A 56356-nucleotide genomic window follows, 5' to 3' on the forward strand; every position below is an offset into this window, starting at 1 on the left:
ACTGACTTCCCCGATCGGCAATGGATGCTGGACCTTGCCGAGCGAAACATCAACAAGGCACTCACCGATGCGACGGGGTAGATCCGCACTACGACGTGCCGGTTTCGGCATCGAGCTGAGGCTGAGGCTGAGGCGAATGCTGATGCCGACGTCTGGCTCGGGCGGCGAGCCAGTTGAACCCCAGGGCGTACGCCGCAGCACCCAGCAGGAGGGTGGCGCTGGCGCTGTACCCCCAGTAGCCGACCAGCACGGGCGGGTTGGCCCAGACATCCGTCGACAGTCCCGCCAGCGTGATTGCCGTGCTCGCCGCGATCGGTGGGACCACCCACAGCAGCGCGTACAGTCCGTTGAACTGGTGGTCCTGCAGAAAGCCGGTGATGTTGGTGACCGACCAGCCCAGCAGGAGAAGGACTACGAGCGCCCAGCGCGTCGCACGCCGATCCAGGCGCCTGCCGAGTAGCGCGCCGAGACCGACGCCAGCAGCGGTGTAGAGCGGGTAGGTGGCCAGCTCACACAGGAGGACCTGAACGAGGACGGGGTCGTCGAGTGGCGCGCTGGGCGGGTACGTAACGGGCCAGTAAGTGCTCCCACGCGCCTGGGCGAGGGGGTACGCGACCGCAAAGGTCACGCCTGCCATGAGTACGGCGAGCGGGATCGCCACCGCCAGTGCCCTCGTCTGTGTGTGCCGGCGGGCGAGGGCTGCGCCGGCCAGTAGCGCCAAGAGTTGTCCGCACAGGACGCCAGCGGTGTGCTGGAAGATCCGCGTGGTGTAGAACTGCTCGAGCTGTTGGTCGTCGCCCTGCGCGTCGTAGTTGATCCAGAGGTTGTAGAACTCGTCGTTGAACGGCATGGTCATGAACACCAGCAGCGCCATTACTGGCAACGACCAGACAGCCGGGTGCGTCGCCGTACGCCACAACGCCAGCAGCCCAGCGCCAGTCTTCCCCGGAAGCATCTGTCAAGCCTTGCCCACCCCGGTCACCGTGCGGCAACGCGAACAGGCCGATCGGATACCTTCGATAACCCGATGTGGTCACCATCGGCGTAGCCCTCGATCGTGTCACCACACAGTTTGAGCGCTGTCTCTAGTGTCCTGCGCCAGAAATTCGCCTTATAAGTGGGTGTAGGCTACGAGGATGCCAAGAACCGGGCGTCCGACCCCACCGTTGACGCTGACGGACGAAGAGCGGGCGACGTTGACGCGCTGGTCACGGCGGGCGAAGTCGTCGCAGGTTCTGGCGATGCGGTCACGGATCATCCTGGCGTGTGCCGAGGGCGCCTCGAACGTCGACGTGGCGACGGAGCTGGGTGTCCATCTGTCCACTGTGGGTAAGTGGCGGCGGCGGTTCCTGAAGCTGCGGCTCGACGGCCTTATCGACGAGCAACGGCCGGGCCGCCCGCCGTCGATCAGCCTGGACCAGGTGGAACAGGTGGTGGTCGCGACTCTGGAGCAGGTACCACGCAACGCCACGCACTGGTCCCGCACGTCAATGGCCGAGCGATCCGGGCTGTCGAAGTCCACCATCGGGCGAATCTGGCGGGACTTCGGCCTCAAGCCACACCGGGCGGACACGTTCAAACTGTCCACCGATCCGCAGTTCATGGAGAAGGTCGTTGACGTGGTCGGCCTGTACCACAACCCGCCGGAACGGGCCGTGGTGCTGTGCGTCGACGAGAAATCCCAGATCCAGGCCTTGGACCGCTCCCAGCCGGTACTGCCGATGATGCCCGGCATGCCGGAACGCCGCACCCACGACTACGTCCGTAACGGCATCACCAGCCTGTTCGCCGCGTTCAACGTCGCCGACGGCACCGTGATCGGCCAACTCCACCGCCAGCACCGCGCCACCGAGTTCCAGAAGTTCCTGACCGCGATCGACAAGACCGTGCCCGCCGACCTCGACATCCACCTGATCTGCGACAACTACGGCACCCACAAGACCCCGGCCATCCGGGCCTGGCTCGCCAGACACCCCCGCTTCCACATGCACTTCACCCCGACCGGCTCGTCCTGGCTCAACCAGGTCGAACGCTGGTTCGGCTACCTCACCGAACAAAAGATCCGTCGTGGCGCGCACAAGAGCGTCCGGTCCCTTGAGGCGGACATCCGGGCGTGGATCACCGACTGGAACAGCAATCCACGTCCCTTCATCTGGACCAAGACCGCCGAAGAGATCCTCGAATCACTCGCACGATTTTGTAGGCGAATTTCTGGCGCAGGACACTAGTGCCGTGACCACGAACGTTCAGAGTGTCGGGGTCAGGCTGCGCGGGTGGCGGGTTGGCCCCATTGTCGTTGTCGTTCGCTGCGAATGCGGGCGCGTTCGCGGCGTTGGGCTGCCAGGACGTCGGGATGGCGGGCGTTGGCGTTGCGCCAGCGCAGGTAGGTCTGCAGCCGGCGTGTGAGGACGGTGTGGTTGGGGTGGTTCGAGCCGGCGATGACGAAGGTGCGTAGCGGCCCGAACTGGGCCTCGATCGGGTTGGCCCAGGAGGCGTAGGTCGGGGTGAAGCACAACTCGACCTTGTTCCGGGCTGCCCACCTGCGAATTTTGAGGCCTTTGTGTGCGGACAGGTTGTCCAGGATCACGTAGATCGGTGCCCCGTCCGGACGGGCGGCGCGGATCGACTTGAGTGCGGCGAGGGTGTTCACGGCACTCTTGCGGCATCGGACGACGCCCCAGAGTTGGTCGTCACCGATGCTGTAGCAGCCGTGGAACTGCCGGACGCCGTGCAGTTTGTGATAGTTCGCGGGCAGCCGGTGTGGGTGTCGGGCCGGTGCCCACCCGGCGCCGGCCTGCGGGCGGATCGTGAGGGGACCGAACTCGTCGAACGCGAACACCCGCTGCGGGAAGTGGCTGCTCACGTACTCGATCCGGGCGAGTTTGGTGTCCCGGTCAGGGTCGGTGGACTCCTTCCACGTTTTTGTCCGCTGGAAGGTGATCTTCTGCTGGTGCAGGATCTGCCGCAGCCGCTCCCGCCCGATACGGATCGGGCGGGCAGTATGCGAGCCCAGGTAGTCGGCGAGCTTACGCACACTCCAGCGGGTGAACGGTTTCCCCAGTTTCTCGGGGCGGGTGTTGGCCGTCTCGACGATGAACGCTTGATCGTCAGGACTGATCTGGCGGGGACGGCCACCCGCCCACTGAGGGTCCAGGCTGGCCATCCCCATCTCGTTGAACCGGTGGATGACCTGCCGGATCGTGTCCTCGTCGGCTTGGACGAGGCGGGCGATCGCCGGCACCGTGTTCCCGCCGGCCGAGGCGAGCACGACCATCGCCCGCCGTAGTCGGATCGCTGAACCGGTTCCCCGGCGAGTAATTCTGAGCAGCTGCTGACCCTCCTGGTCACTCAGCCGCCGCACACGTACAGGATCTGCCACCGCCACAGCCTGACCGCCACGACGCCGCCCAGCCGACAGGCCGGACGGCGTGTCACCCAACACCGCGAACGTTCGTGGTCACGGCACTAGTGTCCTGCGCCAGAAATTCGCCTACAAAATCGTGCGAGTGATTCGAGGATCTCTTCGGCGGTCTTGGTCCAGATGAAGGGACGTGGATTGCTGTTCCAGTCGGTGATCCACGCCCGGATGTCCGCCTCAAGGGACCGGACGCTCTTGTGCGCGCCACGACGGATCTTTTGTTCGGTGAGGTAGCCGAACCAGCGTTCGACCTGGTTGAGCCAGGACGAGCCGGTCGGGGTGAAGTGCATGTGGAAGCGGGGGTGTCTGGCGAGCCAGGCCCGGATGGCCGGGGTCTTGTGGGTGCCGTAGTTGTCGCAGATCAGGTGGATGTCGAGGTCGGCGGGCACGGTCTTGTCGATCGCGGTCAGGAACTTCTGGAACTCGGTGGCGCGGTGCTGGCGGTGGAGTTGGCCGATCACGGTGCCGTCGGCGACGTTGAACGCGGCGAACAGGCTGGTGATGCCGTTACGGACGTAGTCGTGGGTGCGGCGTTCCGGCATGCCGGGCATCATCGGCAGTACCGGCTGGGAGCGGTCCAAGGCCTGGATCTGGGATTTCTCGTCGACGCACAGCACCACGGCCCGTTCCGGCGGGTTGTGGTACAGGCCGACCACGTCAACGACCTTCTCCATGAACTGCGGATCGGTGGACAGTTTGAACGTGTCCGCCCGGTGTGGCTTGAGGCCGAAGTCCCGCCAGATTCGCCCGATGGTGGACTTCGACAGCCCGGATCGCTCGGCCATTGACGTGCGGGACCAGTGCGTGGCGTTGCGTGGTACCTGCTCCAGAGTCGCGACCACCACCTGTTCCACCTGGTCCAGGCTGATCGACGGCGGACGGCCCGGCCGTTGCTCGTCGATAAGGCCGTCGAGCCGCAGCTTCAGGAACCGCCGCCGCCACTTACCCACAGTGGACAGATGGACACCCAGCTCCGTCGCCACGTCGACGTTCGAGGCGCCCTCGGCACACGCCAGGATGATCCGTGACCGCATCGCCAGAACCTGCGACGACTTCGCCCGCCGTGACCAGCGCGTCAACGTCGCCCGCTCTTCGTCCGTCAGCGTCAACGGTGGGGTCGGACGCCCGGTTCTTGGCATCCTCGTAGCCTACACCCACTTATAAGGCGAATTTCTGGCGCAGGACACTAGCGGCGGTGGCGGTTTGGCTTTGCCGTTCTGTCGGGGGTGAGGCGTCGGGGTTGGGTCGGTACGGTCAGGGCCGAGGTTGATCGAGCCACGTCGGCCAGGGTGAGAACCAGGCGTCCGAACCGGGCCGACAGCCATCTGCGCTGGTACGTGGTCAGCTCGTTGACGAACACGACTGCGTCAACGTCAAAGGACTTACCTGCTGCGGCGACCTGCTCCAGCTTTCCGCGACCGATGAGAAATCGTCGGGACAGCGGTGAGGCCAGCAGCCGTACCCCGCCGGCAGAGACGCCTCGGCGCTGGACGAAGCGGGCCAGGACTCGGCCGCCAAGTGCGGTGACCTCGGCGTCCAGAGTGTCGAGTTGGTTTTGGTAGTCGCGAACCTTGGCCGAGAACAACCCGACAAGGATGACGGTGCGGATGGTGGTCACTTCGCCAGCATCGCTGACGGGTCAGCACAGGCGGGCGTTCAACCGCCCCCAGCCGTTCTGTTCCATCAGCCGTCTATCGAACCAGTGATGCGAGGTGCTGTGCGGATCGGGCAGCGTGCGGGAGGCGTACCAGCGGTCGGTGCGCCGGAGGGCCGCCAGCAATATCAGCTGGTCGCGATGCGGTAACTCGGCCAGTCGTAAGGCAAGGTCGAAGCGTGCGCTGACCGGATCGCAGCCGTAGCAGCTGCAAACGGGGATCGGCGGGCACAGGGGATAGTCGGGCTCTCGCGTGATCTGGCTCCATGCGTGCAGCAGCCTGGCGAGCGTATCGGGCTGCCAGCCCTGGGAGTGCTCAATCAGTGCCAGTCGGCGTACGGTCGATCGGGAGAGGTGGGGGATCTTCGGGAGTGGATGGTCCATCACGGGGAGCCGGGCGGACAGCCGTCGTAGCTGAGCGGGGCGCTTACGCGGCATGAGCCTTTCGGTTATCGATCATGCTTGCATGATGCAAGCCGGCTGGTGGCGATGCAAGCCATCGGTGCACCGTTCTCCACTTCGATGGCTGTGATCGTTCGTTTGCCGTCGTGGCCTAATATGCAAACGCCTACGGTTGCATATCCGAAAGGTGGTGGGCCACCGATGGCGAAGACCCTGAGCAGGGTCCTGGGGAAGGTCCTGTTGCTCGTCCTGAGCCTGGTGGTGGCGGCGGCCTGGCTCATCATCCTCAGACTGAAGGACGTGGCGGTGCCCGTACTCGTGGTCTACGGCCTGCTGTTGCTCGGCCTGGTGATCGGGCTGATCTGGCCCGGCGTGTACGGACGGCGGTTCGGGCGTACTCAGGTGGGGAAGTTCATCGGCGTGCCGGCGGGTCTGGGCACGCTCGGGCTGTACTTCGCCGTCGTCTTCTACATCGCGGATGTCCCCGTACTCCTCGGTCTAGCCGCCGCAGCCGCCCTAGCCGCAGCGCTGGTTACCGGCTTACGCGGACGCCGGGGTACGGCGAAACCGGCCGCCAGTCGCTCCCGGCGAGCGCTCGTGCTGGGTGGCGTCGGTGTCGCGCTGGGTACCCTGAGCGGGCTGTCGGTCGGCAGGGTCGAGCGGCATCGCCAGGACCAGCTGACGCAGGCGGAGAAGATACGGCAGGAGGCGATCCACGCTCCCGGTCGGCGGCAACGCATCACCGACGGCGCAGTACGCGTCTTCCCGCTGCACACCGGCGACACCGTGGTCACCTTCGGACAGTTCTACGGCGGATTCGACGGCTGGGACGGGGTGAACGGTTACCTGCGGACTTTGCTCGACAAGACGCTGATCACGGTGCCGGTCTACGCCTATCTCGTCGATCACCCCCGACACGGGCTGATGATGATCGACGCCGGGATCAACTGGGAACAGGCACACGACCACGACGGGTACTACAACCACAACGCCATGGTGTCGCGTCTGCTGAGCGACCGTGACGAGTACCGCATGACCTCCGAACAGGACCTGCGGGTCCGTGTGGCTCGGCTGGGGTACGACGTCACGGACGTCACGACCGTGTTCCTCACCCACGTTCACGACGACCATGCCGGCGGCCTGCGCCACCTTTCCCAGGCCACGGTCGTGATGGACCGGCGCGACTGGGAGCACGGCGTGGTGTATCCGTACTCCTTCGACCTGGTCAAGGACAACCTTGCCTTCCCGAGATTCGACTCGGGCGCGTTCCATGCCTTTCCCGATAGCCAGGACTACTTCGGCGACGGCAGTCTGATTCTGCTGCCGACCCCCGGACACTCACCAGGACACATGTGCGTGCTGCTGCACATGGACGACGGCAACGCGCTGTTCATGGGCGACACCCTCTACACACTTCCCCACTTTGCAGTTGACCAAGTCCGGCAGATGACAATCGGCGGTACGGATACCGTCCACCAGATCGACGCGGCCCGACGTATCCAGGAACTACTCACCGAAGCACCCAACACCGTGCCGATGTTCGCCCACGACAACACGCCCTACCAGCTCGAACTGGTCGACTCCGCGTTCTCACACGGGCGACCGGACGCAGCGGGTTTCAGGAGGCTCCGCCAGCACATGAACACCGTCCTCACCTCCGACTGGCGACTACGCCCCGGACACACTCCACACCTCGCCCAAGCGGGACGGGTGGAGTTCCGATGACCAGCCGTTCCCGGGGCAGGCCCCGCGACCCCCACGCCGACGAGCTGATCATGAAGACCGCGCTGGAGTTGTTCGTGGAACGCGGGGTCGAGGGCGCAAACTTCGAGCAGATCGCCAAACGTGCCGGAGTGGCCAAGGTGACGATCTACCGACGCTGGTCCTCGAAAGAGGAACTGCTGACCCAGGCCATCGAGCAAGCCCGTACCCTCGTCCCGGAAGCAGAGATCTGGGCATCGACGGACACATCAGCGCAGCAGCCCGATCAGCGGCTGATGTACTCCTGGACGGGCACCCTCGGCGACCCGCGATTCCGGGCCGCACTCGCCCAACTCATCGGCTCCAGCGTCAGCCACCCCGCTCTGCTTGCCACCTACCGCGAGCAGTACATCCAGCCCCGGCGCCAGCTCATCCTTACCGCGCTTGAGCACGCCAAGAAGGAAGGAAAGCTAGCCGAGGACACCGATATCGCCGCTGTCGTCGACATGGTCGTGGGCGCGGCCATGTACCGCATGCTCATCGACCCCACGGCGGCGACCGACCCCGCCGCCACGCGCCGATACCTGGACAACGTCATCCGCCACGCCAACCGGCTGCTCCAGCCCGAGAGCGAGGTGCAGACTTGACCGGATACACATCGACGTCCACACACATGACCCCACCGGCTACGAACGAGTTCGGAGCCGGTGGGGTCAAGAGCCAACAAGCAGGTTCGGTCTGTTCGCTACGCTCACCCTGCCCGATGTGGACAAGGCCGTTGCCGAAATCGGCCACCGCAACGCTCGGATGCTGTTCCCACGTCGCGCCTGACCAAGCCAGCCAATCCTTACGCGACGGTGAGCACGATCTTGCCCTGGATGTGGCCCCGGGCGGCTCGTTCGTGCGCCGCTCGCGCCTCGGCGAGCGGGAACGTGCTGTCGATGGCGACGCGAACCGTGCTCGCGTCGAGCAGTTGTCCGAGTTCGGCAAGCTGCGGACCGTTCGGGCGAACCTGGGTGCCCGAGACTGTGACACCCCGCCTTGCGATCTCTTCGGAGTCGTACTTACCTAAGAACACCGGGAACAACGCGCCGCCACGCTTGAGTGTGCGAAGCAAACGACTGCTTTCGCGAGTGCCGGCCGTATCGACAACGAGGTCGACGTCGCGCACGGTCTCCTCGGGACGGCTCCTGGTGTAGTCGAGGAATTCGTCAACGCCGAGCTTGTGCAGGAACGACTCATGTGTGCCCGATGCCACCGCGATGACGCGTGCACCCTTCCACTTCGCCAACTGCACCGCGAAGTGCCCCACGCCGCCGGCGGCGCCATTGACGAGCACCGTCTTGCCGGCATCGAGGGCGACCGGGTGATGCCGGGCCGCTTGGAACGGCGACGGATGATCGTGTCCGAGCTCGATCAGGAACTGCCACGCGGTGAGCCCCGCCATGGGCGCTCCTGCGGCATGTACGTGATCGATGTTGGGCGGCTTGCGTGCCAGGTCAAACGCGGGCGCGGCCACGTACTCGGCATAGGCACTGGCGTCGAAGCTGGGGAAGCGAAGGAGCCCGAATACCTCGTCGCCGACCGAGAAGCCGTCCACATTTGCGGCGATGGCTTCGACGACGCCCGACACGTCCGTCCCGGGAATCACGGGCAGGTCGAACTTCGGCCTCGTCTCCGGAGGCAGGTTGGCCATTCCGTCGCGCAGGTACCAGTCGGGAGGGTTGATGCCGACCGCGTGTACGCGGACGAGCACCTCACCCGGCTTCAGCTCGGGAACCGGGACCTCCTCGTAACGCAGCACCTCGGGGCCCCCGTGCTCATGCAGCCGGATTGCCTTCATCATGTTCGGTGGCATCGCTTCCTCGATTCAGCATGGATAGAATGCCCTAAGCGGGGCGGTGCTCCGAATGTATGGAGCAGTGCTCCGGTTGTCAAGGTGGGGTGTATGCGAGCTGACGCCAGGAAGAACTACGACCAGCTACTCGCGGTGGCGCGCGCTGTCGTGACCGAGGAAGGTGCCGACGCGTCGCTGCGCGACATCGCCCGCAGGGCTGGCGTCGGGCTGGGTACGCTGTACCGCCACTTCCCCACCCGGGAAGCCCTGCTTGAGGCCCTGCTTCGGACGAGCTTCGACGAGCTGGCAGCAAAGGCAGCCGAACTCGAGACGTCGGGCTCGGCCGGGGATTCCCTCGTGTCGTGGCTACGCGATTTCGTCGCGTCCGCAGAAAACTATCGGGGCGTCATAGCCTCGATGGTGGCCGCCATCTCGGACCCGGAATCCGCGCTGCACGCCTCGTGTGTGGCGATGAGAGCTGCGGGCGCCCGGCTCCTCACCCGCGCTCAGACCGAAGGCGCGGCGCGGGCCGACATCGACGGCACCGACCTGTACGCGCTGGCCGGAGCGCTCGCGTGGGTTGGTGACCAACCCGCGCTCGCACCCCGTGCCGATCACCTCTTCGACGTCATCGCCAGCGCGATCCTGACGAATCCAGCGACAACCCGCTGAAATTCTTACGTTCTCGATGTCGAAGGCGTAGCTCAACAAGTGGTAGATGACTGATCAGCCCAGCTGCCGTGCTGGCCGCCACCCAGACCCCCGACACGGCATCACCGGTCTGCGGCCTTAACGACAGGGCAAATATTTGAAGATATGGACGAACTCCCATGCGGTGTCAGCGGTTGTCGTCACCCTCCCGGAGCCACTGTAAGAGGTTGGGGCGCTTACCGGTTGCGGCAAATTCGTGTACGGCGCGTCGGGCGACGGATGGGCTTACCCGAAGCTCGTGGGGATCGGGGTGTATGGGCTGCCCGCCGTAGTCGAATCGGACATCCGCCGGGCCGGCGGTGAGGGCAGGTTCGTACCCGTAGCCGCCACCTGCACCGATCCACCTGACGAAGGCTCGGTCCGGGTGGCCGAGGCCGACTTCGAGGCAGTCAGGGAAATCCTCATCGAACGGGGAGTGGTCTGACCCGCTGGGCGGGATGACCGTGACAGCGAGTGGCAGCACGCTGACCGCTGCTTGGGCAAGGATCTCGTCAAGAGCCGCCTCGACCTCGTTGGGAGTCGACACCGTTCGGCGGTTGCCGGTCCAGATCATCTGTAAGGTCACGATGCGATTCCCTTCCCGGTGCCCTCATAGATGCGGTGTAGCCGAAGTCCACTGGCGTCCACCACGTACACGGTAAGACGTGCACCTGACGGGATGACGTGCGGTAGGAGCTGGTCACAGCCGAACGGCCGGTCGTCACACGGCGCTTGTTGATCACCAGAGTGACATCTCGGGGACCGTTTTCTGCCCGTAGGCGCGCGGCGACATGACCCTCAACATGGTCGGTGACCGTGACGGGATGACCACCGCCGCGTACCGGGCGCAGACCGTGGGCGGCGGCCTTCAGTCGGCCACTGGAAAAGAGCTCGTTGTTCAGGTGCCGGCGGTCGCTGTCGAAGGCGTAACCCCTGACGTTTTCCCCCTCGCGCCAAGGTGTCAGCCAACCGGCAAGACGGACTACCGCTGCCGGAACGGGCGGTTCGGAGGTGACCGCAACGGGCGTCGGGCTGTCGCCATAGCTGCTCGGCACCGTCGGCCGGTGTTGTCCTACCAGTCGTACGGTTGCTCCGATCGCTGTCGCGAACTCGGCGAGCGCTGCCGGTACGGCGCTGAGCAGCGTCTCTGCCTCTCGTAGCCGGTCTATTGCCTGTGTCTGTTGGCGTAGCGTCTCGCCGACGAGATGATGCCCTGAGGTGGCGGTGATGGCGTGAAACCGGTCGCGGGCTTGCTGGAGGCTATCGGCAACGTGGACCAGACCCTTTCGCTGTTCTGTGACAGCGTCTACTACCGCCTGCAGCGCGGCACCGATTTCGGCGATGCTCACCTGTGTCCTCCTGGTGGCACGGTAATCGGGTTCAGCTTAGGAGGGGGGCGTCCGCAGTGCGGTTATCGGCCGTTATCTGGTCCGGCTATCCCAGGTGAGGTGTCTCGCGATCCTGGGCGTGGTGGTGCAGGCGTAGTCGTACGGTGTCGTGGATGGGGATGTGGTCGAACTCTGTGGGGTCGATGAAGCGGACCTCGCTCGACTCGTCGCTGACCGTGATGTTGCCGCTCACGATGCGGCCCAGGTAGGTGAGGTTGAATTCCTGGCGGACTTCGCCGTCGCTGTAGGCGATGACGTGGTTCGGGTCGGTGTAGATACCGAGTAGCCCGGTGATCTCGATGTCGAGGCCGGTCTCTTCCTTGACTTCGCGTACGACGCACTGCTGGAGGGTTTCGCCGATCTCCATGATCCCGCCGGGCAGGGACCAGTTGCCCGAGTCCGTACGGCGTTACATGAGTACCCGACCTGCCTCGTCGGTGACGAGCGCGGAGCCACCCGGTACGAGGCTGTTCGCCGCTGGCGCGTCCGGATCCTGGTAGTAGTCTCGCCGCCCGCTCACCGCCGTACCCCCTCGGTCTTGACGTCGGAGAATCTAGTTCTCTGCGGGGCGATGTGGCTGTTGGTACGTTCTTCGGCTTGTCAGCGACCGGCTGAATCTGCCAGCGGAGACTGGGGTTCGCTGGGGAGTGGCGTTGTCGTGGCCGGGGCGGCCGGCGGGCTTGGTTGGGACCCGCGCTGAACCAACATGACGATGCCGGTCACGACTGTAACGGCCAGTGCGATGGCGACAACCAGTAGTGCGGGGATCAATAGCGCATATCGCCAGGCCAGTATCTGCGTCAGGATGCCGGTGACGACGGGGCCGAGCAGGAGCGCAGCGCCGAGCGTGATTCCGAGCACCAGTCGGGCCTGAGAACGCATGCGGCCCAGTTGACCGGACAGGCCGAGAACGACGCCGAGAACGGCCCCGGCGCCCAGCCCGCCGACGACCCGAGCGACCGCCATCACCGCAGCCCCCGGCGCGAAGGCGTTCACCACGCTCCCGAGGAGCAGGAACAGCAGCGCCGGCACTACAACTGCGGTGGGCCATCGCCGGCCGAGCAGGTAGCCAGGCACGATCAGGGCGGCGCTTGCCACCGCGTACGGTGCGATCATGGTCGCCGCCGTGGCTGCGGCGGTCAGTCCGAGGTCGTGCTGGATCGCGCTGCCCAGCGGTCCGATCGGCGCGGTGAGCAGTGCGGCGCCGAGCAGCGCGCCGAGGGCTGGCCCAGGAAGCGACCAGAGCGGGCGAACCATCGGCGGCCGGGTTGATGCGGGGTATCCGGGGGCGAACATCCAGCGAGTGTATGCATCATCGGTGATACGACGCGATGTGACACGAAGAGATCTCGACCGCTCGCGGTCCGCGCCGGCCGGCGACCCATGCCTCACGGAATCGCGCGTCCTGCATCGACCTGCAACGTGACCTCCCGCTCGTGTGTCTGCCTTCATCAACTGCCGCTGGCGCTCGTTGGCTGCCTCCGGCTGAGTGTGACGCCGACGAGGACCAGGATGGTGCCGAGCACGATCCAGATGGTGATTGCTTCGCGCAGGGCGAGCCAGCCGAGGAACACCGCGACGATCGGCAGGAGATACGTGACGGCAGAGGCGGCAGTTGGTCCCTCGTCCTGGATGATCCGGTAGTTCAGGACGTACGCGATCCCGGTGCCGAGTGCACCGAGTATGAGCAGGCTCAACACGGCGTCGGCTCGCCAGGCGGGTGGTTCCAGCCCAGCGATTGGGATCGCCGCAGCAAGCAGGACGGTGGCTGCGCCGAGTTGGCTGGTCGACAGCATGAGAGGGCTGATTCCCCGGCCGGTGAGATAGCGGCTCATGTAGATGTAGCTGACCGCGTAGCTGGCAGCGGCGGCGAGGCAGAGGACACCGCCCCAGCTTGCGATCTCGTCTGCGGTTCTCCAGGGCGAGAAGATGGCGACCACGCCAAGGAACCCGAGGGCGAACCCGGCGGCCTTCCACCTGGTGACCGTACGGTCGACCCCGATGGTGAAGGCGAGTAGCAGGGTCCACAGCGGGGTCGTTGCGTTGAGCACGCCGGCCACGTTCGAGCCGATGGTTTCCTCGGCTACGCCGAACAGGACGTAGGGGATCGCGTTGGCGATCAGGGCGGCGACGAACAGGTGTCCCCAGATGCGCCAGCCTCGTGGGAAACGTAGGCCACGGGACAGGGCGATGGGCATCAGTACGACGAACCCGAGCAGGAGCCGGCCGAAGACGATTTGTACCGGGTTGAAGCCGCGCAGTGCGAGCTTGATCCAGAGGAAGCCCGATCCCCACAGCAGTGCCAGGGTCGCTACCCGGACCAGCCCTGCCCGGCTGATGGTCGGACTGTCAGTCATCAACGGACATCTCGTAGTCCAGGCCGTTCAGGTCGGCACGCATGACGAAGCGGGTCACCTCGAACGGTCGGCCCTGATTGTCGATGCTGGTGTGGAGTACTTCGATTACGGGCACGCCACGCGGCATTGCGAGGTTCTCGACCTCTTCCGGCGTGGGCATGCGGGCGCTGACCTCTTCGCGGATGCGGACGATCGGGTACCCCAAGTCTTCGAAGCGCTGATAGATGCTGCCCTTGCCAAGCTTCTTCTCGGTGGCCAGCACTGACTCTGCCGCCACGGCGACGGGGATGTACGTGATCCCGATCTGGACAGGCTCATCGTCGGCGAAGTACCAGTTTTCTCGGCGAACTATCTCCTGGCCATCGGCCAGGTTCAGCCGCTCGGCGACATCGGCAGGTGGCAAGTTTGTTGTCACCGACCGGCATTCGGTGTGCGGAGTCCGGCCTTGACGCTCGACCTCGATGCGGAACGGCGACAGTCCGGTTTCGGCCCGGGCTTGCCGGGAGTATCGGTTCCGACCGAGCCGCATCAGGTGACGACGCCGACGTACGAAGACACCTCGCCCCTGTTGAGCCACGGCAAGGCCCTCAGCTTGCAGGATGTTCAACGCCTCACGCGCAGTGTTCCGAGCGGTGGCATACCTCGCTGCCAGTTCTCGCTCGGACGGGAGCTGATCGCCCTCCGCAAGGGTGCCGTCCATGATCGCGGCCCGTAGCTCGTCGGCGATCCGGCGGCTGGGAGGCCGTCGGTCTGCCCGATCACTCATGATGCCGATCCTCCCCATGTCATGCGGACCAGACTATCTCAGGTGGCTTAAGCCAGCCCATTGACAAGAGTGCTTCGGGTAGGCAATCTGGCTTAAGCCAGTAGCGGATCGTGGTTGATCGCTTCACAGAAAGAAGCGGAGGTGTCGGTTGCTTCATCTGGTTGTGGCGGTTGGCGGGATCTTGCTGGGGTTCGCGGCTGGGTTGGTGTCGTACCGGGCTTCTCGGCGTTGGTGTGGGGTCTGCGGTGTGACGTTGACCTGCCCGAACTGTTCGACCCAGCCGGCGCGTCCGGCGGGCTTGCCGCCGGGTGGCCCGCTGCGGTGATCGCTCTGTTCATGCGTATGGCTCGGAGAGGGGTTTGATGACGGCTGTTGCGTTGCGTCAGGTGTTCGACAGTGATGAGCAGGGCGGGCGGCGGGTGTTGGACTACCTGTCGACGGTCCTGGACGGGTTCACCTGCGACCGGTTAGGCAGGGCGGGGGTTGCCTGGGGCGGTCGGTGTTGGGTGGTGGGTGCGGGGAACGGGTCGGTGGCCGGCTGGTTGGGGGATCGGATCGGTCCGACAGGTGAAGTAATCGCCACCGGGCTCTGTCCGGATCTGGTCCGGTCGCATCCTCGGGTGACGGTGGTCGGCCGGAACGACGAGCGTGATCCGTTGTTGGGTGGGGTGTTCGATTTGGTGCATGCCCGGTTGGTGTTCGCCGGCTGGCCACAGAGGTGGGAACTCGTGCACCGGTACGCACGGGCGCTCGGCCCAGGAAAGCCGCTGGTAATCGAGGACTGGGGCCGCTGGTCGGGGCTGGTGTTGTCGTCCCCGGTTCCGGACGCGGCCGGTATCTACTGCCGGTTTCGTTCCGCCCTCGCGGAGGTGTTCACCGAGTCGGGCGGTGACCTGTATTGGGTGACTCACACGGCCGAGGCGATGGTGGATGCGGGGTTGGTGGATGTCGACACCGCTGTTTATGCCCGGTCGTGGCGGGGCGGCACGGCGGGGTGTTTGTTGCCGTTGACGGTGGCCCGCACGCTGCGCGGCCCGCTGCTGGAGGCCGGTGTCGACGCCGAGGACCTGGACGCGTTGGCGGAGGTGTTGACGCATCCGGAGACCGTGCTGCTGGGCGACACGGTCTTCTCTACCATCGGCCGCCGTCAACACACCTGACCAGCCGACTTAGCGACGGCTGGCCGCTCTACGCGCCGGAGAACCCAGACGGGGGCGGGGCGGACCCGGCTGCGACGACGATCCCTGCGGCAACAGGGTTCTGTCGTGGTCCGGAAGCCCGGGGTCCGCCCCGCCCCGCTGACCCTAATCCGAAAGAGGCTCTGATGAGTGCACTCGTGAAGGTCGTACGCGCAAGGTGGGGTGACATCGGCGCACTCGCGGCCCTGGCCGCGACGGCGATGCGTGACCTGCCTGCCGCCGGCTGGCTTGTTTCCGATCCGGGGTGGCGGACGGCGGTGTTGACCGCCTATCTGCGTATCCACGTCGAGCACGCGTTGATGTTCGGTGAGATCGACGTCATCCGCGACGACGAGACTGGTGGCCTGGTGGGGGCGGCGGTGTGGCTGCACCGCTACCGGCCCATTCCACCACCGGCTGGCTATCCGCACCGGCTCGCCGACACCTGCGGCGGACACGCCGACCGGTTCACCCGGTTGGAAGAACTACTCGCCAAACAGCACCCGGCCGAAGCCCACCACCATCTGGCCTGGCTCGCCGTCACACCGGCAGCACAGCAGCAGGGCCACGACCATGCGTTACTAGCCCATCATCATGCCCGGCTGGACCGTACCGGGATCCACGCCTACACCGTCACCGCTGACGAGCAGGTCGGTGACTGGTACGCCCGGCACGGCTACACACCCCACAACAAGACACCCGCTGGAGGCGGCCTCGTCCTGCACGGCATGTGGCGACCATCCCCACCACCAGAAGACGACAAGGACGAGGGCGACTGATCATGGCAGAGCCGCTCGTCATCGCCACCTACCACCTGCGCGACTACCAGCACTCGGACCGGCCCGACCGCAGGCGCGACGAACTGATGGAACAGGTCATCCTCGACTCCGAGGCCGACATCATCGCCGTACAGGGCCTCCCCGGAGAATCGGCACTGTTCCGGATGGCCCTTGAGACCCGCCTGGACTGCCGCACCCACGATGGCATCCCCACGATCGCGGCAGCCGGTGGTGTCGGCCTGGGCATCCTGTGGCGGCCCGGCATCCGACCCGTACCCGGCACCTGGCGGCCCGCCACCGACCAACCATTCCGGTACGGCCTGACCTGGCTCACCCTCGACGTCCACGGCCACCGGGTAACCGTCGCCAACTACCACGCACCACCGGCCGGCGAAGCCCACCAGGCCCAGCGGGAAGCAGAACTCCTCACCACCGCTCTCGGTCATCACGAGCATAACGTGTTCCTCGGCGGCACCTGGCCCACCACCAGCGACCCGGAAGCCGAGCGGATCCTGCCACGCCGCCGGGTTCCACGACACCGCCACCACCTGCGGCGGGCCCTGGCAACCCACCACCGGCCACCTACACGGCGACCAACGCCCCGACCGTATCCACCACCGCACCGACCCAGCGCACCCCGGCCGGGTACACCGACACACCGTCGAAGACACCACCCTCGGCTGGGCTGCCTCCGACCACCTACTCGTCGCCGTCGAATACCAATCCGTCGGTCAGTGGAAAGAACCGTAGAAGTCGTCGAGCACATTGTGAAGGCTATCCCGATCGAGAGGGTCGCGAGCTGAACATGACGGAGAACTTCGAGCTCTACGAGGGCAACGATCCCGACGATCCCGAATAGGAGCTACCTTCGCTAATAGCGGTGAAGTAGCACCAGGGACCCATCTCTCACCCATGCCGTACTCGCATCGGACCCAGGCTCATTGACCGCCCTCCGAGGACGACTCTCGGTGCGGTCCGCCCAACAGATCGACGCCCCGGCTGATCAGGCGCTGCCGCAGCCGCTCATGTCCATGGCCGCGCGTTCCCCTTCGCTCTGCCCGGTCGGTGACCTACCCATTGATTCGTCCGACCGCTTCACCGGATGAGCAGGGCGTCGCCTAGCGCGCCGTACGGTCGCGATGCGAGTTCGCAGCTGCCTTTGGTGCGCACGGCGGATAGCGTCAGAAGGCGCACGCCGGTGACGTCGATGTCAATGGCTGCCGTGGTGTCTCGGGTGACGGTGACACTCTTGCGTGTCTTGCCGTCGCCAGCGACCACGATCTTCGCTGCCAGACCCGCTGGGGTGTGGGCATCAAGCCCGGCAGTAGCAGCGAGGCGTTTGTATCGGCCGTCGATCTCGTAGCTGATGGTGAGCGGTTTGCCGTCGCAGCCGACCCACAACGCGGTGGATTTCGGATACCGATCGCCGGCAAGCGTGCTGTCGATGCGATATCCGGACCGGCTGGCGTCACCCGCCACCACCGTAAGCCGGTACAGGTGGGTATCGCCCTGGCTGCCATCGACGTTCCCGGAGCTGCCAAAGAACGGCACGAAGTTATTCAAACATGGCCCGCACACGCACAGTACGGCGAAAAACGTCACGACAGCAACGAGCACACGTGCCACGGGCCGATTGGTACGCTCGCGCGGTAGCGGGGCGAGATATTCGGCAGGGGGTTGGGGGATAGTGCGTCCCACCTGATGAAGCTGGCAGACGCGTTGCCACGGGCCGGCATCGACTACGCCGGCCCGCCGGTCCAGGTCCGCCCAGCCAATCCGAATCGGGGCTGACAGATCCAAGAAACTGTTCTTGGTGCTGTTGGGACTCCAACTCCGGGTCGGGATCTCGATGTGGTCGGTTCGGTGGCTTTTGTCCTGACTAGTGATCTTCAGAATGTCGATGTAGTTGGCGGTGACATTCAACACCAGACACGGGCGGTGCTTTTCCTCGTCAATCTCCCGGAATGGTACGTACGCCCACCAGATTTCGCCCGGCTGGGGAATCCGTGGTTGTCGGATCCGGCCTCCACCTCGGCGCCCCACCCTCCGGCTCGCCAACCAGCTGACCAGCACCGCGACCGCGAGCACCACGACCGCCAACAGGGTCGACCTCATCTACCCATCCGTTCCGATCAATCATTTTTGCAAGCGGATTCTCACGGGCCCGTCATGGCCACGTCGAGGTGCGGGATTAGGGCTGCCGACAGCATCTTGACGGCGACCGAAGCGTGGCGTGCCGATCCGGTAGCCGCCGGCGTGGCGCTAGGAGCCGGACGCGGCCGCGGTGAGCTTCATCACCTGCTGGACGACCAGCGGGGTCGGTACCTGTCCAGCCTGGCCGCTCGTCGTGGAGGAGGCGAAACGAACGAGGGTCGAGCCCTGGCGGACGATCGTGTACCACGTTGGCTGGGTACCCCGGCCGACCAACTGGAACGACACGGCCTCGTCGCCAACGGGAACCGAATCCACTGTGCTCACCTGGGTGAAGGTAAGCGCGCCTCCGGCGTAGCCTTCCCCACAGGCCGTCACCGCCGCACGCACGCTCGCCATGACCTGCTTGGCGTCGGCAGGAGTGAACGCGGCCAACGTGATGGTGGACCCGACACCCCGGTAGTCGCCCCTGGTTGCCACCGCATAGCGACGGACCGTCGCCTGGGGCTCGGGTGTGTACGCGTCGAGGCGGGTGTCCTCTACCGGCTGGCAGGCAGCGGGGCTTGCCGTGCTCACCGGGACGTCCCGCTTCCCATCGGGCACCTCGGTGATCTGAAACTCGGCGAGGTCGCCGGCGGTCAGGATGATGCCCTTCAGCTTGGCTTCCATCGCTGTGGCCCCCGCCGGATCGTCCGGCGAGCGCCCGGGCTGGCCATCCGGGTTGGTTCCCACACTGGACGCAGCAGCGGTCGGTCGCGTGGCTGCGTCGTCTCCCGAGTCCCCACCACCACATGCGGCCAGTACCAACATCATCGACACCGACGTCGGCATCACGGCGTATCGCCGCATGTGAGCCCTCATCAACCCGCCCCACCTCGGCCTACTATGGACTCCACACTTCTAGGCAGCACATGATGCCACACGCCGTACCACTTGCGGATGGGGAGGCTGTCAGGTTGATCGATCCGCCTGGCAACGCGGCGGAGGATTCTGCGACATTCCCGTTTGGTCACCGCCTGGCTGGGATCGCCAGGCTGTCAATCAGCGTCGGAGTCGAATTCATATGGTTTTCGCGAGTCGCCAGGTCCCCGACCTACGGATCCGATAACTTGAGGTTCCCCCGATAACGCGGAGGGTTTGATGTTCCCCGGGTTTCACGGAGTCGTCGTGGTTGGTTTCATGCCACGGACAGGGATATCGGTCGGACTCTCTCGTACTCGGTGGGGCTGAGCATGCCCAGTGAGCTGTGGCGGCGTTGTCGGTTGTGGAAGATTTCCAGGTACTCGAAGATGGCGTTGGCCAGCTCGATGCGGGTGCGCCAGCGCTGCCGGTTGAGATCCCGGACCAGGTCAGCCACCGACCGACCAGCCTTGAGAAGATCCAGAACTTTGCGACGGAACTCGGGTGGGTAACTCCTCGGCACGTCACTCCTCAACGAGCGAACCGCACGAAAGTCAACCAAACCGACTCCACCAAACCCGGGGAACATCAAAGTCTCCGAACTACCGGGGGAACCTCACTGCCGCCAACTCGTCCCAACCTAACAAAGCACTACTAGCTTAAGGGGCGCCATTGGCGTCGAGGATGATGGACCAGACTCCGTCGACGACGGTGGTGTGGATCGGCCCGGTGTCGGAGACCGTACTGCTTTGGGCGTCGACCCAGATGATCGTGCCGTCGTGGTTGACCGCGTTCCAGGTGTGGGCACCGCCCCCGGCCTCGGCGGTCCAGCTGGTGATGATGAGCGCGGAGGAGCCTGGGCCGGCCTGGCGGAGCCGGTCGGCGATCGCGTCCAACGCGGCCGAGCCGGTGCCGTGGGAGTTGAAGTTGGTGCCGAGCCACTGCTGCTGGCGGGCGGTACTGCCCGCCTCCGCCGTCGTCGGGTCGGCGGTGCTGGCCGCGACCTGCGGATCGCCGTACCAGGTGGAGAGGAATGACAGGCCCACGTCGGCACAGTTGTTGTCTCGCCCTGGTTTCGTGGGGCCACCGTCGTTGACCAGGTACGCCCATTGGCCGACCCGGGGATCGGGGTGGACCTCCGGCTGGTTGTCCGCGTCTTTGGGCACCGCGTTCTCCAGCGCCTGCTGGTCCGCCTGGGATGGCGTGAGCAGGCCCTGCGGGTCGTCGTACGGGCGGGATTCGACCAGCGTCTGATCGTTGCCCAGGACGCCCGTCTCCGGGGGTGGACTCGGATCGGCGACCCGCTCCGGGGCGACAACCCGTTCCGGGTCCGTGATCGGTTCGATGCCCAGCGCGGGTACGTACACCTCGCAGGAGCGGCACGGCGGCCGGTAGTCACCGTGGTGGTACTCGGTGCCGTCACTGAACGCCTGACCGAGCTGATGGGTGACGATCTTGGCGCCGTCGAACTTGCTGCGTGCGTACGCGTCGAGCGTGCCCGGTTTGCCCTCGTTGATCCACTGCTGTTCGAGCTGGTACAGCTGGTCGGAGATGAGGGCCACCTCCGAGCACTTGCCGTGACCGGCGCCGACTCTGGGCAGCTGCTGCGCAGTCTGGTCGAGCAACGCTCGCAGCAGCGGATGCACCGACGGCTGGGTCGCCGGCGTCGTGCTCTTGTCCGCCGTCATGCTGGTGTGGACGGTGATCTCACCGTTGGGCATCATCAACGCCCCGGCCATGCCCGGTCGCTTGCTCTTGGAGATACTGCCGGTGTCGACCGCCTGCTGGATGGCATCCGCCATCGACCGCGACACCTCGATCAGTGCCTGCTCGGCCGCCCTTGGGCTCGCAGCAGCACCCTCCGCTGTGGCCGGTTCGAGCTGCCAACTGTGCGTGCCCTTACCGGTCGGACCGGTAGAACGACGCAGCCTCGCCGGGTCCACCGCCCCGGTCGAGGCCGGAGGCGGGGAGGTGGCGGTGGTCGCAGTCGGGGTGCCTGATGGGAGTCCGGTGTTGATCGCGGTAGCGATCGCCGGAGCGACCGATGCGGTACCCGTGGGTGCCGCGCTCGTAGTCGGCGCGACGGTCGGAGTGGGCATGCCCAGCAGAGCGTTGAGCACCTGCGGAAAGAATACGGAGAAGAGTGTGTAGCCGACGAGAGTGGCACCACCCATGGCAACGGCCGCAGCGATGCCGACGACCGGAAGCGCGCCGTAGCAGCCGGCCAGGCCGTCGGCCATTCCGCCGCAGTCGATGGGTACGCCATCGGCCAAGCTGCCGACAGAGTCCGCTCCGAGCATGGCCTCCCATTCCGGGTGACGGGATTTGACATGACGGGATTCGACCGAGTGTCACCAGTACACGCACAGATTTACAACCATCGCGTCCGCGTGGGTTAGGGTAACCCACCGGAGTGGAGCTGGAGGAGGTCATGTCAGACGGGACCGAGTCCGTGGAGACCCGCCTACCGGTACGCGTGGTGGCGATCCTCGGCCTGCTCGCGGTGGTCACCCTCCTCGCCTCCGTCGTCGCACTGGCGGTCTCCTGGCCGACCACTCCGAAGCGCTCGTCCGCGCTGCCGATCCTGCTCTATGCATACGATCCGATGAGCGCAAGAATGACCGAGCGTCCACAGCAGACGTTCAAGCTGGGACAGGTGCCGGTCGCCACGGTCGAGGAACGTGCAGTCGGGGCAGTGAGCCGGAAACGCGTACGGGCGAGCTGGTACGACGCGGTCGGCCACCAGACCAACAGCGTCGACCTGTCGAAGCTCGCCGACCTGCGCACCGACCCGGTGCTGCTGAGCACCACCGGCGCGGTGCCGGCCGGGACGTACCAGTTCGTGCTGGCCACCGTCCAGGGTGACCGGCTGGAGGAGGTGCTCGCCTGGGTGCACGTGAAGATCGAGCGATGACCGAGCCGACAGCGCAGCCGAGCAGCGTACCGGAGCCGAGTAGCTCCGGGGCGTCGCCGGCGGAGGAACCGAAGAGATACCGGCTCGACCGGCTCGGGGCCGCCTTCACGATCGGTGAGGGGTTGCTGCTGCTGATCGCCGCGGCGTCGGCCGTCGGCATCATCCGCAACGACGACCCCGGGGTACGCGTCCTGGGCGTGATCAACATGGTCGTCACCGGCATCGCGATGTTCGCCGCCGTCGTGGCTGCCGCCATCGTCATCATGGTGTCGATATCCGGCAGATCCCCGCGTGCTCGTTTTCTCACCTGGGCCATCGGTGGGGCACTGGTGTTCGCCATCCCGGCCACCCTGTTCGTCCTGGTCACGCTTCTACAGGCCGGGCTCGCCTGGCAGGGCACGCTCCTGAGCATCCCCACCACCGTCTTCGCGCTCTTGACCTTCCGCCGGATGCAGCGCAACCGCAAGCCGCCGTGGCTACTGGTCCTGGTCGCCTTCGCCTGGGGTGTGCTCGTCGCCGGTTACTTCTCCCAGATAGTCGAGGGGGTACTGCACGTCGTCATCACCGTGGAGGTGCTGCCGGGCACTGCGGCGATCATCGCGCACGCCGCCGCCGCCGCAGTGCCCGAGGAACTGGTGAAGGGGGCGGGCGTCGTCGTGATCGTGCTGCTCGCCTGGCGGCGGATCGACGGCATGCTCGGCGGCATCGTCATCGGCGCTTGCGTCGGCCTCGGCTTCCAGTTCGTCGAGTCGATGACCTACATGACGAGCGGCTTCGACACCGTGCTCTACCAGCACTGGTATCGGCAGGTCACCGGCCTGCTGGTCGGCCATGCCACGTACACGGGGATCATCGGTGCCGGTGTCGGGCTCGCCATGCAGCTCACCGACTGGCGCAAGCGGGTGGTCTGTGCCGGCGGTGGCTTCGCCTTCGCCGTCGCGGCCCACCTGGTCTGGGACATCTTCGCGATGGGGCGGCTCTACTGGGAGTCGGACAACTCACTGCTCCAGCTCTTCGTCGTGCAGCCGCTGAACCTGATCGTCCTCAAGGGCCCGGCCTTCGCCGTACTGCTTCTTCTCGTCGTCATCGCGCTGCGCCTGGAGACCCGGGCGCTGTATCGGCATCTCCGGGCGGAAGCCGACAGCCGGCACGGTGCGGTCACCCCGGCCGAGGTTCCGGTCCTGGTGAACGCGTCGCTGCGGTTCCGGGCGCGAGTGCAGGCACTGTGGCGTGGCAACCATCGCGACTACCTGCGGCTGCACCGCCTGCACGCCGCGCAGGTGGACCTGGTGTTCGCCCGCTGGCGTCGCGAGCAGGGTGACCCGCCTTCGCCGGAGACCGAAGAGTCCCTACGGCACCGGATCCAGCAACTCAAGGCCGAGACGGTACCGCCCGGTGCCGTCGTGGTCGACCCACACTGACGAGCGGATCAGGAGCGCTTGCGGGCCTGCAGGGTGTAGGTCTGCGCCAGTCGCCAGGGCCGGTCGGCCAACCGCCACTCGCCGTGCTCGTCGAGGACCGAATGGCCGGGTATGGCGTCCCAGGGGGCGCTGTCGTGCTCCACCAGCATGGTCAGGTCCAGGCCAGCCTCGAATAGCGCCGTGACGACCTCGCCGAGCCCGTGGTTCCACTCGTGGGTCACGTTGTGGGTGAAGGTCGTGTCGGTGCTGACGTAGGTGCCGGGCTCCTCCCACACCACCGGCTCCGGGCGCTCGAAGTAGGAGTAGTTCACGGCGAGCACGCCGTCGCTCCGGGGCTCGTCGAGCGCCCACAGCATCGGGTGGCCCTCTCGGAGGAAGAGTCGGCCGCCCGGCCGCAGCAGCGTGCTGACCACCTGCGCCCAGCGTCGGATGTCCGGCAGCCAGCACAGCGCGCCCACCCCGGTGTAGGCCAGGTCGAAGCTGCCCGGCTCCAGCACCTGGGGTGCGTCGTACACATCGGACTCGACGAAGTCGACTTCCGCGCCGGTACGGGCGGCGAGGCTACGGGCCTGCGCCAGGGAGGCACCGGAGAAGTCGAGTCCGGTGACCCGGGCACCGAGCCGGTGCAGTGACAGGGTGTCGGTGCCGATGTGGCACTGCAGGTGTACGGCCCGCAGGCCGGCGACCTCGCCGAGACGCGGCAGGTCGAACTGGACTACCTGACTGAGGTAGCCCGGATCTTCGAGGAAGCGGTCCACGGCGTAGTCCGGCGAGGCCGCGTGCGCGGGGGCTCGCTCGTCCCAGTTGGCCCGGTTGACCGTACGGTAGTCCGTCACGATCGGACGATTCCACATCCGTGCGGCCCGCTCAACAGCATTTACGCCGTTGGCCCGTCGGTATCGTTGCGGGAAGTGGCCCCTTTCGTTCTACCGTCTCGCGGCGGCCGGTGAGCGCACCGGCGCTGTCGGACGGAGGACCGCTGTGACGAACCCCCAAGTGATCGTTATCGGTGCCGGGCCTACCGGGCTCATGCTGGCCGCCGAACTCGGCCTGGCTGGCGTCCGCGCCGTCGTCGTGGAACGGCTGCTTCAGCGCAGCGGGCAGTCCAAGGCCCTCGGCATCCAGCCCCGATCGGCGGAGGTGCTGGAGCTACGCGGTCTGCTGGAACCGCTGATGGATCAGGCGGTGCAGTTGGTGCCGGGTGGCCACTTCGCCGGACTACGACTGGACTTCACCACCTGGGACACCCGGCACCCGTACATGATCGGGATACCGCAGGGGAGAGTCGAGGCCCTGTTGGAGGAGCGGCTTGCCGCGCTGGGCGTCCCGGTCCTACGCGGGTACGAGGTGACCGCCCTGGCACAGGACGACGACGGGGTCGAGGCGACCGTACACGGGCCGGACGGCGAGACCCGGCTGCGGGGCCGTTACCTGGTTGGCTGTGACGGTGGGCGCAGTACGGTCCGCGAGCTGCTGGGTATCGACTTTTCCGGGCTGGACGGTCGTCTGCTCTCGGTGGTTGCCGATATCACCCTGGATGATCCGGACGGTGCCGTGTCGGCGACCTGGAGTCTGCCGGTCATGACCCCGGACCGGACCGGCAAGGGCTACCTGGCCCCGATCGGTGACGGCGTACACCGCTTCCTGTTCTACGGGGCGGAGCAGCAGACACTCTCCCGGGACACCCCGATCAGCGAGGCCGAGGTGGGCCGGGCGCTGCACCACACCGTCGGACCCGGCGTCGAGTTGACCGGAATCCACTGGGCCTCCCGCTTCACCGATGCGTCCCGGCAGGTCGAACGGTACCGCCATGGCCGGGTCCTGCTCGCCGGGGACGCCGCGCATATCCACTCGCCGATGGGTGGCCAGGGACTCAACCTCGGTCTCCAGGACGCGTTCAACCTGGGCTGGAAGCTCGCGGCGGAGGTGCACGGTTGGGCGCACCCGGGCCTGCTCGACACCTACCACGCCGAGCGGCATCCGGTGGCGGCCCGGGTACTGGCGAACACCCGGGCGCAGGCGGTCCTACTCGTCCACGACGAGGAGAACCTCGCGTTGCGCGACATTGTGTCCGACCTGCTGGGCGTGCCGGAGGCCAATCGGATCGTCGCCGGCATGATCTCGGGTCTCGACATCCGTTACGACCTGCCCGGCCCGTCGCATCCGCTGCTCGGTCGGCACCTGCCGGACCTCGACCTGGAAACGCCAGACGGGTCCGACCGGGTGGCCCGGTTACTGCGCGACGGGCGGGCACTTCTGCTGACGTCGGTGGCTCCGGCTGCGTTCGCCGAGGTAGTCGCGCCCTGGGGAACCCGCGTCCACCACGTTTCCGTCACGGCTGGGCTGGGAGCGGATGCGGTGCTGGTACGCCCCGACGGCTACGTCGGTTGGGCAGCTGCCGTCGGTGTCACTGGCGACATGGCCGCACTGGGTGCCGCGTCGAGGCTCTGGGCGGGTATGACCACCAGCCGACCTCGTAACGACCACCAGCCGACCTCGTAACGATCGAGCGAGCCGGCTGGGTAGCGTTGCGACCCGCCTCGTAGACAGGGATGGTCGCCACGATGAGACCTCGCCGAGTGACCCGGGCCTCCGTCGTGGCGACGGGGCTCATCGCGGTGGCGGTCGCCGTGATCCTGTGGGCGACCGCGTTCGGCTCATACCGGCAGGCGGTCGCCCTTCGTGACCACGGCATCGTGGGGCCGGCGGTCGTCCTTGAGGTGACGCGGCTGGGTGATGACAGCTTTGTCCGGGTCGCCTTCACGACAGCGGACGGCCGGCGGGTGGAGACCGACGTCCATGATTTCCGGGTGGACCCGGAACCGGTCGAGGGCGGGACCATGCGGGTGCGGTACGCAGCCACCGACCCCTCCGGCACGATCCAGGACGCCCGGCAGCGGCCCGACTTCCTCGTCGTCTGGATCGAGGCGCTGGGCGGGCTGGTGATCCTGGCTTTCGGTGTCTTCCTGGTCCGCGGCTTCTGGCCGCTGATCGGCGAGCGGTGGGCCCCCTGACAGCGGGCAGGCGGTGGTGGCTTGACCAGCGATAGCGAGAGTCTTTGCAATTTGTCAGTTCGCCCCGAATGTCCCAATGAAGCTACTTAGAGTGGTCGCTCAGATGCGATTAGTGACATCTCCGGACTGTTGAGAGGCCAACATGAAACGGCTCCGGATCGCCGTGCTGTGCAAGATCAACACTGGCGCGCCGTGGATCCTCCTGGAAGCTCAGGAGATGCGACGGCGTGGCCACGAGGTCGTGGTGATCTTGCCACCCGGCAACGGTCGGCTGTCGTTGGCCCTCGCCGCAGACGGCTTCGAGGTGGTCGAGGCACCCTTCGACTTCACGTTCCGACCGAACGTCGCCACGGTGCGCGGACTGTGGCGGTTACGTCGCCTGGTCCAGCGGTTGCGCGTCGACGTCCTTCATTATCACTTCCACGCGACGGCCCTCGCGGCCCGCCTCGCCACCATCGGGTTGCCGCTGGCCAGGGTCTACACCTCGGCAGGCCCGCTGTATCTGGAGTCCCGGACGATCTGCCAGGTGGAGCGGGTGCTGTGGCGCTTGGACGACGTCACCCTGTGCAGCACCGCCGACATCTCACGCCGCTACGGCCAACTCGGCTGCCCTGAGCACCGCCGCCCGATCGCGCACTTCGGTATCGACCTGGATCGCTTCACCCCGACCTGGCTCGCGGCTGGCCACACCGCCGGATCACCCGGGTGGGCCGTACAGCGCGCGAAGGCCCGCGCCGAGATCGGCATCGACGAGGATGCGTTCGTCGCCGTTATGGTGTCGTACGTCTACGCGCCGAAGCGCCTGGTCGACCGGAGCCAGGGGCACAAGGGCCACGAGCTACTGCTGGCAGCGTGGCGATCCTTCCACGCCCGGCATCCCCAATCGCACCTGCTGCTGGTCGGCGCGGGCTGGACCGAGGTCGGCGAGAAGCACCGCCAGAAGCTCCTCGACCGGTTCGACGTCGCGGCGGACCCGAGCATCACCTGGGCGGAGTCGGTGCTCGACGTCCGGCAGTACTACGGCGCGGCCGACGTGAGCCTCAGCCCATCACTGTCGGAGGCCCACGGTGCCGCCCGGGAGGCCGGTGCCATGGGCATCCCCAGCATCGTCAGCGACGCCGGCGGACTACCCGAGACCGTCGACGAGCGCAGCGGTTGGGTCGTACCACGCGGGGACGTGGCCGCGCTGGAGGCGGCGCTGGAGACCGCGTACCAGGAATTCACGACGGGTCGCCTGACGGAGCGCGGCGGCCACGCCCGTCGGCGCGCCGCCCACCTCTTCGACGGCCAGGTGACCGTCGCGCAGGTGGTGGACATCCTGGAGTACGCCGCCGAAGGTGTCGACCGATGAGGGTGGCGGTTACGACCGAGGTACGTTTCCTGCGTACCCCGGACGGGGCGGTGTGGACCCGTATCCCGCCGGCATACCGGGCGTGGACCGGCTACCTGTCGGCCTTCGACACGGTCCGGGTCGTCGCGCGGGTCGCCGACGTCGCGGTGCCCGATGACGACGCCGTACGCGTCGACGGGCCCGGGGTGCAGGTCTGGCCGGTGCCGTACTACCTCGGGCCACGGCAGTACCTGCTCCGGCGAGCGCGGATCCGCCGATCGGTGACCGCTGCGGTGACCGACGCGGACGCGGTGATCCTACGGGTCCCGTCGCCGATCGGGACCCTGCTCGCCTCGGCGCTGGACCGGCAGGGCCGGCCGTACGCGGTGGAGGTGATCGGCGATCCGTACGACCTGCTGGCCCCGGGCACCATCCGACATCCGCTGCGGCCGATGCTGCGCAACCTGACCACGGCCAACCTCCGGCGGCAGTGCCACAACGCCGTCGCGGCGGCGTACGTGACCGAACGGGCCCTCCAGTCCCGGTATCCCGCCGGGCGGATGGCACCGAGCTTCGGGGTATCCGACGTGGACCTCGACGACGTTTCGTACGTCCCGTATCCCCGGACGGCCGACCGGTTTCGCGCGCCCGACACGCTGGTCTCGGTCGGCTCACTTGAGCAGATGTACAAGGGGATCGACACCCTCCTCGAGGCGCTGGCGATCCTCGTACGATCCGGTCTGTCGCTGCGGCTGGTGCACGTCGGTGCCGGCCGGTTCCGCCCCCTGCTGGAGCAGCTCGCCGTACGGCTGGGGGTGGCCGACCGGGTCACCTTCACCGGATGGCTGTCCCCCGGGGACGCCATCCGTCGGCAGTTCGATGCCGCCGATCTGTTCGTGATGCCCTCCCGAACGGAGGGGCTGCCCCGGGCGCTCGTCGAGGCGATGGCGCGCGGGCTGCCGGCGATTGGCTCCGCCGTCGGCGGTATCCCCGAGCTGTTGCGGGCCGAACACCTGGTCGCCCCGGACGATCCCGTCCGGCTGGCGGACGCGATCCGCCGCCTGGTGACCGACCCGGATCGGATGGCGGCGGCATCCACCCGCAACCTCGCCCGGGCGCGGGACTTCTCCGCCGAGGAACTCACCCGACGACGTGCCGCGTACTACCGGCTGGTGGCCGGCGCCAGTAGGCAACGATTACCAGCGAGCGCGACCTCGTGACCTCGGGTCGGCGGTGGACCGTAGCGCTGCTGACCAGCTCCGGCGCGATCCAGGCGGGCACCAATGCGCTGGCCGCGCTGCTGGCGAGCAGCCTGCTCGGACCGCACGGTCGCGGCCTCATGGTGCTGGGTACGACGATGGCCAGCATCGCCGCGCTGCTCGCCGGCATGGGCACCGGTCCGGCGTTGCGCGCGTGCCTGCCCACCGCGACCCGGGTACGTCGGCGACGCCTGCTCGCCACGTTCACCCAGTGGTCGATGCTGGCCGTGGTGGTCGCCGCCGGACTCGCCGCGATCGGCTCGGTCCTGTCGGCGCGCGTCATCGATCCGGAACTGGCCGAGCCCCGTTTTCTGGTCGCCATCGCGGTCGTCACGGTCGGGCACGTCGCCCTGGTCCAGTTTCCCGACCTTTGGTATGCGGCGGGGCGGTTCCGCGCCGGGGGCAGCTGGGCCGCTGCGGTGGCGGCCGGTGGTCTGGCCGGGGTACTGGGTGGAGCGGTCACCGCTCGCAGTGCCTGGGTGCTGTTGCTGGCACAGGGGGTGGGCATGCTCGTCGTCGCGGCGGTGCAGACGGCCCACCTGTCCGTCGTCAAGCTGCTGGCGGCTCGGGCCGGGGACCGTACGGAGCTGTCCAGCCTGTTGTGCAGCGGTGGTTGGGCGCTCGGGCTGACCACTGGACTGGCCGTGACGCTGGCGGCCGACCGGTACGCCCTCGGTGCGTTCGCCGGTCCGGCGACGGTTGGCGTCTACTCGGTGGCCTCCTCGCTGAGTGGGATGCCACGGCTCATCCCGACGGCGTTGGGGCAGATCCTCAACCGCGAGGTCGCCTCGGGTGGCGGGCGTGGAGTGGCGTTGCGGGCCCGGCGGCTCGCTGTGTGGTCGGCCATCGTGCTCGGTCTCGGGGTTGCCGCCGGAGGTTGGTTGTTGATCGTCCCGGTCTTCGGCGCGGGCTTCGCCGATGCCCGCCCGCTGCTGCTGGTGCTGCTGGTGGCCGAGGTGGCCTTCGCGCCCTTCGCGGTGGCCAGTCGCGCTCTGCTGGGCGGCGGTTGGATGGGCACCGCTGGTGTGCTGGGGGTCGGGTCGGGCGTTGCTGCGGCGGGGGTGTTCGCCGTCGGGGTCCGGCTCTGGGGTGCCTACGGTGCCGCGCTCGCGTCGGTTGCGCTCTACGGCGGAATGTCTCTTGTGTCCTGGAGGTTGCTGCGTCGGCGGCTGGCGGTGGCGGAGCGGGTCGCAGATCGTATGGCGACAGAAGCGGCAAAGCCGACATTAGCTGTAAAGAGCTAAAAAACTCCTATTTAGCAAATAGCTCGATAAAGTCCTCGATAGGTTCGATGAGAGTCCGCCTGTGCTGATGGAACCAGGTGACGAGTGGGAGGATTCCGGTGTCCGATTGCCGTACTGGCGGTGCGCCGACGCGCGGAAACGTCGGCGGGTTGGCGGTATCCGCCCCCGAATGTGTGGTCATGCGAGTCCTCGGGACGCTCGACGTCGGTGGCGCCGAACTGCGTACGCTCGATCTCCTGCCCCGGCTGGTAGCGGCCGGTGTCGTCGTCCACTTCGTCACCTTGAACGGACGGCCCGGCAGCCTGGCCCCGGTCGCGCAGGCGCACGGCGCGACCGTCCACCCACTCTCGCTCGGGCTCGACTTTCCACGGAACTTCCTGGCCCTGCTGAGACGCGTCCGCCCACACGCGGTGCATGCCGACCTCGCCACCTTCTCCGGCGCACCGCTGTTGCTGGCCGCCGCCGCCCGGGTCCCGGTACGCGTAGCGCAGTTCCGCAGCGACGGCGACACCCATGGCAACAGCCTCCGACGCCGCGCCCAGCGCTGGACCATGCGGCGACTGATCCACACCTTCGCCACCGACATCACCGGGGTGTCACCGGGCACCCTCACCCACGGCTACCTGCCGACCTGGCAGTCGGACCCCCGCTGTCGGGTCGTGCCCAACGGGCTGGACCTGGATCGGCTCCATCGCGACTCCGGTGCCGACCTGCGGCGCCAGATCGGAGCCGCCCCGCAGGAGGTCGTCTGCCTGCACGTGGGGCGGCCCGCGCCGGAGAAACGCCGCTGGATGCTGCCGCCCATGATCGCTGAGTTGCGGGCCAGTGGTGTCGCGGCCCGTGCTGTGCTGGTCGGCCCGTACGACGGCGACGACGACGCCCAGCTACGCGAGGCGGCGCGGATCAACCGGGTCGAGGACCGGATCCACCTGCTCGGTTCCCGCGACGATGTGGGCACCCTGATGAGTCAGGCAGACGTAGTCGTCCTACCGTCGGACCGGGAAGGTCTGCCCGGCGTCGTACTGGAGGCAGCGGCGCTGGGCACCCCGGTCGTGGCCTCAGATCTTCCCGGGGTCTGCTTCATCGCCGACGAACTGCCCGGCGTCACTGTCGTCGACCGCGATGCGCCGATCTCCGCCTGGGCGGCGGCCATTCGCGAGGTCATCAGCGGGGACAGGCCGACCTCACGTGATCGGGACCTCGCACGGGCCCGGTTCCGGTCGAGCCCGTTCTCGCTGGAGCTCGCGGTTGCCCACGATGTCGCGATGTATCAGCAGGGACTGCGGCCGGAGGGGAACTCATGACGCCGTCCCGATCAACCGAGCCGCGTTGGGTGCTGGCTGCCGCTGCGAGCCTGCTCGTGAGCGTGCTGGTCCTCCGTTCGGCGATCAGCCAGCACCCCCAGGTCGCCGCCGCCGGGGTCACGGTCCTGGTGGTGATCGTGATAGTCGTCGCCGCCCGGATGGTCGTCGGTCGCCGCATCACGCTGGCGTCGGTCTACCTGCTGCTCTTCGGGCTGTTTCATGCGGGGTTGCTGCCCTATCTCGCGACCAGGCAGACCCCCACGGCGCTGCTGAACGGCGTAGAGCCCTGGTGGCAGCTCAGCACGACGGGTACGGCGATCGTCAGCGTCGCGGTGGGCGTGCTCGCGTTCCTGATCGGCTACTCGGCTCTGTTGACCGGCTACCCGGCCGCTCTCCTCACGCGATTGCACCAACACGGCAAGAAGGCAGCCGCCTCGCTGGCTGGTGGTGCGGCTGTGCGGTCGGCTGGTGGCGCGGCTGTGCGGTCGGCTGGTGGCGCGGCGGCCCCGCTGGCTTGCCAGGAAGCGGCTGTCCCGCTGGCGCGCCCGGTCGAGGGAGACAGCGGTGCGGACGACCGCCCAGCCGGTCAGGATGAGCGGACCAGACAGGTGGGAATACTGGGCTTCGTCCTGCTGGTGGCCGGCGTCGTCCTGTGGTTCGCCAACACGCCCGGATCGGGGCTGGGCTTCGTCACCCTGCCCTACCTGGACTTTCGGGCCGGGGCAGACGACAACGCCATGGCCTTCGCCAACCTGTTCACCGGTATCGGCATGGGTGCCCTGGGGCTCGCCCCGAGTGTCGTACTGCGCCGATGGGGGTTGGTGGTGTTCACCGTCTTCGCGATCCCGGCGTTCCTCGTCGGACTTCGCGGCGAGGTGATATTCCCGCTGGCGGCATGGCTGGTCACGACAGCCCGACGGCGCGAGATCCGGATACGGTGGTGGATGGGGCCGCTACTGCTCGCCGGTCTGTCGGCGGGCTCGATCATCCGGCAGCTACGGGACGCCGGCCTGTCCGCCGCCCGTCTCGGCGACATAAAGGTCAACCCCTTGGACGGCCTGGCGGAGTTGGGTGCCTCCATCCGCCCGCTCGTGCTCGTCCACCGGTGGCATGACGAGTGGGGCGAGTCGTTCGTCGGCTGGGGCACCTACTGGGCTCCGCTGCAACGGATCCTCTTCTCCCGGCTGCTCGGGCTGGATGCGCCGTCGGTGCACACCGACGCGCGGGTCTTCTCCACCACGATCGCCGACCGGGTCGGCGCGATCGGTGGATCGCCGGCTGCCGAGGCGTACCGAGCAGCGGGCCTGATCGGCATCATCGTGGTGCTGGCCCTGATCGGCATGTTCGTGGCGTGGCTGGACACCCGCCCGGCCGGCTCGATCGGTGATCACGCCATCGGCATGGTCGGCTACATCCTGCTGGTGTGGGTACGTAACGACGTCAGCCCGGTCGTCGTCTCCCTGGGCACCTGCATTCTCGCCCTCACGACGGTGTACCTGGTCCATGCACAGCTGAACCGACGGAGAACCGGCCGGGGCAGCCCAGCCCTCGGCCAGCTCCCAGGCGAGCGAGTGATCCAGGTCCCGGCACCCGGGAAGTCCGCTCTCGAAACGCGGATACCCAGCGGTTAGGAAGGACCCCTTTCTCTGCAGACGTTAGGAAGGCCCCTTCCCAGCGTTGATCGTCCACACGAGCTTGGGTGCCCGGATCAGATCTCGACCGCGTACTGGTCGTGCCGGGCGTACAACTCGGTCCACCCCTCAGCGGTGAGCTGCCGGCCGGAGGCGACGATCTCGGCGAGTTCCTCGAAGTACGTCTCGCGGGGCGCGCCCGGGGTGAAGAGCACCAGCATCGAGGCCGGTGCGCCGGAGTTGTTACTGAAGGCGTGCACGCCGCCGGGCGGGACGTAGAGGAAGTCGCCCGGCGTGGCATCGATCCACTTCCCGCCGTCGTACAGCGACACCGTGCCGGCCAGGATGAAGAACGACTCGGAGATCGTCCGGTGGTAGTGCGCGCCGGGCGTGTTGGGGATACCCGCCATGTCCCAGCGGTACAGGCCGAACTCGCCGTCGGTGGTGTCGCCGGTGGCCAGGTAGCCGACCTTCGACTTCACTCCGATGGTGAGGTCCGGTTCGACGGTGGCGGGCCGGTGGACGGCACTGACCGTGCCACTGTCGGCAAGATACCGGGGTGGTGGATAGGACATCGTCGGGTCACCTCAGCGGATTGTTGCTCATGTTGCGGAGTCGACCCTACGGAGCGGACCGGCCCATTCGGAAGATCCAATTCCGTCCCGGTCGACTGGGCCAATGCGCCACGGGCAGGAGCACTTGTTCACCACCACGATCCGCCGCACAGCGCTCAGCAGGCAGCGGTCAGCGGTCAGCGGTTAGCGCACCGGTCGGCCGCGCCAGGACAGCCGTCCCCGCCGCCGCAGCCGATAGGAGCGGGCGACCAGCCAGCCGAGCAGCACCACCGACAGCGGATGGGCCAGGGCGTCCGGCCACGATCGACCACCGGTCGAGCGGGCACCGACCACCCGGCCGGCGACCCCGAGCAGGTAGGCGACCAGGGCCAGCGCCGCGATCGACAACTCACCGACGAGCGCGGCGGCCACCGCGAGCACCGGCGGGGCGGCATACAGCAGGAGCAGGGCGAGCACGACGGCCGCCGCCGCGACCGGCGAGCCGAAGGTCGCCCACAGCGACTTGCCGTAGCCGTCGCGCAGCTCGCGCCACGAGCCGTACATCCGGCAGTCGGCCAGTGCCGAGGCGTCGGCCAGGGCGATCCGGCCGCCGGAACGTTTCACCGCCCGGGCCAGCTCGATGTCTTCCAGGACCTTGTCCCGCACCGCCGCATGCCCGCCGGCCCGCTGGTAGCCAGCCCGGTCCAGCACCAGGAACTGACCGCCGGCCGCCGCCAGCGACGGCCGCGCCGAGCGCTCCATCGCCCGCAGCGGCAGGAAGGTCAGCCACAACCACTGCAACAGCGGCTGGACCAGCCGCTCACCCGCCGAGCCGGCCACGATCCGGGGGTACGCCGACAGCAGCGCCGCCGGGACCGCGCGCAGCGCGGCCACCGAGGTGGCCACCGCGTACGGGGTGAGCACCACGTCCGCGTCGACGAAGACCAGTACGCCCACATCCGGCCCGGCCGCCTCGGCGAGCTGCTGGCAGGCGTACGGCTTGCCGAGCCAGCCGGGCGGCAGGGGCGCTCCGGTGACCAGTCGTACCCGGGGGTCATCGGCGGTGACCGAGCGGACCACCTCGGCGGTGCCGTCGGACGAGCCGTCGTCCAACACCACGATCTCCAGTTCCGGTACGCCCCGCTGGGCCAGCAGTGACCGGAGGCAGCCGGTCACCCGGTCGGCCTCGTCGCGTACCGGAAGCAGGACCGCGACCGGCTCGGCCACGGTGACCGGGGCGCTGGACGGCTCGGCCACGGTGACCGGGGCGCTGGACGGCTCGGCCGCGGTGGCTGGCTCATCGCCGGGTGGCGTCGACGGCAGGTGGCGCAACCACCGAGTGGCGTTGACATAACTGTGCCCGGTCAGCGCCGCGATCAGCACAGTCAGCCCGACCACCCCGACGGCCAGCCAGGTCACGTCGCCGGCCGGACCCGACCGGCCCGGTGCCGGCGGGCCACGGCGACCGCGAGTGGTACGGCGACCGGCGACATGGCCAGCGCCCCCCAGAAAGCCGAGGCGGGCAGCCCGAGGAAGACCGCGTGGGCGAGCACGCTGCTGGCGAAGGTCCACAGGTAGAGGCCGTACATCGGGGCGTCCGCGTCGCCGACCACCGCCACACCCGGCCCGGCGGCCAGCCGCAGCAGCCCGGCGAACGCCACCGCCACCAGCAGCCAGCCCAGGTAGTTGCCCAGTGGGATACCCGGCACGCCGGGCAGGGCGGGAGTCGGATCCCGCCAGGTCCAGTAGCCCTCCGACACCATCTGCGGATCGAGGAACACGTCCCAGGCGGCCAGGGCCCACCCGGCCAGTACGATCCGGGCGAAGCCGGGGCGGGTCAGGCGTACCGCCACCAGCCAGGCCGGCCAGGCCATCCAGGTCCAGGCCAGCGGGATCACCAGTGGCACGCCGGCCACCGCCGGGCCGAGCTGGCCGGAGTATTCGTAGACGCCGAACGGGACGCCGGTGGCGATCCCGACGACCTCCACCGCCAGCCCGCCGCCGGTGGTGATCAGGACCAGCGCCCCGGCGGTACGCGGACCCCGGGTGACCAGGGCGTGGCCGACTGACAGCAGGTAGCCCAGCAGCACCGTGACCACGGTCAGCCGGGCCCGGTCGATGCCCTCGGTGAGCGGATAGCCGATCTGCACCACCACCAGTACGACCAGCAGCAGCCAGGACAGCCGCGCCCGGTTCGAGCCGATGACCGGCGTAGTGGCGGGCAGCCCGGTCACGACGCCGGTGGGGTCAACGGCAGTTCCCGGCCGAGTACGGCGAACGCCCGCTCGTCGCCGGGGAAGCGGAAACCGCGCAGCACATCCCGGAAACCGAACCGTCGGTAGAGCCGCCAGGCCCGGGAGGTCGCCTCGTCCGCCTCCGGGGTGGACAGCAGGGTGGTGCTGCCGTTCGCCATCCGCAGCAGGGCGGCCAGTTGCCGGGCCCCCAGGCTGTGCCCCTGGGCCGGTGGCCGTACGTGCAGCTCCACGACCTCGAAGCAGTCGGCGAACCAGGCCGTCCGAGCCGCCGGGTCCAGCGCGTTGTAGACCTGGTCGTGCCACCACTGCCCCGGGTGGGAGAGGTAGCCGTAGCCGAAGCCGGCCAGGTGGCCGTCGTTGGTGAGGGTGGCGACCGCCCGGAACCCGGGGCGACGGGCGTGGCTGGCGATGTAACCCCGGCGGGCCTCCAGCAACTCGGACCGGTAACCCATCGCCTCGCCGTAGACCGCCATGACGTCGTCCAACCGCCGGGCGAGATCGTCCGGCTGCCACGGCACCAACCTCATGCCTGTCCGCTCCTCACTGTCCTTGCTCACCTGGGGAAACCTGTCCATCGTCACCTGGGGCGGCCCAGCCGAGTACCGCCCGGTCGCCACTGACCCGGCATACCTCGAACCGGGCGAAGAGCTCTTCCGCGTACCAGCGCCGGACCGGCGTGGCGGTGATCGCCGCGCGGTGTTGCGGGTGACGGTACGCGAAGTTGACCAGGTCCGCGCTGTTGCGCCACACGCTGACCGTGCCCTGCCAGCCGAGCGGCGCCTCACCGATGCCGAACCGGGCGAGCAGGCCCGGGGCGTCGCGTAGCGCGGCGGCGACCGGTGAGATGGCCCGCCAGAAGGTCACCGCCCGACGCGGGCGCAGCCGGGCCCGGGTCAGCGCGAGCACCGGAGCGCTCCCCGGTGAGCTGGGTCGGGATGCTCCGGTGCCGGACGCAGCCGTGGGCAGCGGCGCGGCCCCGAACGGCTCGACCCCGGACCACTGCCCACGGCTGGCCAACGGCCGCAGGTCGAGGCGAGCACTCGCCTCGGCGAGCCGGGCCCAGGACCGGCCGACCGGGGTCTCGTCGAAGGCGGCCGCGCGGGTCGGATCAGCCCACACCACCAGCGCCGCCCACCGGGTCAGGTCCGCGTCGGTCGGTCCGAAGCCGGTCCCGGTGCCGGTCCCGAGGAGCTTGCCGAACCGTACGCCGGGCGTGTTGCGCAGTCGGCGTGGCCCCCACGCCATCCGGGTCAGCGCGCGGGGAAGTGCGCCTCGGGACACCCGCCAGACGTGCAGGGTGACCAGGTCCGACGTCGGGCTCGCCGACTCCCCACGGTTTCGCTCCATCAGAAGGTCACCGTACTGACGACCTCAGCGTGGCTTGATCCCCCCTGGCCGAACCCGTCGGCGGCCGAGGCAGCCGATCGGTCCGGGCATCGAGCCGACTACCGTGCTGAGCATGCTGTACGTCGATCAGCCCGCCTGGCCCGCCCACGGGCGACTCTGGTCGCACCTGGTCAGTGACGTGTCGTACGCGGAACTGCACGCCTTCGCCGAGATGCTCGGCGCTCCCCGGCGGGCGTTCGACCGCGACCACTACGACCTGCCGGCGGAGCGGTTCGTCCGGGCGGTGTGGCTCGGTGCCCAGGTGGTGTCGAGCCGGGAGATCGTCGAACTGCTCTACCGTTCCGGACTACGGCTGCCAAAGCACCTGGCCAGGCCGTCGAAGCTAGTGGCCAAGCCATCGCAGATGTTGGCTCAGTCGGTCGTCGAAACCAGCGTGGCGAGTTCGCGGGTGAGGTTGGCGCGGGCCGACTCCTCCCAGCGGTCGGCGAGCGCCGGCAGCCGGTAGAGCATCGGCAGGTCGAGTAGTTGGCGCAGCACGGCGGCCCGGCCGACGCGGAACAGGTCGTCGGGCACGTGGGCGTACTCGCGGCGGACGGCGGTGGCGTAGCGGTCGTACTCGGCGGGTGGTCGGGCGAGCACGGCCAGATCGGCGTCGCAGAGCAGGGCACCGTTGCGGTCGGCCGGGGCGGCGTGGTGCCCGGCGGTGAGCCGGACCAGCCGGGCGACCTCGGCGATGGCGTCGGATGGCACACCGAGGTCGGTGAGGATGGTGGTGGCGAGCGCGGCGCTGGCGCGTTCGTTGGCGTCGCCGGGGGAGCGAGGATCGTAGACGGCGTCGTGGAACCAGACGGCGAGCCGTACCAGGTCGGGCTGGCCCGCGTGGCCGGCGTGCTCGTCCACCACGGCGAGTACGGCGGTGAGGTGCGCCACGGTGTGGTAGTGCCGCTGCGGTTCACCCCACCGGTCGAGCAGGTCACGCCCGGCTGCCGTGATGCTGGTCGGGTTGGCCGCGCCGGCCGCCGTGACCTCGGCCGGGTTGATCGCACTGGCCGCCGTGACCTCGGCCGGGTTGATCGCACTGGCCGCCGTGACCGCAGCCGACCAGTGGTCGACCAACGCCGACCAACGATGGTCGTTGGCCGGGGCGGTCACGCTACTTCGGTCGCCTGACCGGTGGTGATTCGCAGCAGCTCGGCGTAGGTCGTGGGGAAGACCGCCCGGGGTACGCCACCGGCCGCCCACACCTCGGGGTAGTTGGCGAGCGCGGTGTCGACCAGGGTACGGATCGGTTTCGGGTGCCCGAGCGGAGCGACCCCACCGATCGGCTGACCGGTGTGCTCCCGGACGAACTCCGGGGTGGCCCGCTTGAGTCGGGTGACACCGAGGTCGGCGGCGACCCGGGCGGTGTCGACCCGGTGCGCGCCGGAGGTGAGCACCAGCAGCGGGTCACCGTCCGCGTCGAAGATCAGCGAGTTGGCGATCTGTCCTACCTCGACCCCGAGCGCGGCGGCCGCCGCGGCAGCGGTGTGTACCGCGTCGGGGAGTACCCGGACCAGGCTGGGCGCGCCAGAGCCGTCCAGGGCGGTGGTGCCATCGAGGGCGTCTTGGACCGCCTGCACGTTCGGATGTGGCTGCATCCCGTCATCTTGCCCTGCCGCTGGTGCTCAAGAGCGGGTCGGGGGCGGGGGGCGGGGCGGATGTCGGGGCGACCCGGGCCGTCTCGGCGATCGCCACGCCGACCAGCACCAGCGCGCCGCCGGTGAGCTGCGCCAGGCTGAGCGCCTCGCCCGCGCCCAGGGTGACCCAGGCGACGGCGGCTGCGAGCACCGGCTCGACCATTCCGATGATTCCCACACTGGTCGCCGGCAGGTGCCGTAGTGCCCCGGCCACCAGCAGGAACGGTGCGATCGAGCCGAGTACGACGACGTACCCGCAGAGCAGCATGACCGGCACGCCGCCGCTGCTCTGGCCCAGCGGCTCCCAGCCGCCGGTGCCGGCGGTGACCGCCCGGGTGAGCAGGCCCGCCACGGCAGCGGTGCCGAATGCCCAGGTGGTCAGGGAGAGGCTGTCGCGGCTGCGCACCCCGTGCGAGCCGAGTACGTAGTACACCGCCAGCAGCACAGCCGCGCCGAAGCCGGCGAGTACGCCGAGCCCGTCCAGTCGCAGGCCGCCCCACACCTCGGCGACGCCGGCCAGCCCGACGAGGCTGAGTGCCAGCCCCGCCCACAGCCGGGGGCGGACCTGCTGGTGCTGGCCGAACCGGGCCCAGAGCGCGACGAGCAGCGGGGCGGTGTATTCGAACAGCAGCGCGATGCCGACCGGCATTCGGGAGATCGCCACGAAGTAGAGCATCGGGACCAGGAAGAAACCGGTCAGGCCGTAGCCGATCAACAGCGGGAGTTGGCCGACGGTGATCCGGAGCCGGCGGGGGCCGGGACGCAGCAGCAGGCTCAGCGCGAGCAGGCCGACGAACGCGCCGGCGGCCCGCAGCAGGGTCAGCTGGGGTGCCTCGATGCCGGCGCGTAGCACCAGCTTCGACATGGTGCCGTTCACGGCGAAGAGCACACCGGAGCCGAGCACCATGGCGATGCCCAGGGCCGGGCGGGGAGTCGTCACCAGCTGAGGCTACCCACGCTGATGACAGGGGTGAAACGCGTACCGGCCATTACGACGCCGAGCGGACCATCCTTGCCGGGTGAGCGGACCGCCTCTGTTGAGTGAGTGGACCATCCTTGCCGGGTGAGCGGACCGCCCGGCCGGTGCCGGCCGGGCGATCCGGGTAACTCAGCGAGTCGGTCGCGATGCTCGGCAGGTCAGCCGCAGTGCTCGAACGGGCTGTTGTAGCTGACCCCGCCGGCCGTTCCGCCCCACTTGACGCACTTACCGGCGGCGGCCTGGGTCACCGGTCCGGCGTAGTAGGAGAACGAGCCGCTGTCGGTGCGCCGGGTGGACCCCTGCACCTCCAGGTAGGCCGCCACCGCGGTCGCGGTGCCCAGCGAGGTGGCCTTCATGGTGACCACGCAGTTGTTCGCGTTGCTGTTGTTGTAGAGCAGGTAGACCCGGCCCTGGAGGCTGCCGGTGCTGGTCGACAGTGGCCGGGAGTTGATCACCTGGTAGCCGCTGCCGCACGCCTCGGCCGGCGTGTACTGGTTGCGTAGCGCACCCTCGACCCGCAGCAGCAGGTTCGGCGAACCGGTGCCGGCGCTGGTCACCACACCGGAGGTGGCCCCGGCGACCAGACGGTTACGCACCTGGGCCGGCGTGAACGTCGGGTTCTCCGCCAGGATCAGCGCCGCCGCCCCGGTCACGTGCGGTGCCGCCATCGAGGTGCCGTTCCAGGCGGCACTGGCAGTGTCGCTGGCGTTGGTGGCCGAGACGATGGCGCTGCCTGGTGCGAACAGGTCCAGACAGGTGCCGTAGTTGGAGAACGAGGAGCGGGCGTCGGTGCTGGTGGTGGCCCCGACCGTGATCGCCTCCGGCACCCGGGCCGGCGACGGGGTGCACCCGTTGGCGTTGGAGTTACCGGCGGAGACCGCGTACGTCACGCCCGAGGCGATCGACCGGGACACCGCGGCGTCCACGGTGGTGCTGCCGCTGGAGAAGCCGATGCTCATGTTCGCCACCGCCGGCTTGATCGCGTTGGCGGTCACCCACTCCACCCCGGCGATGGTCTCGGCCGAGGTGGTCGTGTTGTCACACTTGAGCACCCGTACCGAGACGAGCTGGACGCTCTTGGCGACCCCGTACGTCGTGCCGCCGACCGTGCCGGCGACGTGCGTGCCGTGCCCGTGGCAGTCGACCCCGGTGCCGTCGACCGCGTCGAAGCCGCTGCTGGCCCGGCCGCCGAAGTCAGTGTGCGTGGTCCGGATGCCGCTGTCGATGATGTACGCGTGCACCGAGCCAGCCTTGTTGGGATAGGTGTAGACCCCATCCGTCGGGCGGGTCGGCTCGTCGACCCGGTCCAGCCCCCACGACGGGGGACTGGGCTGCGTCCCACCGGTGCCGGAGGCCACCTGGTTCTGCTCGACGTACGCCACCGACGGGTCGGCCGCGAGCCGTCGGGCCGCCGCCTCGGAGAGTTTCACCTCGAACCCGGTCAGACCGGCCGAGTAGACGTGCCCCACGGTGCCGGAGTGACCCCGGGCGAGTGTCCGTGCCCGATCGCCCACCGCGCGGGCTCGATCGCTGAAGGTGGTGCTGGCGGTCATGGTGTCCTTGAGGACCACGATGTAGCTGCCCGGCACCGCGTTCGGCGTGCCGGCGAGCCGGATCTCTCCGCTCACCGGTGCCGCCACCGCCGGCCCGCCGATGGCGGTGACCGCCGCCGTCGCGGTGAGCAGGCCCAGCGCCTGCCAGCGGCGGCGACTGTTGATGTGTGGAAGTCCCATTTCCCCGCTTCCTGTTGATGGCCGCATCCCCCGTCGGGCATCCTCCCGACAGCGGATGACAGGAACCGAACAGCCGGTTGGGATCGGCTGTCCGGTTAGGTGTATCGATCTTGCCGGGTGTCGAGCGATCCGTCTATGGGCATCTGATCGTGACCGGTGGACCACGCGGCGTGGGTGGGCGGGAACCCGTGGTGGGGCGGCGTGCCGACGCGTTCGACCGGCCCGGCGTGCGGCGAAGGTTGCTTTTTTGTCCGGGGGGAGGTGTACTGTCTCCAGTAGTTCGAACGTGTGTTCGATTCGATCGGATGCTCGTTCAAGCCTCCGGGACGGCGTTTCGCGGCGTCGGTTCCGGATGCGGTTCCGCGGACCGCGTGGGCTTGGGCAGTCGCGAGCCCAGCCCCCTACAGGCAGGACCGCGGCTCGCCGCCCACGACCCCCGGGCGGCGAGCCGCGGACCAGCCCGGTTCAGCCGGCCGGGTGTGGTGTGGGGAAGCGTCCACATCCGGCCGGCGACCTACCGGTGCGTCTCCCCACGCACCACAGGGCTAGCAGGTCCAGCGCGTCACCACCGGCTCCAGCCGCTTCCCGGGGACGCGTGACGTTGGCGACGCGGAGGAGACGATCCCATGCCGACCACTCCGGTTCCGGCCCCCACAGTGCCGGCGCACATGCTGCCGCACCGCACTCCGGCCCAACTGCTGGCAATCGCCCGTCAGGGGCTGGCCGAAGCCGCCCAGACCCGGCCCGACGGCCTGCGCTACGCCGCCGCCCACCTGGCCGCCCTGCGTGCCGCCGCAGCGATGCTCGCCGCGCGGGCCCGTCCCGCCCCCACCCGCCGAAACCGGGTCACCAGCGTCTGGGCGCTACTGGTCATCGTCGCCCCGGACCTGGGCGACTGGGCGAACTTCTTCGCCACCGGCGCGACCAAACGGGCCGCAGCCGAGGCCGGCATCCCCCGGGTGGTGACCGCCCGGGAAGCCGACGACCTGCTGCGCGCGGCCGAACAGTTCGTGGCGGTGGTTGAGGCAGCACTCGGCGTCGCCCACCAGCCCGCCCTCGACGGGCTGGCCGCCTGACCGGCTGCCGCTCGTACCCAAGCCGACGACGAAGACAGCACATCGGTCCATCGCCAACACGGTGGCCCGATCCAGGACAACCAGAACGATCCAGGTACGACGGGGGTGGGCTGGCCATGGCGGGCCGGATGGTGGTCGGCTCCACCGCATTGGCGGGGCTGGTCCGCGCGGCGAGCGCACCGGACCCGGTCGGTGCCCACCGGCTGCTGCCGGTGCTACCCGAGCTGTCCGGACTACTGCCCAACCGAGGGCTGCGCCGAGGCAGCACGGTCGCCGTCGCCGCCGGCCGGCCTGCGCACAGCGGCGGCACATCGCTGATGCTGGCGCTGCTCGCCGAGGCGTCCCGTTCCGGCTCCTGGTGCGCCGTGGTCGGCGTACCCACCTTCGGGGCGGTCGCGGCAGCCGATCTCGGCATCGCGTTGGACCGGCTCGCCCTCGTGCCACACCCCGGCCCGGAGTGGGCGACCGTGGTTGCCGCCCTGATCGACGGGGTCGACGTCGTCGTCACCGCCGTACCGGGAACGGTCAGCGCCTCGGTGGTGACTCGGCTGGCCGCTCGGGCCCGCCAGCGTGGCAGTGTGCTCGTCCCGTACGGCGAATGGGACGGTGCCGACGTCACCCTGCGGGTGATGCGCGGAGCCTGGGAAGGGCTCGGCCAGGGCCGGGGACGGCTCCGCCGGCGGGAAGTGACCATCTCCGCTCGGGGACGAGGGGCGGCAGCACGGCCGAAGGAGATCCGGGTCTGGCTCCCCGGCGACCGCTCCGGACGACGCATCCCGGACGCGCCCCCGGCGTCGTCCCCTCCACGACGGACGATGCTGACCTTGACGGGGTAATGACCCCATTCATATCCAGGTAGTCTCTCGCCGTGCTAGGTGGCGGGGTGGGGCGACGGGCGCAGGTGCGTGGAAGGTCCGGTCGCGGGACAGCGATTGCGCGTTGGTGGCGCGGGCATCAGCCCCCCCGGCGCCAGAGTTGGTGGGCGGCGGGTGCGCTGCTCGCGGTGGTGGCCGGTGCGGTGACCTGGGCACTGTGGCCCGACCCCGAACCGGAGCCCCGAGCACGACAGTACCGGGAGGTCACCGCTTGTCTGCTCACCGATGACCAGGGTGTAACCGGGGCAGAGGCGGCCGTGGTCTGGGCCGGGATGCAGGACGCGTCACTGCGTACCCGCGCGAAGGTCCAGTTCCTTCAGGTCGACGGCGCGCAGACGATCGACAACGCGCGTACCTACCTGGGAAGTCTGGTGCAGAACCGGTGTGACCTGGTGCTGGCGGTCGGTACGGCACCGGTTGGTGCCGTACGGGAGAACGCGGCGCGGTTCCCGTCCGCGCGGTTCGTGACCGTCGGTAGCGGCGCTCCCGCCGCGAACGTGTCCGTGGTGATGGAAACAACGCCAGAGGCGGTACGCGCCCAGGTCGACCGCATCGTCACCGAGGCGGTCGGCCAAGACAGCGACCGCTGAGCCGGTTGCTCCTCGCGGCCTCGCGGCCTCGCGGGCTACGCCGGGCTCCTCACTATCTCCGTACCTCTGGCATCGCCTCGGCGGGCTGCACACGTGGTGGCCGGCGGGAAAGGGGCTGAGCTGGGGTGGGGCAGTTTCGCATGCGCCGATTCGACCATGGCGCCTGCCGTTTGGCGGTCGAGGTGACGACGGTTGCTGGTAGCCACCAAGCTGAGAATCCGAGATTGTGAATGTCTGGCCATCTGAGTGCTGATGGTTCCAACTGAATCGGACCACCTGGAAGTGGGGAGTGGCCTGTGTCGATGCCACCGGAGCCCGATCCATCCATGAACGCCCCAGAGTTTGTCGCGGCCCTGCACGCGTTACGCCTGTGGTCAGGGCTGTCGTATCGGGAGTTGGCCGCGAAGGCACGGGCATCGGGAGGTTCGCTTCCGCCGAGCACCGTCGCCACGATGCTTGGCCGAAACACCCTGCCCCGGGCCCCGCTGATCGCGACGTTCGTCCTAGCCTGCGGCCTGGATCAGGACGCTGCTGACCGCTGGACTGCGGTGGGCATCAGTATCGCCATGGGATCCGAACACCCGGCATCAAGGTCTCCCGAACCGCTTGAACCGCCGTCAGGCAGCAGCGCTGGGCAGGTGCCAACGGATCCTCAGGTGAAGGGACGCCTGCGGTTGTGGTCAGCGGTGGTCGGCCTGGGTGTCGTCGGGCTGGTGATCTGTTTCGCGGCGGTCCTGCTGTCCGAGCGAGCTGGCAGCCAAGGGGAGGGCGTTGGTGCCAAGTCCGAACTGCTCGCTGAAGGCTGGTTCCTCATCCAGCCCGCTCATATCCCCGACCATGGCTTCTGTGTCGGCGAGGGCCGTGAACGCAACCGTCGTACCGATCGTCCCCTTGCCGTCCAACGTCCATGCGCCGCGATTGTTCCGGACACCTACCTCGCTGCGACGAGTATCGGTGGGGTCTACGAGATCCGATGGCATCATCGGGAGAAAGGCGTCGGATGCCTCACCGTCGACGAAGCGCTAACAGTCGACGAGGCGCTGATAGCACCCGACAAGTGCACCGGGGCACCCCATCAGCGTTACCAACTGGAGCCGGCTCAGACACCGGCGCCGAACGGGTATCGAATCCGACCAACTCACAGCGGGCTTTGCCTCGGAATTCTCGGCGGTCTGGCGGACGTGGAGAACGGAGCCGAGGTCGCCCAATCGACCTGCACCGGGGCCGCTGACCAGGTGTTCCTGTTGCAGCCGACAATGCGTTCCTTCTGAACCGGCAAGCCCGGTCGGGTTGACCGTAACGGGTGGCTGCCGGGATGGTGCGCCCGCCGGTACATTTACCACTGGCGCTTGCTGATCCTTGGAGGTAGCGGGATGGAGACGAAGGAAGATCCGCTAGAGGATTGGCTCGACTCTCTCCTGGAGCGGTTCCTGTCGCTGCGGGATGGCGAACTGGCCCAGGACATCGAGTTGGACTTCTCGGGGGAGTCGCTCGACCGTTTGGAAGCGGCCATGCTGGAGCGATTCGACTTTGCGGACGACGTCCACGACCCGGACGAGCAGGACTTCGTGCTGGGCGTCGCCGGCTACCTGGGCGAGGTGCTGCTGCGACTCGCCGGCGGGTCCTGGGCCTGGCCGGACGGCCCCGACAGCGGAGGCCACGACTATCTAGACAGTGGAGGCCACGACGTGCCGTTCGTGGTGGCGGATCCGGTGCTCGAGTTGGACTCGGTGTCGCCGATCGACCTGATCATGACGGCGGTCCGGGTCGGCGACGGGCAACAGTTCGGCGCGCTCTACCTGAGGTGGGAATCGGCGGTACGGCGGGCAAGAACGGAACGGCCCTCGTGGCACCCCGCGAAGCAGCCGACGGATCTCGACCTGCTCGAACCAGCCGACACGGCGGACCTCCCCACCTGGCTCGTACGCCGGGAGGCCGACTTCGCAGACTGGACCGCAGCCTACGCACCCGGCGCGACCCTGGACTTCTCCCGAGAATCACTCGATGCACTGGAGGAGGCGGTCCGGCGGGCCGTGCCCACCCGGGAGGACCTGGTGTCAACAGCTAATCGTGAATTCCTCGACGGGGCATCGTGGTATCTGGGTGAGGTGATACGCCGCGAACTCGGCGGTCAGTGGATGCTTGAAGGATCCTCGGATATCAATCCGGGTGGCAGGTGTCTCCGCCGGGTGGGCCCGTACGAGGGAAAGATCGTTCCCGCGCTTACCCTGGGGAACGCAATTGATCAGCCGGGGCATCTGATCGCGCACTACGACACGTTTTCTGGACGCGTAGATCATTGACGTCACCGTATATCCTGTGGGCGCGTGGAGTCGCCGGCTACAGGGGTGATCAATATGATCCGATCGCACAGGCGGCCCGGGGCAGCGGTCGCCCTGGTCCTGGCTCTGCTGTGCGCGTTCGTGGGGCTTGCGGGTGCCCCCGCCGCCAACGCTGCCCCGTCGCCGATCCCGTTGCCCGGCATCGATGTCACTGCCGCGCCGTCCGCCGAGGATCTCGCGCGCACGTTCGAATACCCGAGCTATGACTACCTTCGAGGTCGGATTCCGTGGGACTCGCCGAGGCTGGATGACGGTTCTCTGTCGAAGCTGAAACCACACGAGGCGTATCGGACGGGCACGGTGAACCACCTTCTCTCCGCATGGTGGGAAAGCAGTGCGCGGGCAGCCTTGCAGATAAGGCTTGAAAAGAAATTCAAGAACGCATCGCAGGCAGCGAGGGACCGCGAGACGGAGCGGACGTGGTTGAAGTGGGAGAACTCGACCATCACCGCCTGGAACAACAACTCCCGTGGGGCCGGATACCAGGCCGCGTACGGAGCGGCGGCCGGACTGGTGGGGGGTGGCTGGCAGTCGGAGGAGACGTACCCGGACACCACTGATCGCGCCCGGCCGGACTTCTTCCACCCTGACGCGGTCGAGCAGGTCGAGTGCAAGTTCAGCCTCGCCTTCGTCAGGATCAACGAACGACAGCTGAACAACTACCTGGCGCACCTACGGCGACTGGGCGGCGGGCGGTTGACCTACGCGATCGGGGTCCTGCCGGTCGAGGAGCCGGAGAAGACCAAGGCGGCGGATCAGCTCAAGAAGATCGAAAAAGCCAACGGCCAGATCAGGAAACTGAACGAAGACCGCGTCAAAGCCGGCGAAGCACCGTACCCGCTGGTCGAAGTCCGCTATTGGCCAGCCGAGGCGGTCCCGGTGCGTGCCCTGCCCGAGGCGGAGGTGGACCCGCCCGACGGGGCCGGCGGTGTTGCCGTGGGGGCCGAACCGCCACCGGTCGTCCCGCCGCCGCCGGGCGCGCTGAACGCCACCGGGCAGCACCAGGCCGAGAGCGCGGTCACGGAGGCCATGACAGGCTCTCCCGATTCCCCCGAGGACGCCGCCGAGACCGCGAAGACGATCGAGGAGGCCGCCAGAGACCTGGGTTATGCCAACGCTGAGGACGCGGACCTCACGCAAGAGCCGCTTGGCGGTGTCGACTTCTCGACCCTGGAACTCCGGTACGTCTCGGACACCTACGACGGCGGTGTCGGCACGGGGGTGCAGTACGCGTACCAGGTGGACGCGAAGCCCGGCGTGGCCGTCTCCTACGGTGGGCGAGAGTCGGCGCAGCTCGCGGCGGACTCCTTCTTCACCTGGCTGGTCCTGCCACCGCAGAGCTTCACGGTCAACCTCAACCCGGACGAACCGAACCGGATCATCGACGCGCGGCTCGGCAGGACCGACGCGGGCCGGGTCCTGCTCGAGGCGGACCTACAGATGAAGAAGACAGTCGGCAAACTGATCCATCCGGACACCGCACGGGGTCGGGCGTTCTGGGACAACCTGCGGGGTGAGACCAGTTGCATCTCGATGCGGCAGTGGATCACGCCGCGACCGGCGGTGGTCCGGGAGAACGGCAACGAACTGTTCATCCTCGACGCGCCGCTCGAGGTCAAGATGGAGACCGAATACTTCAAGACCGAGGGGGCCGCCACCAGCGCGAACTGTCCCGGGCAGGCGACCCGCGACACCGAGCACAACGAGGTGGTCTACCGGCAGCGGATCCTGCCGGAGTTGGAGAAGGCGGTGAACACCGCACCCGAATACGCCGACCTGCGTCGGGTCTACGTCAGCCGAGTTGCCGCCGAGTGGTACCGGCAGCGCAGCGAGACAAAGACCACCGCGTACGGCGAGTTGGTCGACTCCGGCGACGCTAGCGCGTGGCCGTCGCGGGTGCCGTGGGACCCGAAGGAGGTCTTCGATCGGTTTGTGAAGTCGTACAAGGATGGCGAGTTCCGGGTCGAGCGGACCACCCGCGAGGGGAACCGTGTGCTGACCCAGCTCTACGTGTACGGCGGCGTCGACTTCACCAACATTCCGAAAGACCTGTTGAGCGGTGCCGAGTTCGCCAACGATCGGCCGACGTTGGACACGACGGTCCGCGACGCCCTGGTCAAGCCCACCACGGAGGCAGGGAAGGGCGCGATGTGGCTCGGCGGTCGGTCGACCGAACGGCCACTGTCGTCGCCGCACCCGATGCCCGGGTCACCGCTCGGCAACCCCCTGTTCTACGTGCTGGCCGTCCTGCCGGTGCTCACCTGGCTGACCATTGGTGGCTATCTGCTGATCCGTCGCCGCACGAGACCGGCCGCCACGCCTTCGGCGGGTCCGGCCCCGACCACCCCCGCAGGTCAATGAGCGCCCCCGTCGCCTACGTTCCGGTGCCCGCTGTCACCGCGCCCAGACAGCCCCTCAGCCTGTTCGTGGCGGCCTACCTGCTTTCAGGTGCGTCCGCGCTCTGGCTGACCGCCGCGATTGCCACACTCTTCGCGATTCCGCAGTACAGCCGCTACTACGGCGACCGGGAGCAGAACGCCGACGCCGGTGTCCTGGCCGCTCTCCTCCTCATCGTCGCCGTGGTTGTCGCGGTGCTCGCGGTTGGACTGTCGATCCTGCTCGCGCTGCTGGACGCGCACGGGCGGCCAGCAGGGCGAGTGCTGACCTGGATCTTCAGCGTGGTCGCGGTCGTCATCGCCGGGTCGATTCTCATGCTCGACCTTTTCGCCCCGATCCCATGGCACCGGTGGCAGATGGCCGGCACGGCCGTACTCACACTGGGGGTCATGGCAGCCACGGGCGTACTGCTGATGCTCCCCTCGTCCAGTGCCTATTTCCGCGCCGCCCGAGACTTCCGCACCGCCCGCCAGGCCGCAATCCGGCTGGCACGTCAGCAGGCCGGTTACTACCGCCGCCCCGGGTACCCGCCCGCGCCGTACCCGCCCGCCGGCCCGGCACCCTTCGCCCAGCCCGGCCCGCCACCCTTTCCCCAGCCCGGCCGGGCACCCTTCGCCCAGCCCAGTTATCCCCAGCCCACTACGCCGCAGCCCGCACACCGGCAGGCGGAGGCGGAGGACGGGCCGGAATCCGGCAGAGAATAGCCGCAGCTCCGCGCAGGGTCGAGCCGTGATCAAGCGGCACGTTGTCGAGTGACCCCGAGTATGGCCGCGCACACGACCGGTACGGCGGCCAGCAGCAGCCATGGGATCGGGGTGTCGCCGACCGAGTCCAGCAGCAGGCCGGTGACCGAGCTGCCGGCGAGCACCACCAGCCCCGATATCGACGACAGTGCCCCGGTGTAGAGGCCGAGGTGGTGCTCCTCGGCCAGGTCGGGCAGCCAGGAGCGGACCGAGGGCACGATCAGCATCTGTCCGACGGTGAGCAGTACGACCAACCCGGCGGTGGGCAGCACGCCCAAGGCGTACCGGATGGGGTAGGTGGCGGCGACCAGTGCGAACCCGGCGGCGACGATGAGCAGCCCGACCCGGGTGGCGGTACGCGGTGCCAGCCGTTGGCTGACCCAGCGGGTGACCGGCAACTGGCCGACGATGACCAGGACCGAGGAGAGGGCGAGCAGCCCGGCGAGCGCGCCGGACGAGCCGAGCTGGTGCGGTATCGCCAGGTAGAGCTGGTTGTAGGCGAGCAGGTAGCCGCTGTAGGCCAGGCAGAGCACCAGGAACGGCCGGTTGCCGGCGAGCAGCCGCAGCCCGGTACGGGTGGCCGCCGGGGCGCTGTCGAGAGGTCGGCCCGGGATGTGCCGGGGCATCAGCCGGGCGTGGCCGGCGAGGATGGCGACGAAGACCACCGCCCCGGCCAGGCAGGCGGCGCGGAAGTCGACGAAGAGCAGCAGCGCCCCGAGCAGCGGGCCGGTGAACGCGCCGATCTGCCCGGCGACGGAGAAGAGCGCCAGCACCCGACTACGCGGCAGGTGACCGTCGCGTTCGTAGCGGACCGCCTGGCGGGCCACCTCGGACTCGACGGCGGGGGAGAAGAGCGCGGCGGCGAAGCCGATCAGCAGCACCGAGGCGGTCACCGACCACACCTCACCGGCGAACGCCAGACCGACGAATCCGGCTACGCGCAGCGCGCAGCCGACCAGCACGATCGGCCGGGGGCCGTACCGGTCGGTGAGCGCCCCGCCGACCACGAACAGGCCCTGCTGGCTGAAGGTACGCAGGCCGAGCAGCAGCCCGACCAGCCAGCCGGCCAGGCCGAGCGCCTGGTCGAGGTGCACCGACAGGTACGGCAGGACCGCGGAGAACCCGACGTTGAACGCGAGCTGCGTGCCGATCAGCAGTTTGAGCAGCGCCGGTAGGTCCCGGAGGTCCCGGATGTCGCGCAGGTCCCGCAGGCCGGCGAAGCGGCGGCGACGACTGACGGGTTCTGCCGACGTCACCGTATCGGGGGATGCGGCGCTCACGGACGACCGGCCAGTGCTGGTTCACGGGAGCGGGCCGGCGCCGCCGCTGGCGTGGCAGACGCCGATCGGGTGGGCCGGTCCCGCCACGACAGTGCGGCGGTGCCCACCGCGAGCGCACCGAGCAGGGCCAGCGCGGCGGCCGGGCCGAGCACCGACCACGGGGCCCGCTCGGCGTACGGCAGGTTCTCGGCCAGCAGCCGGCCCCACTCCGGAGCCGGCGGTTGGGTGCCCAGGCCCAGGAAACCGAGCGATGCCAAGGCCAGGGCGATCGCCGGTACACGCAGCACGGCGTGCCGGAACACCGCCGGCAGTACGGCCGGCAGCAGGTGCCGGCGCAGCAGATGCCACCGGCCGGCACCGAGCCCGACGGCGGCGACGAGATGGTTGGCGGCCCGTTCCTGCTCCACCAGGGCTGCGGTGTGACTGGCCAGTGCCGCCCAGCTGACCAGGGTGATGGCGAGCGCGGCGCTGCCGGTGTCCCGTCCGGCGACCCCGACGACCAGCAGTCCGGCGACGACCGGCGGTACGGCGTTGGCCACGTCGACCAGCCCGACCGTGGCGCGGGGCAGCAGCCCCAGCAGTATCCCGATGACCAGGGTGGCGGCGCTGACCGCGAGCGCGACGGCGATCGTACGCAGCGCGCCGTGGCCGAGCCGGGCGAGCAGGTCCCGCCCCAGCGCATCGGTGCCCAACGGGTGCGCCCAGGACGGGGCGGCCAGCCGGGCGGTCAGGTCCACGGTCAGCGGATCGCGGAGCAGACCGAGGCCGATGGTCGTACCGAGGAGCAGCAGCAGGCCGACCGGCACCGTGACTGCCCAGCGGCTGGCCGTCCGCCGGGGCGGGTGCAGCGCCGGTAGCGCGTGATCGCGCAACGCGGGCCCGAGCAGCAGTCGCCGGCCGAGTTGGGCGAGCCCGCCGACTAGCGCCCCGAGCAGCAGCAACGCCAGCGCCGCGCCCTGCAGCACCGGCAGGTCGGCGGCGATCGCCGCGTTGAGGGTGAGCCGGCCGAGGCCGGGGATGGCGTACAGGTTCTCCACCGCCACCGCCCCGCCGGTCAGTCCGATCATCATCAGCGCGAGCTGCGGCAGCAGCGGGGGCAGGCAGCGGCGCAGCGCGTGGGCGACGATCCGCCGGGTGGGCAGCCCGTGGGCGGTGGTGCTGCTGGCCCACGGTTCAGCGTAGGCGGCGGGCAGGGCATCGCCGAGCAGCCGACCGAGGATCGCCCCGGCCGGAACCCCCAGCGCCAGCGACGGTAGGACCATAGACGCCGGACCGTCCCAGCCCTGGGCCGGAGCCCAGCCCCACTGCACCGCCACCACCGTCGCCAACACGGTGGCGAGCAGGAACTCGGGCAGGGCGGCGAGCAGTGCGCCGGTCGTACCGCTGCCGGGTTTGCCCCGGCGGCGCGCGCCGTTGATCGCGGTACGGGCGGTGAGCAGCGCGGCCACCGTCAGCGTGACGAGTACCGCGCCGAGCATCAGGGTCAGCGACACCGACAGCGCGGCGGCCAGCGTGGGCCCCACCGGCTCGCCGGAGAGCCATGAGGTGCCAAGGTCACCGCGCGGCAGGCCGGCGCACCAGCGGCCCAGCAGGGCCAGCGGCCCGGCGTCCAGCCCGATCTCCCGTCGGATCGCGGCCAGCACCTCGGCGGTGGGTTCCTGCTCGGCGGAGCGGGTCCGCAGCACGGTCAGCGCCGGATCGGTCCGGGCCAGCCACGGCAGCAGGCCGATGACCAGCAGCAGGCCCGCCGCGGCGACGACCCGGCTGACCAGCCGGACCAGGGACGCGGGCAGGACGGGCCGGGGCATGCGCTTTAGCCGGCCCGGGTGCCCGGACCGATCAGCCGCTGCTCGCGCGGGTCCAGCAGCACCCCCTGGATGCCGGCGGCCACGCCCTGGATGATCCGCTCGTGTACCAGCGGCACCACCGCGTCGGTGCCCAGGATGGCCGCCTCGGCCCGCATGATCGCGTCCTGTCGGGCCGCCGGGTCGTCCAGCGCGGCGGCCTTCGACACCAGGTCGTCCACCGTACGGTCGCAGAGCTTGGCGAGATTGTAGCTGCCCGCGCAGGTGAAGTCGCTGGCCAGTTGGGAGATCGGGTCGCCGGTCTCCTGACCGGCGGAGCGGGACAACACCAGCGCGTCGAAGGTGCCGGCCAGCGCGTCCGGTTCCAGTTGGGAGTATTCCCGGACGTCCTGCTGGACGACGAAACCGGCCCGTTCGAGCTGCTGTTGCAGGACGGTGGCGGTCTCCGGCAGCTCCGCCCGGTTCGTGTACGTGGCCAGCGTGATCCGGGTGCCGACCGGCACTTTGGCGGGCGCGGTGCGCTGTGGGGCGATCCGCTTGCCCGCCGCCCACGACAGCGCCGGCCCGAACAGGCCCTGTCCAGCGTCGGCCCGACTCTCGTACACGCCTTCGACCAGTGGGCCGGTCTCGACGGCGGTCCGGGCGGCGGCGCGTACCGCCGGGTCGGCGAAGACCCCCCGCTTGGTGTTCAGGTACAGGCCGATGGTCCGGGTGGTGGGCACCTGCCGCAGGTTCTCTGGGGCCAGCACCGCCGCCTGCGCCACCGGGATCGTGTCGACGACGTCGACCTCACCGGTACGCAGCGCGTTGGCGCGCGCCGTACCGTCCGGGATGAACGACACGTCGACGCCGCTCGCCTGGGCTCGGCCGTCCCAGTAGTCGTCGAACCGGTCCAGGGTGGCCCGCTGCGATCCCTCGACCCCGGTCAGCGTGAATGGCCCGGTGCCGGTTCGGATCGGGTCCACCCGGTCGGTGGCGGCGTACGCCTTCGGTGCCAGCACGCTCAGCGCCGGGCTGGCCAGGCGTTGCGGCAGCATCGGGTCGGCTACGTCGGTGCGCACCGTGACCGTGTCGTCGGCCTCGGCGGTGGCGGTCAACCGGTGGCCGGTGAGCACCCGTAGCCGGGGGGTGGCCTGATCGGCCCGGGTGAGCGCGGTGACCACCGCCGGGGCGGTGACCGGGGTGCCGTCGTGGAAGGTGGCTTTGCGCAGCGTGAAGCGCCAGCTCAGCTCGTCGGTACGGGTCCACTCGGTGGCCAGCGCCGGCTGTACGGCCCCTTCGGCGTCGAGTCGGGTGAGCCCTTCGACGACGCCGATCTGGCTGAGCCGTACGGAGTCGTCGCTGTGCAGCGAGAACCCCTTGATCGGGACGAAGGAGATGGCGACCCGTAGTCGGCGGTCGGCGGCCTCGGAGTCCGGTTCGGTGCTGGCGAAGCAGCCGGCGAGCAGGGGCAGCACCAGCAGGGGCGCGGCGATCCGGCGTACGGCGGCCCTCATCGGTCCGACCTGGTCGACAGTGTGGCCGGCTGCGTTGCTGCGGCCGTCTCCGGTAGCGGGGCAGGTTGCCGGCCCGGCAGGGGGATCTCGAAGTGCACCACTTCCTGCCGTTCGGGCAGTTCCCGCTCGTCGCAGACCAGCCGGGCGGTGGCCCGCCAGAACGCCTCCGCACCCGGCGAGGCCGGGTCGGTGTGCAGGTAGACCGTGTCGTAGCCCTCGGTGGCAGCGGCGAAGTCGAGCAGCGTGGTCACCAGGGCTCGGGCCAGCCCCTGTCGGCGGTGTTCGGCGCGAACGTAGATCCGGCAGAGCTGGGCGGTGCTGCCGCTGGGGTAGCGCTGCGCGATCCAGGCCGGGTTCGGCGGGTGCTTCGGGCCGTGCGAGCGTACGCCGCCGGTGGCGACAACCTGGCCGTCCCGTTCGGCCACCAGCAGGATGTGCCGGGGCGGGTCCAGGTAGGCGCCCTCGATGTCGATGATGTCGGCGTGCCAGCGCGGCACGTAACCCGAGCGCAGGTCGTGGTAGACGGTGTCGAGCATGACGCTGCGGGCGGCGCCGACGTCGTCCCGGGTCGCCGGCCGGATCAGGTATCCGTTTTCGAGCTGACGCTGCGGCGTCGGCTGGCCGGTCACGGTGGTTGCCGTCATCGCTGCCGCTCCTTCAGGGGCCAAAGAGATCATCTACGCCTGGCCGCGCAAGAGTAACTGCAAAAGAGTGGCAACTGGAACGGCTTCCTCGTACGGGTGTCGCCTGGATCACCTCCGAGGCGAGCGTCTCCGTTGTTCCCATGATCGGATGCGCCTCAGCGGCACGACACGCCGTGCGTCCTGCTGCTGAGCCGTCACCGATCCTGCTGCTGAGCCGTCACCGATCCTGCTACTGAGTCGTCACCGATCCGGCCGGCAGGTGCTAGATGATTGAGTCCTAAATCTTTGCTGGTGGGAGGTGCCGGCGTACTGGTACAGGGAAGGGTGTCGTTGTCTGCTCGTGACAGCTGACATCAACACCCTTCTGACCGCACTGTACGTGTTCGTAGACGATCACCTGGTACCGCGTCGCCGCCGTCCCGGCCGGCCCCAGCGGTTGTCCGACGCCGAACTGGTCTGCCTGATGATCACCCAGGTCCTGTTCGACTTCCCTCGTGAACGGCACTGGATCCGCTGGGCCGGCACCCACCTGCGCGACATGTTCCCGTACCTGCCGACCGCGTCCGGCTACGGCAAACGGGTCCGCGGCAGCGGTCAGCTCATCGCCACCGTGCTCCGGGCCCTGGCCCATGTCACCCCGACCAGTGCCCCGATCCTCAGGTTGATCGACTCCACCCCGGTACCGTGCGGCACCTCGCGGGAGACCACGAAACGTTCGGACCTGGCCGGGGACGCCGGCTACGGCTACAGCGCCTCACACTCCCGCTACTTCTGGGGCATGCGCCTGTATCTACTGGCCACAGCCGAGGGCATGCCCGTGCTGTGGTGCCTGGCCAACCCGAAACTCGACGAACGGGAGGTGATGGCCGCCCTCATCGAGGCCGACCACCACCTAATCGCCGACGGGCAGGTCATCCTGGCCGACCGTGGCTTCGCCAGCCCGGAGTTCGACCAGTTCTGCGACCTGCGGAGCATCCACCTGGTCCGCCCGAAACGCGCTAACGCCAAGGCCGACGCCCCACGCACCCCGGCCGAGAAAGCCCTGCTCCGCGCCCGCCAATGGATCGAGTCGATCTTCCAGAGCCTGAAAGGCCAACTCTCCCTGGAACGACACGGAGCCCGCCGACACGACGGCCTGTTCGCCCGCGTCGGTCAACGCCTACTCGCCCTGGCTGCCGTGATCTGGCACAACACCAACATCGGCGCACCCAACCCAAGATCACTCA

The 56356-nt window shown here is 68.6% G+C and carries 54 protein-coding genes and 2 pseudogenes (2 of these 56 cut by a window edge); 26 read left to right on the top strand and 30 right to left on the bottom strand.

Going from position 1 to position 56356, the window contains the following annotated elements; all coding sequences use genetic code 11:
- Positions 1-81, top strand: the end of a protein-coding gene (locus FHR38_RS24335) for a phosphotransferase family protein (protein ID WP_184536840.1). The gene continues 906 nt to the left of window position 1, outside the view; only the last 81 of its 987 coding nucleotides appear in the window; its start codon lies beyond the left edge, outside the window; its stop codon occupies positions 79-81.
- Between the two features lie 7 nt (positions 82-88).
- Here FHR38_RS24335 and FHR38_RS24340 read toward each other — a convergent pair whose 3' ends face one another.
- Positions 89-955, bottom strand: a complete 867-nt coding sequence (locus FHR38_RS24340) for a hypothetical protein (RefSeq protein ID WP_184536841.1) — start codon at positions 953-955, stop codon at positions 89-91.
- 181 nt (positions 956-1136) lie between these two features.
- Between FHR38_RS24340 and FHR38_RS24345 the strand changes: the two genes are divergently transcribed.
- Entirely contained in the window at positions 1137-2228 is a 1092-nt protein-coding gene (locus FHR38_RS24345) for an IS630 family transposase (protein WP_184536062.1), read from the top strand.
- 32 nt (positions 2229-2260) lie between these two features.
- On the opposite strand, the gene FHR38_RS24350 is transcribed toward FHR38_RS24345, so the two are convergent.
- The 4 genes from FHR38_RS24350 to FHR38_RS24365 all read right to left on the bottom strand — a co-directional run bounded on the left by FHR38_RS24350 (position 2261) and on the right by FHR38_RS24365 (position 5456).
- A complete protein-coding gene (locus tag FHR38_RS24350) occupies positions 2261-3379 on the bottom strand; it encodes an IS630 family transposase (RefSeq protein ID WP_312882384.1) in 1119 nt (372 codons plus the stop codon).
- Between the two features lie 86 nt (positions 3380-3465).
- Positions 3466-4557: an IS630 family transposase gene (locus FHR38_RS24355; protein WP_184536062.1), complete on the bottom strand. Its 1092-nt coding sequence runs from the start codon at positions 4555-4557 to the stop codon at positions 3466-3468.
- Between the two features lie 47 nt (positions 4558-4604).
- Positions 4605-5036, bottom strand: a complete 432-nt coding sequence (locus FHR38_RS24360) for an HflX-like GTP-binding protein (protein ID WP_221449164.1) — start codon at positions 5034-5036, stop codon at positions 4605-4607.
- Between the two features lie 21 nt (positions 5037-5057).
- A complete protein-coding gene (locus tag FHR38_RS24365; protein ID WP_184536843.1) occupies positions 5058-5456 on the bottom strand; it encodes a hypothetical protein in 399 nt (132 codons plus the stop codon).
- A gap of 219 nt (positions 5457-5675) precedes the next feature.
- On the opposite strand from FHR38_RS24365, the gene FHR38_RS24370 reads away from it, so the two are divergent.
- Both FHR38_RS24370 and FHR38_RS24375 read left to right on the top strand, forming a co-directional pair.
- On the top strand, positions 5676-7199 hold the full coding sequence (locus tag FHR38_RS24370; RefSeq protein ID WP_184536844.1) for an N-acyl homoserine lactonase family protein: 1524 nt from the start codon (positions 5676-5678) through the stop codon (positions 7197-7199).
- Positions 7196-7822 (top strand): TetR/AcrR family transcriptional regulator, encoded by a 627-nt coding sequence (locus FHR38_RS24375; protein ID WP_184536845.1) that lies wholly within the window; start codon positions 7196-7198, stop codon positions 7820-7822. The genes FHR38_RS24370 and FHR38_RS24375 overlap by 4 nt, the downstream gene beginning before the upstream one ends.
- A 200-nt stretch (positions 7823-8022) precedes the next feature.
- Here FHR38_RS24375 and FHR38_RS24380 read toward each other — a convergent pair whose 3' ends face one another.
- The gene (locus tag FHR38_RS24380; protein WP_184536846.1) at positions 8023-9033 is read right to left on the bottom strand and encodes an NADP-dependent oxidoreductase; all 1011 of its coding nucleotides are present in this window, start codon (positions 9031-9033) and stop codon (positions 8023-8025) included.
- Between the two features lie 90 nt (positions 9034-9123).
- Here FHR38_RS24380 and FHR38_RS24385 point away from each other — a divergent pair, with 90 nt between their 5' ends.
- Positions 9124-9684 (top strand): TetR/AcrR family transcriptional regulator, encoded by a 561-nt coding sequence (locus tag FHR38_RS24385; RefSeq protein WP_184536847.1) that lies wholly within the window; start codon positions 9124-9126, stop codon positions 9682-9684.
- 166 nt (positions 9685-9850) lie between these two features.
- Here the strand turns inward: FHR38_RS24385 and FHR38_RS33640 are convergent, their stop codons facing one another.
- The 6 genes and pseudogenes from FHR38_RS33640 to FHR38_RS24415 form a co-directional block, all read right to left on the bottom strand.
- Positions 9851-10276, bottom strand: coding sequence for an Imm1 family immunity protein (locus FHR38_RS33640; protein ID WP_376771496.1), 426 nt, complete (start codon positions 10274-10276; stop codon positions 9851-9853).
- Entirely contained in the window at positions 10215-11051 is an 837-nt protein-coding gene (locus tag FHR38_RS32535) for a DddA-like double-stranded DNA deaminase toxin (RefSeq protein WP_184536849.1), read from the bottom strand. The genes FHR38_RS33640 and FHR38_RS32535 overlap by 62 nt, the downstream gene beginning before the upstream one ends.
- An 85-nt stretch (positions 11052-11136) precedes the next feature.
- A pseudogene (locus tag FHR38_RS24400) lies at positions 11137-11610 on the bottom strand (NUDIX domain-containing protein).
- A gap of 80 nt (positions 11611-11690) precedes the next feature.
- The gene (locus FHR38_RS24405; RefSeq protein WP_184536850.1) at positions 11691-12386 is read right to left on the bottom strand and encodes an MFS transporter; all 696 of its coding nucleotides are present in this window, start codon (positions 12384-12386) and stop codon (positions 11691-11693) included.
- Between the two features lie 155 nt (positions 12387-12541).
- Positions 12542-13447, bottom strand: coding sequence for a DMT family transporter (locus FHR38_RS24410; protein ID WP_184536851.1), 906 nt, complete (start codon positions 13445-13447; stop codon positions 12542-12544).
- Positions 13440-14213: a GntR family transcriptional regulator gene (locus FHR38_RS24415; RefSeq protein ID WP_184536852.1), complete on the bottom strand. Its 774-nt coding sequence runs from the start codon at positions 14211-14213 to the stop codon at positions 13440-13442. Before FHR38_RS24415 ends, FHR38_RS24410 begins: the two co-directional genes overlap by 8 nt.
- A gap of 362 nt (positions 14214-14575) precedes the next feature.
- Between FHR38_RS24415 and FHR38_RS24420 the strand changes: the two genes are divergently transcribed.
- The 3 genes from FHR38_RS24420 (at position 14576) to FHR38_RS24430 (ending at position 16973) form a co-directional block, all read left to right on the top strand.
- Positions 14576-15373, top strand: coding sequence for a class I SAM-dependent methyltransferase (locus tag FHR38_RS24420; protein ID WP_184536853.1), 798 nt, complete (start codon positions 14576-14578; stop codon positions 15371-15373).
- Positions 15374-15537: 164 nt separating this feature from the next.
- Positions 15538-16170 carry a GNAT family N-acetyltransferase gene (locus FHR38_RS24425; RefSeq protein ID WP_184536854.1) on the top strand — a complete coding sequence of 211 codons (633 nt, stop codon included), beginning with the start codon at positions 15538-15540 and terminating at the stop codon, positions 16168-16170.
- 2 nt (positions 16171-16172) lie between these two features.
- Complete coding sequence (locus tag FHR38_RS24430; RefSeq protein ID WP_184536855.1) at positions 16173-16973, top strand: endonuclease/exonuclease/phosphatase family protein; 801 nt, start codon at positions 16173-16175, stop codon at positions 16971-16973.
- 292 nt (positions 16974-17265) lie between these two features.
- On the opposite strand, the gene FHR38_RS24435 is transcribed toward FHR38_RS24430, so the two are convergent.
- From FHR38_RS24435 to FHR38_RS24450, 4 genes and pseudogenes are all read right to left on the bottom strand, one after another.
- Positions 17266-18285 carry an NPCBM/NEW2 domain-containing protein gene (locus tag FHR38_RS24435; protein ID WP_184536856.1) on the bottom strand — a complete coding sequence of 340 codons (1020 nt, stop codon included), beginning with the start codon at positions 18283-18285 and terminating at the stop codon, positions 17266-17268.
- Positions 18286-18432: 147 nt separating this feature from the next.
- The gene (locus FHR38_RS24440; RefSeq protein WP_184536857.1) at positions 18433-18990 is read right to left on the bottom strand and encodes a hypothetical protein; all 558 of its coding nucleotides are present in this window, start codon (positions 18988-18990) and stop codon (positions 18433-18435) included.
- A 508-nt stretch (positions 18991-19498) separates the two neighbouring features.
- Positions 19499-19657: pseudogene (locus FHR38_RS32540) on the bottom strand (IS3 family transposase); the annotation flags it as partial.
- 223 nt (positions 19658-19880) lie between these two features.
- Positions 19881-21521, bottom strand: a complete 1641-nt coding sequence (locus FHR38_RS24450; protein ID WP_184536859.1) for a YwqJ-related putative deaminase — start codon at positions 21519-21521, stop codon at positions 19881-19883.
- A 131-nt stretch (positions 21522-21652) separates the two neighbouring features.
- Here FHR38_RS24450 and FHR38_RS24455 point away from each other — a divergent pair, with 131 nt between their 5' ends.
- Positions 21653-22135 carry a hypothetical protein gene (locus FHR38_RS24455; RefSeq protein WP_184536860.1) on the top strand — a complete coding sequence of 161 codons (483 nt, stop codon included), beginning with the start codon at positions 21653-21655 and terminating at the stop codon, positions 22133-22135.
- Complete coding sequence (locus FHR38_RS24460; protein ID WP_184536861.1) at positions 22132-23556, top strand: PrsW family intramembrane metalloprotease; 1425 nt, start codon at positions 22132-22134, stop codon at positions 23554-23556. The genes FHR38_RS24455 and FHR38_RS24460 overlap by 4 nt, the downstream gene beginning before the upstream one ends.
- Before the next feature lie 8 nt (positions 23557-23564).
- Here the strand turns inward: FHR38_RS24460 and FHR38_RS24465 are convergent, their stop codons facing one another.
- Entirely contained in the window at positions 23565-24392 is an 828-nt protein-coding gene (locus FHR38_RS24465; RefSeq protein ID WP_184536862.1) for a class I SAM-dependent methyltransferase, read from the bottom strand.
- A gap of 145 nt (positions 24393-24537) precedes the next feature.
- Between FHR38_RS24465 and FHR38_RS32940 the strand changes: the two genes are divergently transcribed.
- The 7 genes from FHR38_RS32940 (at position 24538) to wzy (ending at position 33338) form a co-directional block, all read left to right on the top strand.
- On the top strand, positions 24538-26058 hold the full coding sequence (locus tag FHR38_RS32940; RefSeq protein ID WP_221449167.1) for an FAD-dependent monooxygenase: 1521 nt from the start codon (positions 24538-24540) through the stop codon (positions 26056-26058).
- Between the two features lie 62 nt (positions 26059-26120).
- Positions 26121-26570, top strand: coding sequence for a DUF3592 domain-containing protein (locus FHR38_RS24475; protein WP_184536863.1), 450 nt, complete (start codon positions 26121-26123; stop codon positions 26568-26570).
- 142 nt (positions 26571-26712) lie between these two features.
- The gene (locus FHR38_RS24480; RefSeq protein ID WP_184536864.1) at positions 26713-27921 is read left to right on the top strand and encodes a glycosyltransferase family 4 protein; all 1209 of its coding nucleotides are present in this window, start codon (positions 26713-26715) and stop codon (positions 27919-27921) included.
- A complete protein-coding gene (locus FHR38_RS24485) occupies positions 27918-29120 on the top strand; it encodes a glycosyltransferase (protein WP_184536865.1) in 1203 nt (400 codons plus the stop codon). The genes FHR38_RS24480 and FHR38_RS24485 overlap by 4 nt, the downstream gene beginning before the upstream one ends.
- Positions 29117-30403 (top strand): lipopolysaccharide biosynthesis protein, encoded by a 1287-nt coding sequence (locus tag FHR38_RS24490; RefSeq protein ID WP_184536866.1) that lies wholly within the window; start codon positions 29117-29119, stop codon positions 30401-30403. Before FHR38_RS24485 ends, FHR38_RS24490 begins: the two co-directional genes overlap by 4 nt.
- A gap of 179 nt (positions 30404-30582) precedes the next feature.
- Positions 30583-31707 carry a glycosyltransferase gene (locus FHR38_RS24495; RefSeq protein WP_184536867.1) on the top strand — a complete coding sequence of 375 codons (1125 nt, stop codon included), beginning with the start codon at positions 30583-30585 and terminating at the stop codon, positions 31705-31707.
- Positions 31704-33338 (top strand): O-antigen polysaccharide polymerase Wzy, encoded by a 1635-nt coding sequence (gene wzy / locus FHR38_RS24500; RefSeq protein ID WP_184536868.1) that lies wholly within the window; start codon positions 31704-31706, stop codon positions 33336-33338. The genes FHR38_RS24495 and wzy overlap by 4 nt, the downstream gene beginning before the upstream one ends.
- A gap of 77 nt (positions 33339-33415) precedes the next feature.
- On the opposite strand, the gene FHR38_RS24505 is transcribed toward wzy, so the two are convergent.
- From FHR38_RS24505 to FHR38_RS24525, 5 genes are all read right to left on the bottom strand, one after another.
- Positions 33416-33913, bottom strand: a complete 498-nt coding sequence (locus FHR38_RS24505; RefSeq protein ID WP_184536869.1) for a cupin domain-containing protein — start codon at positions 33911-33913, stop codon at positions 33416-33418.
- A gap of 183 nt (positions 33914-34096) precedes the next feature.
- A complete protein-coding gene (locus tag FHR38_RS24510) occupies positions 34097-35311 on the bottom strand; it encodes a glycosyltransferase family 2 protein (protein WP_376771432.1) in 1215 nt (404 codons plus the stop codon).
- Positions 35308-36126 (bottom strand): carotenoid biosynthesis protein, encoded by an 819-nt coding sequence (locus tag FHR38_RS24515; RefSeq protein WP_312882390.1) that lies wholly within the window; start codon positions 36124-36126, stop codon positions 35308-35310. The genes FHR38_RS24510 and FHR38_RS24515 overlap by 4 nt, the downstream gene beginning before the upstream one ends.
- Positions 36123-36674 carry a GNAT family N-acetyltransferase gene (locus FHR38_RS24520; protein WP_184536870.1) on the bottom strand — a complete coding sequence of 184 codons (552 nt, stop codon included), beginning with the start codon at positions 36672-36674 and terminating at the stop codon, positions 36123-36125. The genes FHR38_RS24515 and FHR38_RS24520 overlap by 4 nt, the downstream gene beginning before the upstream one ends.
- 13 nt (positions 36675-36687) lie before the next feature.
- The gene (locus tag FHR38_RS24525; RefSeq protein WP_184536871.1) at positions 36688-37494 is read right to left on the bottom strand and encodes a monooxygenase; all 807 of its coding nucleotides are present in this window, start codon (positions 37492-37494) and stop codon (positions 36688-36690) included.
- A gap of 112 nt (positions 37495-37606) precedes the next feature.
- On the opposite strand from FHR38_RS24525, the gene FHR38_RS24530 reads away from it, so the two are divergent.
- Positions 37607-37999, top strand: coding sequence for a DUF4031 domain-containing protein (locus FHR38_RS24530; RefSeq protein WP_184536872.1), 393 nt, complete (start codon positions 37607-37609; stop codon positions 37997-37999).
- Here the strand turns inward: FHR38_RS24530 and FHR38_RS24535 are convergent.
- The 4 genes from FHR38_RS24535 to FHR38_RS24550 all read right to left on the bottom strand — a co-directional run bounded on the left by FHR38_RS24535 (position 37906) and on the right by FHR38_RS24550 (position 41882).
- A complete protein-coding gene (locus tag FHR38_RS24535; RefSeq protein ID WP_184540150.1) occupies positions 37906-38535 on the bottom strand; it encodes an HD domain-containing protein in 630 nt (209 codons plus the stop codon). The genes FHR38_RS24530 and FHR38_RS24535 overlap by 94 nt on opposite strands.
- Positions 38536-38642: 107 nt before the next feature.
- Positions 38643-39131 carry a YbaK/EbsC family protein gene (locus FHR38_RS24540; protein ID WP_184536873.1) on the bottom strand — a complete coding sequence of 163 codons (489 nt, stop codon included), beginning with the start codon at positions 39129-39131 and terminating at the stop codon, positions 38643-38645.
- 4 nt (positions 39132-39135) lie between these two features.
- Positions 39136-40110: an EamA family transporter gene (locus FHR38_RS24545; RefSeq protein WP_221449168.1), complete on the bottom strand. Its 975-nt coding sequence runs from the start codon at positions 40108-40110 to the stop codon at positions 39136-39138.
- Between the two features lie 197 nt (positions 40111-40307).
- On the bottom strand, positions 40308-41882 hold the full coding sequence (locus FHR38_RS24550) for a S8 family peptidase (protein ID WP_221449169.1): 1575 nt from the start codon (positions 41880-41882) through the stop codon (positions 40308-40310).
- 626 nt (positions 41883-42508) lie between these two features.
- On the opposite strand from FHR38_RS24550, the gene FHR38_RS24555 reads away from it, so the two are divergent.
- The 7 genes from FHR38_RS24555 (at position 42509) to FHR38_RS24585 (ending at position 49866) form a co-directional block, all read left to right on the top strand.
- On the top strand, positions 42509-42958 hold the full coding sequence (locus tag FHR38_RS24555) for an SAV_6107 family HEPN domain-containing protein (RefSeq protein ID WP_184536874.1): 450 nt from the start codon (positions 42509-42511) through the stop codon (positions 42956-42958).
- 116 nt (positions 42959-43074) lie between these two features.
- The gene (gene imuA' / locus FHR38_RS24560; RefSeq protein WP_184536875.1) at positions 43075-43794 is read left to right on the top strand and encodes a DnaE2-dependent mutagenesis accessory factor ImuA'; all 720 of its coding nucleotides are present in this window, start codon (positions 43075-43077) and stop codon (positions 43792-43794) included.
- A 47-nt stretch (positions 43795-43841) separates the two neighbouring features.
- Complete coding sequence (locus FHR38_RS24565; RefSeq protein WP_184536876.1) at positions 43842-44423, top strand: type 1 periplasmic-binding domain-containing protein; 582 nt, start codon at positions 43842-43844, stop codon at positions 44421-44423.
- A gap of 656 nt (positions 44424-45079) precedes the next feature.
- Positions 45080-45694 (top strand): RICIN domain-containing protein, encoded by a 615-nt coding sequence (locus FHR38_RS24570; protein ID WP_184536877.1) that lies wholly within the window; start codon positions 45080-45082, stop codon positions 45692-45694.
- 102 nt (positions 45695-45796) lie between these two features.
- On the top strand, positions 45797-46726 hold the full coding sequence (locus FHR38_RS24575) for a hypothetical protein (protein ID WP_184536878.1): 930 nt from the start codon (positions 45797-45799) through the stop codon (positions 46724-46726).
- A gap of 462 nt (positions 46727-47188) precedes the next feature.
- Entirely contained in the window at positions 47189-49126 is a 1938-nt protein-coding gene (locus FHR38_RS24580) for a hypothetical protein (RefSeq protein WP_184536879.1), read from the top strand.
- Complete coding sequence (locus FHR38_RS24585) at positions 49123-49866, top strand: hypothetical protein (protein ID WP_184536880.1); 744 nt, start codon at positions 49123-49125, stop codon at positions 49864-49866. Before FHR38_RS24580 ends, FHR38_RS24585 begins: the two co-directional genes overlap by 4 nt.
- A gap of 29 nt (positions 49867-49895) precedes the next feature.
- Here FHR38_RS24585 and FHR38_RS24590 read toward each other — a convergent pair whose 3' ends face one another.
- Genes FHR38_RS24590 through FHR38_RS24605 form a run of 4 tightly spaced genes read right to left on the bottom strand, consistent with a single transcriptional unit; the run spans position 49896 to position 55130 of the window.
- Entirely contained in the window at positions 49896-51161 is a 1266-nt protein-coding gene (locus FHR38_RS24590; protein WP_221449170.1) for an MDR family MFS transporter, read from the bottom strand.
- Between the two features lie 20 nt (positions 51162-51181).
- Positions 51182-52993: an ABC transporter permease subunit gene (locus tag FHR38_RS24595; RefSeq protein WP_184536881.1), complete on the bottom strand. Its 1812-nt coding sequence runs from the start codon at positions 52991-52993 to the stop codon at positions 51182-51184.
- 5 nt (positions 52994-52998) lie between these two features.
- Positions 52999-54486, bottom strand: a complete 1488-nt coding sequence (locus FHR38_RS24600; protein WP_184536882.1) for an ABC transporter substrate-binding protein — start codon at positions 54484-54486, stop codon at positions 52999-53001.
- Complete coding sequence (locus tag FHR38_RS24605) at positions 54483-55130, bottom strand: GNAT family N-acetyltransferase (protein WP_184536883.1); 648 nt, start codon at positions 55128-55130, stop codon at positions 54483-54485. The genes FHR38_RS24600 and FHR38_RS24605 overlap by 4 nt, the downstream gene beginning before the upstream one ends.
- A 340-nt stretch (positions 55131-55470) precedes the next feature.
- Between FHR38_RS24605 and FHR38_RS24610 the strand changes: the two genes are divergently transcribed.
- Positions 55471-56356: the 5' portion of an IS982 family transposase gene (locus tag FHR38_RS24610; protein WP_184531708.1), read on the top strand. It continues 17 nt past the right edge of the window; 886 of the gene's 903 nt are visible here — the first part of the coding sequence; it begins with the start codon at positions 55471-55473; its stop codon lies off the right edge, out of view.

The sequence above is a fragment of the Micromonospora polyrhachis genome, from assembly GCF_014203835.1.
GTDB classification, from domain to species: Bacteria; Actinomycetota; Actinomycetes; order Mycobacteriales; family Micromonosporaceae; genus Micromonospora_H; species Micromonospora_H polyrhachis.

Coding starts and splice junctions, on each gene's coding strand:
- FHR38_RS24340 (WP_184536841.1), bottom strand. CDS start 955: ATGCTTCCGGGGAAGACTGGCGCTGGGCTGCTGGCGTTGTGGCGTACG.
- FHR38_RS24345 (WP_184536062.1), top strand. CDS start 1,137: ATGCCAAGAACCGGGCGTCCGACCCCACCGTTGACGCTGACGGACGAA.
- FHR38_RS24355 (WP_184536062.1), bottom strand. CDS start 4,557: ATGCCAAGAACCGGGCGTCCGACCCCACCGTTGACGCTGACGGACGAA.
- FHR38_RS24365 (WP_184536843.1), bottom strand. CDS start 5,456: ATGGACCATCCACTCCCGAAGATCCCCCACCTCTCCCGATCGACCGTA.
- FHR38_RS24370 (WP_184536844.1), top strand. CDS start 5,676: ATGGCGAAGACCCTGAGCAGGGTCCTGGGGAAGGTCCTGTTGCTCGTC.
- FHR38_RS24375 (WP_184536845.1), top strand. CDS start 7,196: ATGACCAGCCGTTCCCGGGGCAGGCCCCGCGACCCCCACGCCGACGAG.
- FHR38_RS24380 (WP_184536846.1), bottom strand. CDS start 9,033: ATGCCACCGAACATGATGAAGGCAATCCGGCTGCATGAGCACGGGGGC.
- FHR38_RS24385 (WP_184536847.1), top strand. CDS start 9,124: ATGCGAGCTGACGCCAGGAAGAACTACGACCAGCTACTCGCGGTGGCG.
- FHR38_RS33640 (WP_376771496.1), bottom strand. CDS start 10,276: ATGATCTGGACCGGCAACCGCCGAACGGTGTCGACTCCCAACGAGGTC.
- FHR38_RS24405 (WP_184536850.1), bottom strand. CDS start 12,386: ATGTTCGCCCCCGGATACCCCGCATCAACCCGGCCGCCGATGGTTCGC.
- FHR38_RS24410 (WP_184536851.1), bottom strand. CDS start 13,447: ATGACTGACAGTCCGACCATCAGCCGGGCAGGGCTGGTCCGGGTAGCG.
- FHR38_RS24415 (WP_184536852.1), bottom strand. CDS start 14,213: ATGAGTGATCGGGCAGACCGACGGCCTCCCAGCCGCCGGATCGCCGAC.
- FHR38_RS24420 (WP_184536853.1), top strand. CDS start 14,576: ATGACGGCTGTTGCGTTGCGTCAGGTGTTCGACAGTGATGAGCAGGGC.
- FHR38_RS24425 (WP_184536854.1), top strand. CDS start 15,538: ATGAGTGCACTCGTGAAGGTCGTACGCGCAAGGTGGGGTGACATCGGC.
- FHR38_RS24430 (WP_184536855.1), top strand. CDS start 16,173: ATGGCAGAGCCGCTCGTCATCGCCACCTACCACCTGCGCGACTACCAG.
- FHR38_RS24435 (WP_184536856.1), bottom strand. CDS start 18,285: ATGAGGTCGACCCTGTTGGCGGTCGTGGTGCTCGCGGTCGCGGTGCTG.
- FHR38_RS24440 (WP_184536857.1), bottom strand. CDS start 18,990: ATGGAAGCCAAGCTGAAGGGCATCATCCTGACCGCCGGCGACCTCGCC.
- FHR38_RS24450 (WP_184536859.1), bottom strand. CDS start 21,521: ATGCTCGGAGCGGACTCTGTCGGCAGCTTGGCCGATGGCGTACCCATC.
- FHR38_RS24455 (WP_184536860.1), top strand. CDS start 21,653: ATGTCAGACGGGACCGAGTCCGTGGAGACCCGCCTACCGGTACGCGTG.
- FHR38_RS24460 (WP_184536861.1), top strand. CDS start 22,132: ATGACCGAGCCGACAGCGCAGCCGAGCAGCGTACCGGAGCCGAGTAGC.
- FHR38_RS24475 (WP_184536863.1), top strand. CDS start 26,121: ATGAGACCTCGCCGAGTGACCCGGGCCTCCGTCGTGGCGACGGGGCTC.
- FHR38_RS24480 (WP_184536864.1), top strand. CDS start 26,713: ATGAAACGGCTCCGGATCGCCGTGCTGTGCAAGATCAACACTGGCGCG.
- FHR38_RS24485 (WP_184536865.1), top strand. CDS start 27,918: ATGAGGGTGGCGGTTACGACCGAGGTACGTTTCCTGCGTACCCCGGAC.
- FHR38_RS24495 (WP_184536867.1), top strand. CDS start 30,583: ATGCGAGTCCTCGGGACGCTCGACGTCGGTGGCGCCGAACTGCGTACG.
- wzy (WP_184536868.1), top strand. CDS start 31,704: ATGACGCCGTCCCGATCAACCGAGCCGCGTTGGGTGCTGGCTGCCGCT.
- FHR38_RS24505 (WP_184536869.1), bottom strand. CDS start 33,913: ATGTCCTATCCACCACCCCGGTATCTTGCCGACAGTGGCACGGTCAGT.
- FHR38_RS24520 (WP_184536870.1), bottom strand. CDS start 36,674: ATGAGGTTGGTGCCGTGGCAGCCGGACGATCTCGCCCGGCGGTTGGAC.
- FHR38_RS24525 (WP_184536871.1), bottom strand. CDS start 37,494: ATGGAGCGAAACCGTGGGGAGTCGGCGAGCCCGACGTCGGACCTGGTC.
- FHR38_RS24530 (WP_184536872.1), top strand. CDS start 37,607: ATGCTGTACGTCGATCAGCCCGCCTGGCCCGCCCACGGGCGACTCTGG.
- FHR38_RS24540 (WP_184536873.1), bottom strand. CDS start 39,131: ATGCAGCCACATCCGAACGTGCAGGCGGTCCAAGACGCCCTCGATGGC.
- FHR38_RS24550 (WP_221449169.1), bottom strand. CDS start 41,882: ATGGGACTTCCACACATCAACAGTCGCCGCCGCTGGCAGGCGCTGGGC.
- FHR38_RS24555 (WP_184536874.1), top strand. CDS start 42,509: ATGCCGACCACTCCGGTTCCGGCCCCCACAGTGCCGGCGCACATGCTG.
- imuA' (WP_184536875.1), top strand. CDS start 43,075: ATGGCGGGCCGGATGGTGGTCGGCTCCACCGCATTGGCGGGGCTGGTC.
- FHR38_RS24575 (WP_184536878.1), top strand. CDS start 45,797: ATGGAGACGAAGGAAGATCCGCTAGAGGATTGGCTCGACTCTCTCCTG.
- FHR38_RS24585 (WP_184536880.1), top strand. CDS start 49,123: ATGAGCGCCCCCGTCGCCTACGTTCCGGTGCCCGCTGTCACCGCGCCC.
- FHR38_RS24595 (WP_184536881.1), bottom strand. CDS start 52,993: ATGCCCCGGCCCGTCCTGCCCGCGTCCCTGGTCCGGCTGGTCAGCCGG.
- FHR38_RS24600 (WP_184536882.1), bottom strand. CDS start 54,486: ATGAGGGCCGCCGTACGCCGGATCGCCGCGCCCCTGCTGGTGCTGCCC.
- FHR38_RS24605 (WP_184536883.1), bottom strand. CDS start 55,130: ATGACGGCAACCACCGTGACCGGCCAGCCGACGCCGCAGCGTCAGCTC.